The 57,671-nt window shown below is 40.1% G+C and carries 51 protein-coding genes and 2 pseudogenes (1 of these 53 running past the window's edge); 52 read left to right on the top strand and 1 reads right to left on the bottom strand.

Going from position 1 to position 57,671, the window contains the following annotated elements; all coding sequences use genetic code 11:
- From cybH to EO126_RS02515, 52 genes and pseudogenes are all read left to right on the top strand, one after another.
- Nucleotides 1-425, top strand: the 3' portion of a protein-coding gene (gene cybH / locus EO126_RS02765; protein WP_006555092.1) for a Ni/Fe-hydrogenase, b-type cytochrome subunit. 289 nt of this gene lie to the left of the window's left edge; 425 of the gene's 714 nt are visible here — the last part of the coding sequence; its start codon lies beyond the left edge, outside the window; the stop codon is at nucleotides 423-425.
- Complete coding sequence (locus EO126_RS02760) at nucleotides 409-897, top strand: HyaD/HybD family hydrogenase maturation endopeptidase (RefSeq protein WP_127007448.1); 489 nt, start codon at nucleotides 409-411, stop codon at nucleotides 895-897. Before cybH ends, EO126_RS02760 begins: the two co-directional genes overlap by 17 nt.
- A complete protein-coding gene (locus EO126_RS02755) occupies nucleotides 894-1,271 on the top strand; it encodes a hydrogenase expression/formation C-terminal domain-containing protein (protein ID WP_006555090.1) in 378 nt (125 codons plus the stop codon). The genes EO126_RS02760 and EO126_RS02755 overlap by 4 nt, the downstream gene beginning before the upstream one ends.
- Before the next feature lie 703 nt (nucleotides 1,272-1,974).
- A complete protein-coding gene (locus EO126_RS02750; RefSeq protein ID WP_127007446.1) occupies nucleotides 1,975-3,258 on the top strand; it encodes an S-layer homology domain-containing protein in 1,284 nt (427 codons plus the stop codon).
- Nucleotides 3,259-4,011: 753 nt separating this feature from the next.
- Entirely contained in the window at nucleotides 4,012-5,334 is a 1,323-nt protein-coding gene (locus EO126_RS02745; protein WP_127007444.1) for a putative porin, read from the top strand.
- A 419-nt stretch (nucleotides 5,335-5,753) separates the two neighbouring features.
- Nucleotides 5,754-7,016, top strand: coding sequence for an S-layer homology domain-containing protein (locus EO126_RS02740; RefSeq protein ID WP_127007442.1), 1,263 nt, complete (start codon nucleotides 5,754-5,756; stop codon nucleotides 7,014-7,016).
- Nucleotides 7,017-7,203: 187 nt separating this feature from the next.
- The gene (locus tag EO126_RS02735; protein WP_006555086.1) at nucleotides 7,204-7,854 is read left to right on the top strand and encodes a hypothetical protein; all 651 of its coding nucleotides are present in this window, start codon (nucleotides 7,204-7,206) and stop codon (nucleotides 7,852-7,854) included.
- A gap of 158 nt (nucleotides 7,855-8,012) precedes the next feature.
- Nucleotides 8,013-8,096: a putative holin-like toxin gene (locus EO126_RS11180; RefSeq protein ID WP_225723661.1), complete on the top strand. Its 84-nt coding sequence runs from the start codon at nucleotides 8,013-8,015 to the stop codon at nucleotides 8,094-8,096.
- A 305-nt stretch (nucleotides 8,097-8,401) separates the two neighbouring features.
- The gene (locus EO126_RS02730) at nucleotides 8,402-9,202 is read left to right on the top strand and encodes a Cof-type HAD-IIB family hydrolase (RefSeq protein ID WP_006555085.1); all 801 of its coding nucleotides are present in this window, start codon (nucleotides 8,402-8,404) and stop codon (nucleotides 9,200-9,202) included.
- Between the two features lie 16 nt (nucleotides 9,203-9,218).
- Complete coding sequence (gene rapZ / locus EO126_RS02725) at nucleotides 9,219-10,142, top strand: RNase adapter RapZ (protein WP_127007440.1); 924 nt, start codon at nucleotides 9,219-9,221, stop codon at nucleotides 10,140-10,142.
- Between the two features lie 36 nt (nucleotides 10,143-10,178).
- Nucleotides 10,179-11,528 carry a gluconeogenesis factor YvcK family protein gene (locus tag EO126_RS02720; protein WP_127007438.1) on the top strand — a complete coding sequence of 450 codons (1,350 nt, stop codon included), beginning with the start codon at nucleotides 10,179-10,181 and terminating at the stop codon, nucleotides 11,526-11,528.
- 137 nt (nucleotides 11,529-11,665) lie between these two features.
- Complete coding sequence (gene whiA / locus EO126_RS02715) at nucleotides 11,666-12,610, top strand: DNA-binding protein WhiA (RefSeq protein ID WP_127007436.1); 945 nt, start codon at nucleotides 11,666-11,668, stop codon at nucleotides 12,608-12,610.
- Between the two features lie 18 nt (nucleotides 12,611-12,628).
- On the top strand, nucleotides 12,629-14,152 hold the full coding sequence (locus EO126_RS02710) for a hypothetical protein (protein ID WP_127007434.1): 1,524 nt from the start codon (nucleotides 12,629-12,631) through the stop codon (nucleotides 14,150-14,152).
- A gap of 365 nt (nucleotides 14,153-14,517) precedes the next feature.
- Complete coding sequence (locus EO126_RS02705) at nucleotides 14,518-15,279, top strand: energy transducer TonB (RefSeq protein ID WP_127007432.1); 762 nt, start codon at nucleotides 14,518-14,520, stop codon at nucleotides 15,277-15,279.
- Nucleotides 15,280-15,411: 132 nt separating this feature from the next.
- Entirely contained in the window at nucleotides 15,412-16,386 is a 975-nt protein-coding gene (locus EO126_RS02700) for a helix-turn-helix transcriptional regulator (RefSeq protein WP_127007430.1), read from the top strand.
- Nucleotides 16,387-16,613: 227 nt separating this feature from the next.
- Nucleotides 16,614-17,228 (top strand): MotA/TolQ/ExbB proton channel family protein, encoded by a 615-nt coding sequence (locus EO126_RS02695; protein WP_127007428.1) that lies wholly within the window; start codon nucleotides 16,614-16,616, stop codon nucleotides 17,226-17,228.
- Nucleotides 17,229-17,232: 4 nt separating this feature from the next.
- The gene (locus tag EO126_RS02690) at nucleotides 17,233-17,634 is read left to right on the top strand and encodes an ExbD/TolR family protein (protein ID WP_006555077.1); all 402 of its coding nucleotides are present in this window, start codon (nucleotides 17,233-17,235) and stop codon (nucleotides 17,632-17,634) included.
- 66 nt (nucleotides 17,635-17,700) lie between these two features.
- The gene (gene hutW / locus EO126_RS02685) at nucleotides 17,701-19,290 is read left to right on the top strand and encodes a heme anaerobic degradation radical SAM methyltransferase ChuW/HutW (RefSeq protein ID WP_127007426.1); all 1,590 of its coding nucleotides are present in this window, start codon (nucleotides 17,701-17,703) and stop codon (nucleotides 19,288-19,290) included.
- Between the two features lie 4 nt (nucleotides 19,291-19,294).
- Complete coding sequence (locus tag EO126_RS02680) at nucleotides 19,295-20,263, top strand: ABC transporter substrate-binding protein (protein ID WP_127007424.1); 969 nt, start codon at nucleotides 19,295-19,297, stop codon at nucleotides 20,261-20,263.
- Nucleotides 20,250-21,287: a FecCD family ABC transporter permease gene (locus tag EO126_RS02675; RefSeq protein ID WP_127007422.1), complete on the top strand. Its 1,038-nt coding sequence runs from the start codon at nucleotides 20,250-20,252 to the stop codon at nucleotides 21,285-21,287. The genes EO126_RS02680 and EO126_RS02675 overlap by 14 nt, the downstream gene beginning before the upstream one ends.
- The gene (locus EO126_RS02670) at nucleotides 21,284-22,087 is read left to right on the top strand and encodes an ABC transporter ATP-binding protein (protein ID WP_127007420.1); all 804 of its coding nucleotides are present in this window, start codon (nucleotides 21,284-21,286) and stop codon (nucleotides 22,085-22,087) included. The genes EO126_RS02675 and EO126_RS02670 overlap by 4 nt, the downstream gene beginning before the upstream one ends.
- A 104-nt stretch (nucleotides 22,088-22,191) precedes the next feature.
- Nucleotides 22,192-22,707, top strand: coding sequence for a flavodoxin family protein (locus EO126_RS02665; RefSeq protein WP_127007418.1), 516 nt, complete (start codon nucleotides 22,192-22,194; stop codon nucleotides 22,705-22,707).
- A gap of 365 nt (nucleotides 22,708-23,072) precedes the next feature.
- Nucleotides 23,073-25,145 (top strand): TonB-dependent receptor plug domain-containing protein, encoded by a 2,073-nt coding sequence (locus EO126_RS02660; protein ID WP_127007416.1) that lies wholly within the window; start codon nucleotides 23,073-23,075, stop codon nucleotides 25,143-25,145.
- 286 nt (nucleotides 25,146-25,431) lie between these two features.
- The gene (locus tag EO126_RS02655; RefSeq protein WP_006555069.1) at nucleotides 25,432-26,382 is read left to right on the top strand and encodes an aspartate carbamoyltransferase catalytic subunit; all 951 of its coding nucleotides are present in this window, start codon (nucleotides 25,432-25,434) and stop codon (nucleotides 26,380-26,382) included.
- Entirely contained in the window at nucleotides 26,366-27,655 is a 1,290-nt protein-coding gene (locus tag EO126_RS02650) for a dihydroorotase (protein ID WP_127007414.1), read from the top strand. The genes EO126_RS02655 and EO126_RS02650 overlap by 17 nt, the downstream gene beginning before the upstream one ends.
- Nucleotides 27,652-28,722: a glutamine-hydrolyzing carbamoyl-phosphate synthase small subunit gene (carA, locus tag EO126_RS02645; RefSeq protein WP_006555067.1), complete on the top strand. Its 1,071-nt coding sequence runs from the start codon at nucleotides 27,652-27,654 to the stop codon at nucleotides 28,720-28,722. Before EO126_RS02650 ends, carA begins: the two co-directional genes overlap by 4 nt.
- 13 nt (nucleotides 28,723-28,735) lie before the next feature.
- Entirely contained in the window at nucleotides 28,736-31,939 is a 3,204-nt protein-coding gene (gene carB, locus EO126_RS02640; protein ID WP_127007413.1) for a carbamoyl-phosphate synthase large subunit, read from the top strand.
- A gap of 8 nt (nucleotides 31,940-31,947) precedes the next feature.
- Nucleotides 31,948-32,922 (top strand): dihydroorotate dehydrogenase electron transfer subunit, encoded by a 975-nt coding sequence (locus EO126_RS02635; RefSeq protein ID WP_127007411.1) that lies wholly within the window; start codon nucleotides 31,948-31,950, stop codon nucleotides 32,920-32,922.
- A gap of 73 nt (nucleotides 32,923-32,995) precedes the next feature.
- Nucleotides 32,996-33,955, top strand: a complete 960-nt coding sequence (locus EO126_RS02630) for a dihydroorotate dehydrogenase (RefSeq protein WP_127007542.1) — start codon at nucleotides 32,996-32,998, stop codon at nucleotides 33,953-33,955.
- A 212-nt stretch (nucleotides 33,956-34,167) separates the two neighbouring features.
- Complete coding sequence (locus EO126_RS02625; protein ID WP_127007409.1) at nucleotides 34,168-35,559, top strand: AAA family ATPase; 1,392 nt, start codon at nucleotides 34,168-34,170, stop codon at nucleotides 35,557-35,559.
- Nucleotides 35,528-36,118 (top strand): hypothetical protein, encoded by a 591-nt coding sequence (locus EO126_RS02620; protein ID WP_006555062.1) that lies wholly within the window; start codon nucleotides 35,528-35,530, stop codon nucleotides 36,116-36,118. Before EO126_RS02625 ends, EO126_RS02620 begins: the two co-directional genes overlap by 32 nt.
- 131 nt (nucleotides 36,119-36,249) lie before the next feature.
- On the top strand, nucleotides 36,250-36,702 hold the full coding sequence (locus tag EO126_RS02615; protein ID WP_127007407.1) for a HutP family protein: 453 nt from the start codon (nucleotides 36,250-36,252) through the stop codon (nucleotides 36,700-36,702).
- Between the two features lie 101 nt (nucleotides 36,703-36,803).
- On the top strand, nucleotides 36,804-37,562 hold the full coding sequence (locus EO126_RS02610) for a glycosyltransferase family 2 protein (protein WP_006555060.1): 759 nt from the start codon (nucleotides 36,804-36,806) through the stop codon (nucleotides 37,560-37,562).
- Nucleotides 37,563-37,564: 2 nt separating this feature from the next.
- Nucleotides 37,565-38,497 carry a glycosyltransferase family 8 protein gene (locus EO126_RS02605; protein ID WP_006555059.1) on the top strand — a complete coding sequence of 311 codons (933 nt, stop codon included), beginning with the start codon at nucleotides 37,565-37,567 and terminating at the stop codon, nucleotides 38,495-38,497.
- 4 nt (nucleotides 38,498-38,501) lie between these two features.
- A complete protein-coding gene (locus tag EO126_RS02600) occupies nucleotides 38,502-39,515 on the top strand; it encodes a glycosyltransferase family 8 protein (protein WP_127007405.1) in 1,014 nt (337 codons plus the stop codon).
- A 100-nt stretch (nucleotides 39,516-39,615) separates the two neighbouring features.
- Nucleotides 39,616-40,782, top strand: coding sequence for a nucleotide sugar dehydrogenase (locus tag EO126_RS02595; RefSeq protein ID WP_127007403.1), 1,167 nt, complete (start codon nucleotides 39,616-39,618; stop codon nucleotides 40,780-40,782).
- Between the two features lie 87 nt (nucleotides 40,783-40,869).
- On the top strand, nucleotides 40,870-41,877 hold the full coding sequence (locus EO126_RS02590; protein WP_127007401.1) for an NAD-dependent epimerase: 1,008 nt from the start codon (nucleotides 40,870-40,872) through the stop codon (nucleotides 41,875-41,877).
- Between the two features lie 308 nt (nucleotides 41,878-42,185).
- Complete coding sequence (gene infC / locus EO126_RS02585) at nucleotides 42,186-42,707, top strand: translation initiation factor IF-3 (RefSeq protein WP_006555055.1); 522 nt, start codon at nucleotides 42,186-42,188, stop codon at nucleotides 42,705-42,707.
- A gap of 18 nt (nucleotides 42,708-42,725) precedes the next feature.
- Entirely contained in the window at nucleotides 42,726-42,923 is a 198-nt protein-coding gene (rpmI, locus tag EO126_RS02580; protein ID WP_006555054.1) for a 50S ribosomal protein L35, read from the top strand.
- Between the two features lie 35 nt (nucleotides 42,924-42,958).
- Nucleotides 42,959-43,309 carry a 50S ribosomal protein L20 gene (gene rplT, locus EO126_RS02575; protein ID WP_006555053.1) on the top strand — a complete coding sequence of 117 codons (351 nt, stop codon included), beginning with the start codon at nucleotides 42,959-42,961 and terminating at the stop codon, nucleotides 43,307-43,309.
- A gap of 185 nt (nucleotides 43,310-43,494) precedes the next feature.
- Nucleotides 43,495-44,364: a UTP--glucose-1-phosphate uridylyltransferase GalU gene (galU, locus tag EO126_RS02570; protein WP_127007399.1), complete on the top strand. Its 870-nt coding sequence runs from the start codon at nucleotides 43,495-43,497 to the stop codon at nucleotides 44,362-44,364.
- Between the two features lie 68 nt (nucleotides 44,365-44,432).
- Nucleotides 44,433-45,872 (top strand): sugar transferase, encoded by a 1,440-nt coding sequence (locus tag EO126_RS02565; protein WP_127007396.1) that lies wholly within the window; start codon nucleotides 44,433-44,435, stop codon nucleotides 45,870-45,872.
- 16 nt (nucleotides 45,873-45,888) lie between these two features.
- The gene (gene glf / locus EO126_RS02560; RefSeq protein WP_127007394.1) at nucleotides 45,889-46,986 is read left to right on the top strand and encodes a UDP-galactopyranose mutase; all 1,098 of its coding nucleotides are present in this window, start codon (nucleotides 45,889-45,891) and stop codon (nucleotides 46,984-46,986) included.
- Complete coding sequence (locus tag EO126_RS02555) at nucleotides 46,987-47,751, top strand: DUF4422 domain-containing protein (RefSeq protein WP_225723660.1); 765 nt, start codon at nucleotides 46,987-46,989, stop codon at nucleotides 47,749-47,751.
- A 65-nt stretch (nucleotides 47,752-47,816) separates the two neighbouring features.
- On the top strand, nucleotides 47,817-48,878 hold the full coding sequence (locus tag EO126_RS02550; protein WP_127007392.1) for a glycosyltransferase family 2 protein: 1,062 nt from the start codon (nucleotides 47,817-47,819) through the stop codon (nucleotides 48,876-48,878).
- A gap of 5 nt (nucleotides 48,879-48,883) precedes the next feature.
- Nucleotides 48,884-50,026: a glycosyltransferase gene (locus EO126_RS02545; protein WP_127007390.1), complete on the top strand. Its 1,143-nt coding sequence runs from the start codon at nucleotides 48,884-48,886 to the stop codon at nucleotides 50,024-50,026.
- Nucleotides 50,027-51,928: an HAD family hydrolase gene (locus EO126_RS02540; RefSeq protein WP_127007388.1), complete on the top strand. Its 1,902-nt coding sequence runs from the start codon at nucleotides 50,027-50,029 to the stop codon at nucleotides 51,926-51,928.
- 21 nt (nucleotides 51,929-51,949) lie between these two features.
- On the top strand, nucleotides 51,950-53,197 hold the full coding sequence (locus tag EO126_RS02535; protein WP_127007386.1) for a flippase: 1,248 nt from the start codon (nucleotides 51,950-51,952) through the stop codon (nucleotides 53,195-53,197).
- Nucleotides 53,198-53,215: 18 nt separating this feature from the next.
- Nucleotides 53,216-53,887 (top strand): hypothetical protein, encoded by a 672-nt coding sequence (locus tag EO126_RS02530; protein WP_127007384.1) that lies wholly within the window; start codon nucleotides 53,216-53,218, stop codon nucleotides 53,885-53,887.
- Nucleotides 53,880-55,175, top strand: a complete 1,296-nt coding sequence (locus EO126_RS02525; RefSeq protein ID WP_164726692.1) for an O-antigen polymerase — start codon at nucleotides 53,880-53,882, stop codon at nucleotides 55,173-55,175. The genes EO126_RS02530 and EO126_RS02525 overlap by 8 nt, the downstream gene beginning before the upstream one ends.
- A gap of 762 nt (nucleotides 55,176-55,937) precedes the next feature.
- Nucleotides 55,938-56,927 carry a dTDP-glucose 4,6-dehydratase gene (gene rfbB / locus EO126_RS02520; protein WP_127007380.1) on the top strand — a complete coding sequence of 330 codons (990 nt, stop codon included), beginning with the start codon at nucleotides 55,938-55,940 and terminating at the stop codon, nucleotides 56,925-56,927.
- A gap of 101 nt (nucleotides 56,928-57,028) precedes the next feature.
- Nucleotides 57,029-57,499 (top strand): annotated as a pseudogene (locus EO126_RS02515) (DUF6056 family protein); the annotation flags it as partial.
- A 51-nt stretch (nucleotides 57,500-57,550) separates the two neighbouring features.
- Here EO126_RS02515 and EO126_RS11175 read toward each other — a convergent pair.
- Nucleotides 57,551-57,671, bottom strand: a pseudogene (locus tag EO126_RS11175) (IS30 family transposase); the annotation flags it as partial.

The following is a 57,671-nucleotide window of genomic DNA, read 5'->3' as shown; positions in this document are numbered from 1 at the left end:
AATTCCGCAAACGCCTCTACTGGGACGGTTTAAAACAAACTTTCTTACACTATTTAATGTTACCGCGTCAGGAAGAACACCGTGTGCTTCGTAACTCCTTAGCACGTACCAGTTATTTAATTGTGTATATTATGATGTTCTTTGAAATCTGTACGGGCCTTGCCATGTATTCGCAGATTCGTCCTGAAAGCTGGTTGGCCATCGTGTTCAACCCGGTAAATTTATTGTTTAACGAATATCAGATTCATATCATTCACCATTACATTGCTTGGTTCTTCTTATTATTCACGGTAGCGCATGTGTACTTGGCTTTCCGCGAAGATGTAATGGAAGAATCCGGGGAAGTATCCAGTATGGTATCGGGGATGAAGTTCTATCCGCAGGATCCGGAAGATATTGAGGATTTATATGGTAAACGAGAATAGTATTACCGTGTTGGGCGTAGGTAATATTTTGCTTACCGATGAAGGGGTGGGCGTACATGTCGTACAGCAGTTAGAAAAAGAGTACGAATTTAGCCCGGCCGTAAATATAATTGACGGCGGCACCATGGGTATGGAGCTCCTCAGCTATATGCGAGGCATGAAAAAACTGCTCTTGGTGGATGCTGTTAATGGTGGTGAAAAGCCCGGTACGATTTATGAGTTTCCTCATCAGGAGACGGAACAGTATTTTACCGGGAATATCTCCGTTCACGAAGTAGGTATGCAGGATATTTTACGCATTCGCGCCTTGCAGGAAGATCCATTGGAAGATGCTATGGTTATCGGCGTTGAGCCGGCCAGTCTTGAAGTAGGTTTTGAGCCTTCTGAAATTGTACAGGCGGCCTTGCCGGACGTGATACAGCGTGTTATTCGGCAACTAAACGCTTGGGGAATTGAGGTACATAAGAAATGATAGAAAGTTATGGCAATGTGCAGGCCATTTTAAGAGAATTGCAATTGGCGTTAAAACGACTTCGTGAAACGGGGGAGACTCATACGATTTATATTGAAAAAACGGGTCTCACTATGGAAGAACAAGTTGAAGTCATGGAAACGCTGGGGCGTGGTAACATTACCATTAATTTTACGGAAACCGATCAGCCGGTAGAGTGGTATGAAACACAATTCTCCGGTATTTGGCTTGGTACATTTCGCAATGCTCGTGATGAAGCCATTGTGTACACGCTTGAAGTAGGTCGTTATCCCAGTCTCTGTGGTGCCTTTGACGAAGATATTGAAACCGCGGAAGACGAATTGCAGACATGGATTGATGCGGCCGACATGTAAATGACAGGCAACTTGCAATAAGTAATTTAATACGTTTTTAGCACCTGTGAAGCAATAAAAAGTGTTTCACAGGTGTTTTTATATGCTTAGATAACAAGATTGTTGAGAAATTGTTAAGTCGATACTAAAAGTTTACCCGGAAATTACCGGAAAATTTGATTTTCTATTTAAATGGTCTGTTCATTTTGATGATTTTATGGAGTTTTCTAAACGCTCTATGAAGAAAATCAAAGTGGTCAGGCCTTTTTGTGTGTTAAAATTCATGGTAAATTCATAACAATAGTTGATTTTACATGAAGAATTCATGTTTGATGATGAATAAGATGAAACTAAAAAACTAATTTTAGTTTTTTTAGTTTTCTGAAGTTGACGAGTTGAAAATAATCCAAAAGGATAGAAAACCTTAAAACATGCGGGATTATAGCATATCTTATACATCTTTAAATCTAAAAATATAGATTTAAACAAGGTTTCCTTGAACATGAAGTTGTGGTACTTTCATTTTGATTTTAGTTTTCATTGGTATTATGTGTCCATAGGTTAGTTCAGACGATGAAACAACTGAGTTAACGAAATAATACAATTACATTGTGAGGAAACATGGACACTCCAGTCGAAACTATTATTTCTTAATCCATCTGTTTCGGAAGCTGACAACCGAAAATATATTTTTAGTTGTTTTATTCTGAAAGGGGTAATAATTATGAAAAAACGTTTTGCAGCTGTATTTGCGGCCACTGCCGTACTTGGCGTAACTTCTGCGTTCGCCGCTAATCCATTCTCCGATGTAACTCCTAATGACTGGGCATACCAGAGTGTAGCTCAATTGGCGGCAGCCGGTGTTATCAACGGTTATCCTGATGGCACTTTCAAAGGCCAGAACAACATCACTCGTTACGAAATGGCTCAGATGGTAGCTAAAGCCATGGCTAACGAAACCCGTGCCAACGCTGAACAACAAGCTATGATCAACCGTTTGGCTAACGAATTCTCCGATGAATTGAATAACTTGGGCGTTCGCGTTTCTAACTTGGAAAACAAAGTAGGTAATGTAAAAGTAACCGGTGATGCTCGTCTCCGTTACCAAGGTTCCGATAAAAAAGGTGAAATCAGCTCCGATAACACTAATAAAAAATCCTTGTTCGATATGCGTGGTCGTGTACAATTCAATGCTAATGTAAATGACAACACATCCGCCGTTATCCGTGTAACCAGTGGTGATATGGAATTCGGTGATTCCACAACATCTGATGTAGAATTTGATCGCGTATACGTAGCTCACAAATTCGGTAAAGATACTACAGTAGTTGCCGGTCGTTTCGGTGCTTTCGTAGGTAACGGGTTAGTATACGATGATACTTTCGACGGTGCAGCTATTAACTACGACAACGGTAACTTCTCCGCAACGGCTGCTTACGGCTCTTTCATGGAAGGCGGCTTATTCAATAGTGGTAGCATGAGCTCCTATGCACATGACTTCAGCAGTGCTTCCGCTGATGACAATGCAACCGTAACCTTGTTACAGGCTAAAGCAAAACTTGGTGAACATGCAACTCTTGGCGGTTTCTATACTTTCGGTAACAAAAACTTAGATAACGATATCTATGGCGGTTCCTTAGACCTCAACTACGGTAAAGTTTGGTTAGGCGGCGAATATGCAACCTTCTCCGATAAAGACGGCACGTTGGTACAATCCAACGATAAAGACGCATGGGTAGCCGGCATTGGTTACGGCGACTACGATATCGCTAAAGAAGGTACTTGGGGCATTAAAGTTCAGTACTTCGACGAAGGTAAATACTCTCCTGTAATCAGCTCTACCTTCAACCAGCCATATAACAGCGATTACAAAGCTTGGATGGCATCCGTTGATTATGCATTGGCTAAAAACGTAGGTCTTTCCGGTTACTGGGCATTCAATGCGGAAGATCAGAGCGGTAACGACTTAGGCGATTACTACCGTGCAGAATTGAACTACAAATTCTAATATATAATAAAGTATATAATAGAGAATAAAATATAGTGGTTCAATAAGAACCATAGCAATTGAAAAACAATATCAATTAAGAGCAAGAACTTAAGTACTGAATGATCATAAAAAGCTATTTTTTGATCAAAAAGTAAGGGCCGGTCGACACGAAATTTCGTGTTGGCCGGTTCTTTTTTACGTATTCAAGTGAGTCATAATTGCTATATTGTAAAAGAATTGTAAAGTTTAAAGCAGCCAAAAAGACATAAAAGGGAAGTTAGTAAAAAGAAACTTAAAATTGATATAAAAGTTATTTTAATTACTCTATAAAACAAATAAATTAAATTATGAAAATCAAGTTGTTTTTAAATTGGATATTTTTGTATTTTGCGAAAAGAATAGAGCCTTATATTTACTGCGTTTATCCAGAAAACTCTATAAAATTAGATAAACAATTCGTGTAATATTGTGATAATTGAAAAAGAGTGATAAATCAAGTAGTCATGGGGATTACAAGTGAAATTATATCGAAAATTATCATATTTTTCCTTGAAAACTCGTGGACAAATTCCGAGTTTTCTTTACAAATCATGAAGACCGCGATACAATGATTACAGAACGAATGACATCGAAATTCATTAATATGAGAAAAGCGGTCACTTGTGAGGAAACATGGACACTCCATTTAAGATTACTGAGTATCTGAAATGAAGATTAGATAGTGTTGGTTCAAACATTATTAAATCTTTTTTTGGAAAGAGGTAATTTATTATGAAAAAACGTTTTGCAGCCGTATTTGCAGCAACTGCTGTACTTGGCGTAACTACTGCATTCGCAGCTAACCCATTCTCTGATGTAACTCCTAACGACTGGGCATACCAGAGCGTAGCTCAGTTGGCAGCAGCCGGTGTAATCAACGGTTACCCGGATGGCACTTTCAAAGGCCAGAACAACATCACTCGTTACGAAATGGCTCAGATGGTAGCTAAAGCTATGGCTAACGAAGCTCGTGCTAACGCTGAACAACAAGCTATAATCAACCGTTTGGCTGATGAATTTGCTAGCGAATTGAACAACTTGGGCGTTCGTGTTGCTACTTTGGAAAACAAAGTTGGTAACGTAAAAGTAACCGGTGACGCTCGTCTTCGTTACCAAGGTTCCGACAAAAAAGGTATGTTCGCTACTGACGACAACAGCAACAAACGTTCCCAGTTCGACTACCGTGCACGTGTTCAGTTCAATGCTAATGTAGCTGACAACACTTCCGCTGTAGTTCGTATCGTTACAGCTGGCGACAATAACGGTTATGATGGTGTAGAATTTGGCGATGCACAAAATGATGCAACTGTTAAATTCGACAACATGTATGTTGCTCATAAATTCGGTAAAGACACTACTGCTGTAATCGGTCGTTTCGATAACACTATCGGTAACGGTTTAGTATACGACGATCCATTCGATGGTGCTGCTATTACTTATGATAACGGCAACTTCGCATTGACCGGTGGTTACGGTTCCTTCATTACCGGTAACTTGTTCAGCGCTTATGGTTCCGACAACCGTTCCGTTGAAGATGGTATTTCCATCGACAGCAAAGATGCTGACACTAACTACAAAGTAGCTCTTGCACAAGTTAAAGGTAACTTGGGTGAACACGCTACTATCGGTGGTTTCTACGCTTGGGGCTTAGATAACTTAGATAACGACATCTATGGCGGTTCCTTAGATCTTCAATTCAACAAATTGTGGATCGGTGGCGAATATGCTACTTGGGACAAAAATTGGAATACTGGCGTAAAGAACGACGGTAAAGATGCTTGGGTAGCCGGTGTTGGCGTAGGTAACTACGACATTGAAAACGAAGGTACTTGGGGCGTTAAAGTTCAGTACTTCGACCAGGCTAAACATGCTCCTGTAATCAGTTCTACTTGGAATCAACCAGTAAACTCCGACTACAAAGCTTGGATGGCTACTGTTGATTACGCTTTGGCTAAAAACGTTGGCTTGTCCGCTTACTGGGCATTCAACGCTGAAAACCAAGACGGCGCTGACTTACCGGACTACTACCGTGCAGAATTGAACTACCAGTTCTAATCTATCCCAACGGATACTGTAACAGAGTAGTTTCTAATATAAAAAAGGCAACTTCTTCGGAAGTTGTCTTTTTTTGTTGCTTTAAATATCTATAAAAATCAATATTTAAGAAGTTGCTGATAAAATAAGGATCCGTAAGATGTAATTTTAATGAAAGTGAATCTATTTCTAGAAGGTAGATGCATAGTTATGCGAAATAGTCATAACTAAAACCTTTGAATTTTCAATTCAAGTGTGATATTATGTCCATAGATTGGTAGTCATGACAGCTTCATGATTGATAGAAAATGTAATAAGGTGTGAGGAAACATGGACACTCCATTGTATATTACATGAGTAAAGAAACATGAAGAATGAAATGAGATGCCATCTGCTATTTTATTTCTTTTTTCTGTTTTTTACCGAAAGGGGTAATTACAATGAAAAAACGTTTTGCAGCTATTTTTGCAGCAACTGCTGTACTTGGCGTAACTACTGCATTCGCAGCAAACCCATTCTCCGATGTAACTCCTAACGATTGGGCATACCAGAGCGTAGCTCAGTTGGCAGCAGCTGGTGTAATCAACGGTTACCCAGATGGCACTTTCAAAGGCCAGAACAACATCACTCGTTACGAAATGGCTCAGATGGTAGCTAAAGCTATGGCTAACGAAGCTCGTGCTAACGCTGAACAACAAGCTATGATCAACCGTTTGGCTGATGAATTTGCTAGCGAATTAAACAACTTGGGCGTTCGTGTTGCTACTTTGGAAAACAAAGTTGGTAACGTAAAAGTTACTGGTGACGTTCGTTTGAAATACGAAGGTTATGAAAAGGAAGGCCAGTTCAGCAAAACTAACGCAAGCAAAAAGTCCAAATTTGACTATCGTGGTCGTATCCAATTCAATGCTCAAGTAAACGAAAATACTTCTGCAGTTATTCGTATTAAAGGTTCGAATGAATTTGGTAACACTGGTAGTGCTTCCGTATCTGCTGACCGTGTTTATGTTGCACACAAATTCGGTAAAGACACTACGGCTGTAGCTGGTCGTTTCGGCGCCTTCGTTGGTAACGGCTTAATCTATGATGATACTTTTGACGGTGCTGCTTTGGCATACGACAATGGTAAATTCAGCGCATTAGCAGCTTACGGTTACTTTATTGAAGGTGTACCTGCTGCAACGGCTGATAATAACCTTTCCGTAACATTGTTACAGGCTCAAGGTAAACTTAGCGATGACATCACTATCGGTGGTTTCTATGCATTCGCTAACAATAACGGTTCTAAATTTGCAAGTGCTTATAATTTAGATGGCGACAGTTTCGACATCTATGGCGGTTTTGCTGACTTCCAGTTCAAAAACGTTTGGATTGGTGGCGAATACGCTACATTTGCTGAAGATGCTAAAGAAGGCGGCAATGACGCTTGGGTAGCAGGTATCGGTTTCGGTAACTACAACATTAAAGAAGCCGGTTCTTGGGATGTTAAAGCTCAATACTTTGATTTAGCTGAAAAAGCTCCTGTATTCAGCTCCACTTGGAATCAGCCTGCATCTCAAAACTATAAAGGCTGGTTAGCAACTGTTGACTATGCATTAGCTAAAAATGTTGGTTTATCCGCATACTATGGCTTTGCAGCTGAAGACCAAGACGGTAATGACTTGAGCGATTACTACCGTGCAGAATTAAACTACAAATTCTAATTTCTTGTAAAACAGAATTAAGAAGTAGTGAAAATAAGACACCCACTTCCTTCGGGAGGTGGGTGTTTTTTGTGTTTAAAATGAATAAACTTCATTATTAAAATTTATAATTATAAAGGATTTTGAAATTTTATGTCGAATTAATTATTATGGTATTTTCACTTTTTAGGTAAGAGGAGGTTTATTTATGAAGAGATTTTTTTCACTGTTAATGATGGGGATTTTCGTTTTAGTTGGGGCTGTATTTACAACAAATGCCTTTGATGTTGCCGCTTATTATAATAGCGGTAGCAAAGAAAGAATTATGCCACTCGTGTATGTAGGGAATGCAGGGGTGAGCAATGAAACAGAAGCCAGAGAAATTTTATATAAAGCTATTGATCGTGAATTAGCTAAACATAAAAATTTATCACCTGTTAATATGGCTGAAAGCCAAAGTGTATTTGAAGAATACTTATTGGAAAACGATTTGAATCCTGATGATACTGCTTTGGGTCGTGGTTATGTGCCGAAGAAAAAGGAATTAAATGAAATGGCACAGCAGACAAATTCCGATTATGTATTATTGATTAATGCGAGAATCACCGATTCTAAAGTAAAAACCGCTTGGCTCGGTTTTTCACCGTTAAAATTTGAAGTCACCGTATTGTACACAGTCCTTATTTACTCTGTTAAAGAAGATAAATATGTGTATAACGAAAAATATATTGTTAAGGAAAATGCTGCCGGTACAAGCAGTACAGAACGTGCTTTTAAAAAGGCTTGCATCAAATTTGCCGATAGAGAATTTACACTCGATCAGATGACGTTAACTAAAGCGGCTATGCAAAATAATTAATGATTCTGTCATTTGATAAATCTTGGGATTGATTATAATCTAATGAAAGAAAAAATAGCACTATGAATTTGAAATATTAACTCTTAAATTCATAGTGCTATAATAATATTCAGAGCTATTAACGTGAGTTAGGTTCATCACCGAAATGTGGTGATACTATGACAGTATACGAAGCTATATCATTAATGATTGGTTTTGCTACTCTTATAGTGCTAATTATTTCATTAAAGAAATACACCTAACGCCCAGAAGTATTGCCGTACTTCATACGTTAGGTGTATCCGTTCATATACTTTAGATGATCCTAACGCCTACACACGTTAATAGCTCTCTTTGTACTTTCAGTATATCATGTATTCCATTTTCGTCAAGTTATGACAAATATGAAATAAGTTTTATAATTGTATTGATTTCATAATAGCATGATAGCTTTTGAAAATTGACAAAAGTCGAATAAGTTCACCAGATGTGGTATACTTAATAATAACCCTTTAAATTAGAAAAATGGGGTTATAAACAGAAATTTAGATCGGATTGTGAGGTATCTATGACAGATATACGATTATTGGCAATTGATTTAGACGATACATTAGTGAGAGAAGATAATACAATTTCAGACTATACAAGAAGTATTTTGAAAAAGGTACAGACCAAGGGCATTCATATCGTGATTGCAACGGGCCGCATGTATCAGACAGCACGTCCTGTGGGGCACGCCATGGATATGGGCGACTTGCCGATGATTTTATTTTCCGGCGGTTTGGTGCAACGCATCGAGTCGGGTGAAAATTTATGGGAACAGACAGTAGATGTAGCGGTAGCCAAAGAGATTTTGCAATTGGCTAAAGCCAATGATTGGTATGTGCAATCCTATGTGGATGATGAGCTTCTCGTTCATCATGAAACGGAAGAATCGCGTATGTATGAAAAAGGTGTAGGAGCCAAGCCGGTGTACATCGGCGATGCTGTATATACGCCGCCAAAAGGGCCGAATAAGTTACTCTTTATTGCAAAACCTGAGAGAATCCGGGAAATCGAAGCGGAGATGAATCGTGTTTTTGCAGGTAAGGTAGAAATCGTGCGCAGTAAGCCGAATTTTTTAGAAATTAACAGCATGAATTGTACGAAGGGCAGCACCTTGGCTCATATGGTGGAAGACTTAGGGCTGAAACCGGAGCAGGTTGTGGCATTCGGCAACTCGCAAAATGATATTTCCATGTTGGAATACGCGGGTACAGCTGTAGCTGTGGCGAACGCCGATGATAATGTAAAAGTAGTGGCTCACGAAGTGTGTCCGTCCAATGAGGATGACGGCGTGGCACATTGGTTGGAGGCGCATATTTTATAAAGAAGGGAGACTCATTGTGGAAGGTACGTTTAGATTACTCATTGTGACAGGTATGTCCGGTGCAGGTAAAACACAGGTAATGCAAGCCTTGGAAGATATGGGTTTCTTCTGTGTAGATAATTTACCGCCCGTTTTAATTCCTAAATTCAGTAATTTATGCCGTCAAGCAAGCGATCGTATCAATCAAGTAGCCTTGGTCGTGGATATTCGCGGCGGTCAGTTTTTTGAAAGCTTGTCGGATGCATTGACATCTCTTAAAGAAATGCAGGTTCCTTATGAAATCGTATTCATGGATGCCACTGATGAGACATTGATTCGACGCTATAAAGAGAGCCGTCGCAGTCATCCGTTGGCTCCGGACGGACGTATTACGGTAGGTCTTAAAAAGGAACGTAAGATTCTTGATTCTATCCGCCCGCGTGTAGACTATATTATTGATACGACCAATATGAAAACAAGCCAATTGAAGGCCTATTTGCGTCAGAAGTTTTCACAATTGGAAGAAAAGAAACAGGGCATTGCCGTGTCCGTTGTAAGCTTCGGTTTTAAATACGGTATTCCTCTTGATGCAGATATGGTATGGGATGTTCGTTTCTTACCGAATCCGTACTATAATCCGGAATTTCGTCATAAAACGGGGCGAGTGCCGCAGGTTAATGAATACATTAATTCTTTCGAGGTGACGGAACAATTTTTAAGTACTATGTTTTCGACCATGGACTTTTTATTGCCTAATTATGAAAAAGAAGGAAAGAGTCAGTTCGTGGTGGCCGTTGGCTGTACGGGCGGTATGCATCGCAGCGTAGCCATGGCGGAAGCTTTGTATAATCATGTTCAAACATTAGGGTATCGGGCAACAATTGAGCATCGGGATATGTTTAAAAATAATGTAGAAGAGGATTGTAATCCTCGTGAGGTAACGGCAGCTGAGATTAAATAACTCGGTAGCGTTATCGCTCTAGATAGGAGAATTCAAATGATACATATGTCAGGATTCCGGTGGCTCACACCAGGCCTTAAATTAAAACGATGGCTGGTTGTGTTTGGTATTGGCATGCTGCTCGTAATCGTAGGTGTGGCCTTGATGCTTAATTATCAATGGCTGTCATACTTTGAAGATTTATTTTTACAAGTTTTATATGAAACAACCGGTTCCTATAATTACACAACATTGGCGACCGGCGGTTTTATCACCATTTTAATCGGTATCGTGCTCATGACAATCGGCACTAAGCAGGTAGGCAGTGCCGTAGTGCGTGCTATTATTCCGGCCGATACGGATAAAGTGGGTGATTATATTTTCCAAAATATTCGCATGGCCAAAGGGCCTAAAGTTGTTGTTATCGGCGGTGGTACCGGTTTGTCCACCTTGCTGCGCGGTTTGAAAACCCATACGTCCAATTTGACGGCTATTGTAACCGTAGCGGATGACGGCGGTTCGTCCGGGCGCTTGCGCGAAGACTTTCAAATGATTGCACCGGGCGATTTACGTAACTGCTTGGTAGCTTTGGCGGAAAAAGAAGGCCTTATGGAACAGCTCTTCCGTTACCGTTTCGGTGGGGAAGGCGATTTAGCCGGACATAGTTTCGGTAATTTATTCTTGACTGCATTGACTCAAATTCTTGACGAAGATGTAGATAAGGCGCTCGATGCATCCAGTAAGATTTTAAAAGTGCGCGGTCGCGTTATTCCGGCGTCAACGCAGAATATTGTACTCATGGCGGAAATGGAAGACGGTTCGATTGTGGCCGGTGAAAGCCAGATTCCGACCGTGCAAAAACGCATTAAACGTGTTTTCACGGAGCCTGCTTTACCGCAACCACAAGGGGCTGCTTTGCAAGCTATTGATGAAGCGGATGCTATCATCTTGGGACCGGGCAGCTTGTACACAAGTATTATGCCGAATCTTTTGATTGATAAAATTGCGGAGCACATTAAGGCTTCGAAAGCACCAAAGCTTTATATTTGTAATGTTATGACACAGCCGGGGGAAACCGACGGTTTTACGGCGGCCGATCATGTGGCGGCGTTGCAAAAAATGGCCGGCCTTGGCATCGTGGATACGGTTATCGTCAACGATGTGCCGTTTGATGATGCGGTTATCGAGAAGTATAAAGCGGTAGGGACCGAACCGGTGAAGGTGGATACGGATAAATTGGCAAGCCTTGGCGTGCGCACCGTTCGTGCAGGTCTCATTCAACATCCGGAAACGGCAGTTCACGATCCGGAACGTCTCGGCAAGATTGTTATGGACGTTATTTACGCCATGCAGTCCGGCTTGGAACCTCATATTTTGGAATATTATTTGAAACGTGAGGATCGTTAATTAAGTATTGCAGATATTAGCGGCTGCCTTAAGTGCAGCTGCTATTGGCTTATTAAGAACTTTTGAGAGTATATAAGGCGTAGAGCCTGCTGTTGCCGATATAGGCAGCAGTTTGAGAGAAGAGAAGGGAGGCACCTATGTCGTTTGCAGAAGATGTAAAAAACGAACTGTGTCAGTATAAGAATGAAGACAGTTTGTCTGCTAAAGTAGAAGCCTCTTGTTTGTTGCGCATGGGCGGTTCGCTTTTGTTGGGCAGTCAGGGGCGTGTGGGAATTCGGTTGGTTACGGCAAATAATGCGGTAGCACGTCGTGTTTTATCTATTTTGCGGGCACATTATGCCTTGCATACGTCCGTCCTCATTCGGCGCGGCTTGAATTTACGCAAAAAGAATGTGTATACCTTGACGGTAGAGCCGACTGTAGAAGGGCGTGAGGCCTTAGAAGACATGGCTTTATGGCCGATGGATACGGATTTGCCGGCGGAATGGCTCACTACCATGGAAGGTCGTCGTGCCTTTTTACGCGGTGCCTTTTTAGGTGGTGGATCCGTCAATAAGCCGGAAAGTGATTACCACTTGGAATTTATGACGAGTAATCAGCATTTTGCCGATGAAATTGTGCGCGTACTGCGACTGTTTCATATCGTGGCACGCGTTACGGAGCGCAAAGATTCCTATGTGGTATACATCAAGGAAGGCGATGCGGTAACGGATTGTTTGCAGATCATGGGGGCTCAGTCCGCCCTTATGGAATTTGAAACAGTGCGTGTCGTGAAAACGGTGCGTAATCAGATTAATCGACAGGTAAATTGTGAAACTGCCAATTTGCAAAAAACGGTCAATGCGGCGGTACGTCAGCTCGAGAGTATTCGTATCATCGAGCGACATCAAGACCTTAGCGATTTGCCGCCGAAGCTTTTGGAAGTGGCTATGGTGCGTCTGGATAATCCGGATGCCAGCTTGGGGGAACTTGTTGACCTTTTGGGTGGTCATATTTCCAAATCCGGTGTAGGGCATCGTTTCCGTAAATTGGAACAACTTGCCTTGTCCTATGAGCCTATGGGCTTGGAAGAATTTATTTAGGAAAAGAGGAATAATTCAGTGAAATTATTACGTAATAAATACAGATGGCTTGCCGTCTTAGTAGCGTTATGGACACGCGGTTTGGGCTTTGTAATGGGGGCTCCGCCGGAAACGGTGGATTTTAAGACCACTACTTTTACGCCTTTGCCCGTAGTTTTGACTGAAGAAAAAGATACGTTGATTTTTTCCGACAGTCCTGAATATGTAAATAAACCGGGTGTATTGGCAGCCGGTACCGTCGACGGTACGGGGCGTGTGTATTTTTATCATGTTAATGAAATGAAAGAACCGCAGAAGATTGCCATCGTACTTGAAAATACGTCTAAGAAGAATGTGGATGTAACGGTACATCGCGAAGTATTTGCCAAACCTAATCGCGAATATTTTGTAGTGGGCAGTGAATTGTCACGGGAAGATTTGGATACTCCATACGTGGGCACAAATCGTCAATGGCAACCGGCAGCACAGCGAAAACGGTCGGCAGAGGCAGCCGGAGTACCGGTGCCGACAGTAACCGCAAAGAAGGATACGATTGAACAAATTGCCGATAACGCCACGACCGATAAATCAACGGCCGATACAGCCGTAGCAAATACAGCAACAGCTAATATTGCCACGGCCAATAAGGACGGCGCGATTGAGAAGATGGCCGTAGCCGACCAAAGAGGTGACGATGAAGCTGTCAAAGTAGGCGATGACGTAGTGGGCAAACAGCGTGAACAGGCTGTAAAGGCTTGGCGTAAAGAAGTTCGTCAGCAGGCTCAGGCTGAGGCTAAATTAAAACCAACCGTGCTTGATACGGTGACGCTGGCGCCGGGCGGCAAACAAGCGTTCTTTTCAAAACTCGATAAGATTCCGATTCCGCAGGATGACTTGTTCTCCGGAATTTTTGATTTTACGTCTTCCGGTCCCGTGTATGTAAAAGTAATGATGTTGCCGTTTGATACACCGGCTTTGGGCGGTTCGTTGATGGCGGAAACCTTGCCGATGGATGAAGTAGCCTTGCGCGGCACATATGTGGGGGCGCAGCGTCGTTTAACCTTAATGCAACCGTTTGACAGTGCCTTAGGTCCTGTATCAATTATGGTGGCTAATGACCGTGAAGATCCCTTCGTGGAAGGCGTTGATGAATTGACACCAAATGCAGCTTCCAATGTTTCAGGTACTGGAAGTGCTGCCGGTGTTGCCGGTGCTACAGGTGATGTAAGCACCGCTGCGGCGGTAACCGGTACAGCCGTGACCAATCGCGGTAACTACGGTGTCAGCTATGAAGTGACGATTCCTACTATGGGAAATCGCGACTTTGCGCTTTATATTAATCCATTAGGTGGAGCCTATGCCGGTTCTTTTAAAGTAACCTATGACGGTACGTCTGAAATCTATAATGTACCGACCGGTGCTCGTTTATTCTTGGGCTATAATACAACACAGGATACCCAGTATTTCAATACCTATAAAGCCGGTAAATTGTTGACCATTCAGTTCATGCCGGCCGGTGCTTCCAATTTACCTATTCAGTTCTTATTGGTGCCGCAGGCATAGCTGAAATAGATTTACTTAGATTATTCTGTTTAATTTAGGTAGGTTTACTTTAATTTCTTGGACTTGGTTAAAATTAAATTGTATAGATTGTAGTTTAATTTGTAGTGAAAGCGTAATCTGAAAAGGTTACGCTTTTTGCATGTATGAAAGCCTTTGAACACAGTAAAAATCGGTCTTGAAAGGAAGAAATTTTAAAGGCGGGATTAAAAATTGAAAATTAAATGTCCTTTTGGAGCAGAAGTATAGAATTATCCCTGTTATTATTAGCTTATTGAGTAATGTTCTCATAATTCCCGGTGTAAAAATTATTTTGAAATTTGCATCAAATATGATTTAACCGCGGATTTATCGGATAAGGTGGTAATATGGAACAAGTTTTAATATGGCGAAAAGCAGTAATCGGTTCGGTTGGTTTTCATTTAATAGCCGCTGTCGCTTTAGGCGTTATCGGCTATCACATGAGTCAAATGGCGGCAACCGATGCTTATGAGATTGATTTATCAATCCCCGCAGCTCAGGAAGAGACAATAACAAAACAAGTTGAATTTCCCAAACCGTTGGCGGTCGAAGATGTGAGTCAACGAGTAGCCGCGGTGAGTCAACATACGAATCCGGCGGCCGGCGGTTACGGTGGCGGGACTCCTTCTGAAACACCGCAGTCAGTAGCACCGGCATCCGTTGTAGCACCGGGCACGGGCACGTTGGCAATACCGGGAGCGTATGAAGGTGCCGGAACGAGTTTTAACGGTATCGGCCAAGGCTCGAATGAGTCGGGTGGTCCTGTTGGGGAAGGCCTTGGCAGCGGTGAAGGCAGCGGTATCGGTAACGGTGATGAACCGGGCGTGGCACCGGGGGAACCGTTTGATACGGACGGTTTTTGGAGTGCTGTTAATGCCAATAAATCCTATCCGCCGGTAGCAATACGGCGTAATATTGAAGGGGACGTAACAATTCAGGTTACCCTTGATAGCAGTGGCAATTTGGTGTCGGCCGATGTGGTTTCATCGACAAATTCGCTACTTGCTGATGCGGCTTTAAAAGCGGTTTACAACGCAACACCGTATCATAATCCAACCGGCGAAAGCGTTACGGTAAATGTGCCTATTAGTTTTCGCTTGACAAATTAACAGTATTTATTTAATATTAATTCTCAAGTATTTAGAGTAAAGACCTTTCTGTAAGTACAGATGATGAATAACCTATAGCGGTTATAACGAATCCGTACAGACAGAAAGGTCTTTTTGCATTTTGGAGGGAATATGCAATTAATAGAATCGATTAGGGATAAAATGCAAGATTCCGGCACTCGTTTGCTCGAGGTTTTGCACAATCGTAAAGTATATGAGCGCAAGGACGAAAACGGTTATGCTCGCATGATCAGTCAGCCTGTTTTTGACGGTATTGATATCATCTATAATGACGTGGTGATGGAGCGGATTACACATAATGCGAAACCTATGTCCGGTTTATTTGAAATCCATTTTTGCCAAGACGGGCGTATTGAATGCTCTTTTGAAAACGGCAAATGTTTATACATGAACGACGGCGATATTTCGTTAGGCTGGAAGACCTGTACCAACTTCCGTCACAGTTCGTATTTTCCGACCGGTTTTTACAAAGGACTTTCTTTGGCTGTGTATGTTCCGAAAGCACAGGCGGCGGTAGATACGTTTGTTGGCAAAAACAGTATCGATTTGGAAGAAGTATGCAATCGCTTTTGTAGCGGTAATAATGTAGGTTTGGTTAAAGATACGGGCCGTTTAAAAGAGCTTTTCATGGATCTATATAATGTGCCCGATGTGCTTCCCGAGGTATATCTTCGCATAAAATGCGTTGAAATTTTCGTGTTACTCGGAACATTGACCGGTGAGACAGGAGAGGAGCATATTTACTTTGAACGGGCTCAGGTGGAGACAATTAAACGAATTCATGATGAAATTTACAGCGATTTGGGCAATCATCATACCATTGAGGAATTGGCCAATCGGCATCGCATATCTATGACAGCCTTAAAACGTTGTTTTAAAGGGGTGTACGGTATTACGATTTACCAATATGTAAAGCGGTGTCGTATGAACTTTGCCGCTAAAGATTTGGTTAAGACGGATGATACGATTTTAGCGATTGCCAATCGGTGGGGTTATGAAAACGGCAGTAAGTTTTCATTTGCTTTTAAGCAGATTATGGGCTGTAATCCTCGCGAATATCGCGTTAAAAATAAACTGCTCAATTAATTGGCTGATTTGTTGCTATAAGGCTTTAAAATAATTCAATAAATGAGTCATTTTAATAGGCGTGGAATTTTAAATTAATTCGTAAACTGATTGGATTAAATGTCTTATTGGATTGCTTTGGCCGTTTTGGGGTAGTTTATTGAGATTAAGATTTGTTATCATCTAATGTATAGCGATTAGGTATAGCATACTGAATTCGCTTGCTAGGGCTTAAGGAGGCCATTATAATGGAAAGTATAAGCTATATCATTAATTTATTTGTGACCGGTGGCTTGGTAATGTATCCTTTATTGGTATTGTCTATGATTACCGTAGCTATCGGGATTGAACGTTGGTATTTTTTCAGATTGAATACTAAAGGCGGCCGTGGTTTTGCACATGGTGTGTATCATAGTGCCAAAGCCGGTAACTGGCGTGAAATTGACGAATTGTGTCAGCAATTTCCGCTGTCTATCAGTCGCGTAGTGCATGCCGGTTGCAGTAATCGAGAATCGGAACAAAGTATGAAAAATGCCTTTATGGAGCAGATGACGTTTGAAACTTCGTCCTTTAAGCGCTATTTGGATTATCTCAGTGCAATCGTTACGGTAGCACCGCTGTTGGGCCTCTTGGGCACGGTTACGGGGATGATCGGAACCTTTGGTGTACTCGATAACGGCGGCGGTGCGGCGGCCATTACGGGCGGCATCGGGGAAGCATTGATTGCAACCGCAACGGGACTTTGTGTGGCGATTATCGCGTTTGCCATTTATACCTATTTCAGTCATCGTCTGGATCAATTCGTGATTCGCTCCGAAGAATTGTGTTTGACCATGGTCAATGCCATGAAGAAGGAATGGTGATACTATGTTCAAGGAATTCGGACTGAAACAAAAACCAATGTTTATGATCATTCCTATGATTGATATTATTTTCTTTTTACTCGTATTTTTTATGATGAACAGTTTGCAAACGGTGGCACAAAAGTCATTGGATGTGCAACTTCCCGTAGCACAGGCGGCAGTGCAGCAGAAACAGGTGCCGGTTATTATTACGCTTGATACGGCAGGGCATATCGTGATTGACGGCAAACCGTTGAGTTTGACGGATGCTAAGCAAGTGCTCTCGGCTAAGCAGGCGGATAATCCGCAGGTGGCAGTGGTGCTTCAAGCCGATGCTCATTCCGCTCACGGTCAAGTGGTGGCCATTATGGATACGGTGCGCAGTGCGGGAATCAAAAAATTCTCCATCGGTGCTACCAATAAATAACTAATAAGCCGAATAAGTTTAACATAGAAGGTCGCGAGCTTAAAGATTGTGGAAAGGATTTAGTTTATGATGAAACCGGAAGAGTTATTTGCAAAAATGTCCCTCGAGCAGCGGCTCATGCAATTGGGACGGGCAACGGATAATCCGTTGATGGAGGCTTTTGATGCGAAGCGTGTCGTTCACGCCGGTCTCAACGGTCGGCCTTTAAGCCCGGAGGAAGCACAAGCAACATGGCAAAAGGTCATGGCAACGGAACCGGTAAAAGGGCAACTGCAATCGGCGTATATTCATATTCCGTTTTGTCAGACGAAATGCTTATATTGCGGATTTTTTCAAAACGCGGCTAATCAGTCGGCGGAAGATAGATATATAGATTTATTAATTCAAGATTTGGAAAGCGATGCAACGCAGCGCCGGTTAAAAGACGGTTTGATTCAGACTGTGTTTATCGGCGGCGGCACACCGACTTCCTTGTCGGCCAAAAATGCGGCTCGTCTTTTACAGACGATTAAAAAGTGTCTGCCATTGGCTAATGATTACGAACTTACTTTGGAAGGCCGTATTAACGATGTGGTGCCTGAAAAAATGGATGCCTGGTTCGCCAACGGCGTTAATCGTATGTCACTGGGTGTGCAGTCTTTTCACACAAAAATACGTCGCCAATTGGGACGCCTCGATGATCGAGAAACAATTTTAGAGCGACTCCGTCAGCTCAAAGAGTATAATCAATGTGCCTTGGTGGTTGATTTGATTTACGGCTTGCCGGATCAGACGCCGGAAAAATGGCAAGAAGATTTGGAAATGCTGGAAGCGGCACCGATTGACGGGATGGATTTGTATCAGCTCAATGTGTTTGAAAACAGCGATTTAAATGCAGCTATTAAAAACGGCAAGGTGTCACCGGCGGCAACAACTCGTGAACAAGCGACTATGTATGCCCAAGCACGTGCATTCGTTGATACGTATAACTATCGTCGTCTCAGCGCTTGTCATTGGAGCCGTTCATCAAGAGAACGCAGTCTATATAACAGCATGGCCAAACGCGGGTATCCGATGTTTCCGTTAGGCTGCGGTGCAGGCGGCAATGTAGGTGGCTATGCAACGATGTTACATCGTTCACTCGGTGCTTATGAGCACATGGTGGAAGCGGGGCAAAAGCCGTTTATGGTGCTCATGAAACAGTCACCGCTTCAGGAGATGGCCAATATTATTGTGGATCAGTTGGAACATTGCTACTTCGATTTGAAACCGTTAATTGCCTATGATGAACGTTTGGCAGAATTAAAATGGTTATTCGATGTATGGTGTGAACGCGGTTTATGTGAGCATAACGGTATTGTGTATAAATTGACCATAGCCGGCGAATTTTGGCATGTCAATTTGACGCAGACAACGATTGAGTTGGCTCAATATTTATTGACCGGTGAGTCGACCATGCTTCATGAAAATATTGCTGCCCAAAATACGCAGGGCAAATCAAGCGGTCATCCGGGCGAAATGCCAAAAGGTCATCCGGGAAACATTCCTAAAGACCATCCCGGTGCTATGCAAAAAAATCATATGGAAGGGATGATCAAAGGTCATCCTGCAGAAATGCCGAAAGGGCATCCTCCAATGGGAGGACATCCGGGGCACATTTCTAAGGAAATGAGGTGACCGGTTGAAACGTTATTTATTGGTTCCCGTGGCTATCGTAATCGTTTGTGTCATTGCTTTGACGAGTTGGATTTCACTAACTCATGAAGGTAACACGCAAGTACCGATGCGCACGGTTACGGACGCGACCGGTACAACCATCGTTATTCCTGAGCATCCTAAGCGTGTCGTTATTTTGAACTCATCGAATTTGGACATGTATTATGCCGTAGGTGGTACGGTAGTCGGCAAACCTACATCGTCATATATTTCCAAAGAAATTATGGCAAAAACGAAAGATGTACCGTCAGTCGGCACACTTCACAGTCCCAGTATTGAGACAATCATCGGACTTCATCCGGATCTCGTTATCGGCATAAATGTGCCGTTTAATACGAGTTTACGTGACATTTTGGCACAGGCGGACATTCCTTTATACATTAACGATTTAGATACTTATGATGATGTGGTGACGACGCTCACATTCTTCGGCGAACTTACGAATCAGCCGGATGTTGCGAAAGCAACGGCTGATAAAGCGGTGGCGAATTATAATAAGCTTGTTGATGACACTAAAAAACAAAAAGGGCCGCGCAGTCTTATTATTTTCGGCGCTCCCGGCAGTTTCAGCATGGCAACCGGTAAAGCCTTCAGCGGCAATTTGTTGGAGTTACTGGGAGGCCATAATATTGCCGATATGGCAACGGGGCTTGACGGTGATTACGTGCCGCTCAGTATGGAGTATGTGGTAAAAACAGATCCGGAAGTTATCTTTTTTATCAGCATGTCGCCTAAATCGGACAGTGTAAACGTATTTAAACGGGAAATGCTGAATAGTTCCGCTTGGGCGGATGTGAGTGCCGTTAAAAACCAGCGGATTTATTATTTATCCGGCGGTTTATTTGCGGCTAATCCGGGTACGCGCATCAGTGAGGCGCTGACAATTATGTATGATGATTTATACGGAAAGGAGGCGGCTCATGACGCACCGTAATAGTGAAGCGGTTTCATCAACACATCATTCCTACCATGATTCGCGGCAAAACAAACGCCGCCTGACATATCTTATAGCCGGCATCTTTTTGGTATTTGTAATTATAACTGGTTTTATGTATGGTGCCGTGCCTATCAGTTGGCAAGAATTAATGGCCGTGTTACAGGGGCAGGGCAATCCCGACACGGAACGTATTTTATATTATTTACGTTTGCCCCGCGTGATTGCAGCTGCTTTGGTGGGCATGAATCTCGCCTTGGCCGGTTGTATTTTGCAAGGTGTACTGCATAATCCGTTGGCAGATCCGGGGATTATCGGTGTAACAGCCGGTGCCGGGGTGGCGGCCATGGCGGTTATGATTTTAGCACCTGCTTTAACGGCTTGGGTACCTTTGGCCGCCTTTGTGGGAGCTTTGGTGGCTTTGGCGGTTGTATTTATTCTGGCTTGGGACCGCGGTATTAACCCTTTGCGTCTCATTTTGGCCGGGGTTGCTGTGGCTGCTTTCTTCGGCGGTGGTACGACGGCCTTATCCGTTATGTTTCCGGACCGAATTCAGGGCGTAGTAAACTGGCTGGCCGGTGGTTTTGCCGGGGCACGTTGGACCTATGTGTGGATTGTGTTGCCATACAGCCTTATCGGTTTGGTAGGTGCCATTTGGAATTACCGCAAGCTGAATGCCTTGCAAATGGGCGAAGAAGTAGCTTTATCTCTGGGCATTAATTTGAAAAAAACGCGTATTATTTTAGTGCTTTTGGCGGCCATTTTAGCAGCTGCCTCCGTGAGTGTAGCGGGCTTACTCGGTTTTGTAGGGCTTATTGTGCCGCATTTGATGCGACTCGTCGTAGGTTCGGATTTTGAATATTTATTACCCGCGTCGGCTGTGTTCGGCGCAGGTCTTTTAGTCGGTGCCGATACCTTTGCGCGCACCATATTCAGTCCTGCTGAAATTCCGGTAGGTATTTTCTTATCCTTCTTGGGTGCGCCGTTCTTCCTATACTTATTGAAACGGAGGAGCCGCACATGACGAAACGAACTTTAATCATGAATAAAGCCGGTATCGGTTATCCTTCGCGACCGGTGGGTAAAAATATATCACTCGTTTTTGATAAACCGGAAATCGTGTCAATTATCGGTCCTAACGGTTCAGGCAAGTCGACGGTGTTAAAAACATTGGGTCGTTTGTTGGAACCTTTGGGCGGTACGGTATTTCTTGACGGCAAGGATATTCAATCCATGAATTCCAAAACGGTAGCGCGTATGATTGCCATGTTGCCGCAATCGGCACAGGCCCCGCAGGATATGACCGTGCGCGATCTCGTGCTTTGCGGTCGTTTACCGTATCAGAATCCGTTCAGTTCGCTTACCAATGAAGACGTGGCAGCGGTCCAAACGGCGATTGAAGAAAACGGGCTCAGCGAGTTACAACACCGACCGCTTAAAGACTTATCCGGCGGTGAACGGCAGCGTGCTTGGCTCGCCATGGCTATTGCACAGGAGCCGGATATTCTCCTCTTGGATGAACCGACAACCTTCCTCGATGTGCGGTATCAGCTGGAACTGATGAAGTTGGTAGAAAAACTTCATCACACGCGAGGTATTACGATAATCATGGTGCTCCATGATTTGAACCATGCCGCTCATTACAGCGATCGTCTTATTGCAGTGAAAAAAGGGCAAATCGTGGCCGACGGTCCGGCAGACGAGATTTTTACGGAAACAGTTCTCAGCAATTTATATGAAGTCAATATGGTATTTACCAAACTTGACATAGACGGTGAGACACATACCATCTGTGTGCCCTATGAAACAGGAAATAAAAAATAAGGCTGTAAGAAATATACTCTTTAGATATAAAGGCATAATCAATATTAGCGTTATATTACTCATAGCCAATTTAATTATTCTCATAAGCTGAAAGGAGTCATTCGATGAACAGCATTGTTATTTATTCATCCCGCACCGGGAATACCAAACAAGTAGCCGAAGCAATTGTGGGCGTTTTGCCGGAAGGTACGCCATGTGTGCCGGTTAATGAAGCTCCGGCTGACTTAAGCCAATATGATGTAGTATTCATGGGCTTTTGGGCTGACCAGGGGAATGCGGATAAAGCAGCTCAGGCAGTGCTTAAACGCATTGATAATGAAAAAGTAGCTTTATTTGCTACCTTAGGTGTACCGCCTATGATGCCGCATGCCAAAGAGACTATGGTAGCCGCTACCGGTCTTTTGCCAAACGGTCAGGAACCTTTAGGGACTTTCATGTGCCAAGGCAAAGTAGATCCGAAAGTCATTGAAATGATGTTCAAAATCTTCCCGGATGGTCATCCACACGGACGTAGTGCCGAACGCGAAGAACGTCATAAACAAGCGGCATCTCATCCGGATGCAAATGATTTAGCCAATGCAGCGGCATTTGCTAAAGAAGTTTTGGCAAAATTAGGTTAATACGGCAAGCCGTCCAAGTTGTAAATACGATTCAAGTACAGTGTGTAGATTTGAATCGTGAGGGCATTATGGATATGCTAAGCATAGCATAATAATGAATACATATAGCGTGTAATAAATTGACATAATAGGTAAGGACCTATCGAACACTGAATATCACAAATTAAACCGTCGTTGATGCGCATAGGGGCACAAGCGGTTTTCAGTAGGGTATTGGTGCAGGTAGGTCCTCTTATTATGTCATTTTTTATGCATAGATTTTTTCAAAAAATAAAGGTAAGTTCTGGATATAATTAGGGATTTGTAATGTGCAATTGTGAAACGTGTTGATTTGTGTTTTTTGTGTTATTTAGAGGTGTTTAGAGATGAAAAGAGTAAAATCCAAAGAACTTGTGTTGCATGCCATGACATTGGCTGTTTTATTAGCACCTGTATACGGCGTACAGGCAGCGGATCTTGCCACCGATATGGTAGTGGTAACGGCGTCGAAGACGGAGGAAACTGTGAAAACGGCCCCGCAGGCGGTTGAAGTAGTTACAGCTGAAGATATGAAACGCATGGGCGCTACCGACCTTGTGTCCGCCTTGCAGCTCGCAGATAATGTGAGTCTTGCTGAATCGGCCATGACCGGTAACCAAGTAATGCTCCGCGGTATGGACACGAAACATACTCTCATTTTGGTGGACGGTAAGCGCATTGCCGGTGAAGATACGGACAGCACGGCCAATGTGTATACTTTGGGCCGCATGAGTCTTGATACAGTAGAGCGCGTAGAAATCGTACGCGGCGCTACGAGCTCGCTTTATGGTTCTGATGCTATGGGCGGTGTTATTAATATTATTACCAAGTTGCCGGACAAAGAAGGCGTAACAGTTGGCGTTAATACGGGCACCAAGCAGCAGAATAATTATTATCGCTATGATTCCGGTAAACAGGGGCGTTGGAATTTGACTACCGGCGCTCAATTTACGAAGGTACGTCCGCAGAATATTTTAACCGTAACTGAAGCATTAGCCACTAAAGTGGGGAGTGAAGGCTACAACCGCTACATGTTCGGCAATCGTCAGAATTTTGATATCAGCGCTACCTATGATTTTGAAAATGCTAACAAGAATAAACTCCGTTTGGATGCTAATTACTTCAAAGAAAAGCTTCGTACGGAGCTGGCTGATGTGCAGGGACTTAATCGCGGGATGGCCTATGACCAGCAAAAAGACAAGGTAGAGCATTACAACAATACGGGCTATGGTTTGAGTGCCACTTATACGGGCTCCACGGAAAAGAACGATTACCAAGTACGCACCTATTATAATCAGCTGAAAAAAGATTATGATATGAGCAACAATGTAGACTTTTCTTTCTTAGGTCGTTTCAGCAAAGTAGCACAGGCCATGATGGAAAAAATGTATCCGAGCTCCGATTATGACCGAGCCAAGTATTACACATGGGTAACGGATGCACAGAATACCATGTACCTCAATGATGCGCATACCTTGACCTTTGGCGGCGAATATCGCAAAGTGTACTATTCCGGCACTCGTTTGGGTGGCCAAGCTGATGCGAATGGTGTGAAAACGCAAGAAGCCCATACAGTTAATTCCTATGCCGGTTTTGTAGAAGATACATGGCAAGTAACGGATAAATTTATGCTTCAGCCTTCGGTTCGCTATGAGCACAACAGCTCCTTCGGATCTAATGTATCACCGCATATCGGTTTGAATTACAGCATTAAGGATAATCTTCGTTTCAAAGCCAATTACGGTAAGGGCTATAAAGCACCAACCGTATCCGAACTCTACATGGATATGTGGCACAGTCCGGGGCCAATCATGGTTAACGTGGTAGGTAATCCTGACTTAGAACCGGAAAAATCCACGAACTTTGACTTCTCATTGGAAGGGGAACACGGTAAATCCTTTGGTAAGATTACATACTACAACAATAAGGTGTCCAATCTCATCAACTACAATCAGTGGCGTGATGCGGCTACCGGCGTTTACCATGCACAGTATGTGAACGTGAATAAGGCACAGATTAACGGTATCGAATTGACAGCCGGTCATAAATTGAGCGACCGTTTGAGCCTCAAAGCAACCTACAACTACATCGATGCGAAGGATAAGACAACGGATACGCGGTTACTTAATCGTGCCAAATCCATTACCACCGTTCAGCTCGTTTACGATGATCATAAAAAGACCGGTTATAGCGGTGTAATTTGGAACAGCTTTACTCATGATTATGCGTATAATGCGAGCGGTCGCAGCAGCACCAATTACGATTTGTATTCCTTCAACACCTTGAATGCGGCGGTAACCCGTAATTTTAATGAAAACTTCTCAGCCTTCGTGGCAGTAAACAACATCCTCGATAAGGATGTGGAAGACCTCAACATGTATGGCCGTGTATGGCGCGTAGGGGCTGAAATTAAGTTCTAATTGATATGACTTTTTGATAAACGGAACTTCATAATACTAACCTTGACAGGCTAACTTCAGACGGGTAAAATATAAAAAGAAGAAACAGAAGGGCGGTACGAGAGACCGTTCGTTTCACACAATTTACCTTTTAAGTTAGTCCTGTGAGGCTAGTAAAGGATATGGTAGGCACCTGTATCGTTATATTGCTATAGGTGTATCACTAAGTCTGCTATAGACCTTTTGCCACAGGCAAGAGGTCTTTTTTTGTTATATAAACCGAGAATCTCAGTTAAGGAGGCTGACAATGGGAGAAGTAAGTTTGAAAGGCAAGCATTTGCTGGGTTTACAGCATGCTACAAAGGAAGAAATTGAACTTATATTACGCGTAGCCAAGAAAATGAAGAAAATCGTCTTATCGGATGATAAGAAATATCCTTTGTTAAAAGGCAAATCCATCATCAACTTATTCATGGAAAACAGTACGCGCACGCGCAGTTCCTTCGAATTAGCTGGGAAATACTTGGGTGCCGACGTTATTAATATTACGAAGAGCGGTAGCTCCATGGCGAAAGGTGAAAGTTTCCGCGATACTTTGCTTACCGTATCGTACATGGGTACCGACGCCATCGTAATGCGTCACAGTGCGGAAGGGTCCCCGTTATACGCTACTAAAGTGGTGGATCCGATTATCATCAACGCCGGTGACGGTGCACATGAACATCCGACCCAAGCTTTGCTCGATATGTACTCCATTATCGAACGCAAAGGCACTTTGGAAGGTAAAAAAATTGTTATTGCCGGCGACATCATGCACAGCCGTGTAGCGCGCAGCGATATTTACGGTTTTACCAAAATGGGCGCCGATGTTCACTTGGTTGGTCCGCGCACTTTGCTTTATCCGGAACTTGCCAAAATGGGTGTAACCATTCACTACGATGTGCGTGAAGCGGTTAAAGACGCCGACGTAATCAACGTATTGCGCATTCAGTTAGAACGTATTAACTCTGCTTTATATCCGACGAATCGTGAATATGCACGCATCTTCGGTATCAATAAAAATGTGTTGGCCTTGGCCAAAGACGATGTGATGGTTATGCATCCGGGGCCTATGAATCGTGGTCTTGAAATTGCTCACGATGTGGCTTACAGCGATGAATCGGCCATTCAGGAACAGGTACGCAACGGCGTAGCGGTACGTATGGCTGTATTATACTTAACGATTGTAGGAGGTGACGGCAGTGAACTTGCTGATTAAGGGTGGAACCATTGTAAATCCGAAAAAACAACAACATGAAGTAGCCGATATTTTGGTGAAAGACGGCAAGATTGCCGCAATCGGTCAGAATTTAAGTGCTGACGGCGCTGATGTATATGATGCAACCGGCCTTATCGTAACACCGGGTCTCATCGACATGCATACGCATTTGCGTGAACCGGGTCAGGAAGCGAAAGAAGACTTCCACAGCGGTACGCAGGCAGCAGCTGCCGGCGGTTTTACCCGTATCGCTACCATGGCTAACACCAAACCGGTAGTAGATAATGCCGCTTTGGTTCGCGGTTTGCAAAAACAGGCTGAACTTACCGGCCTTGTAAAAGTTGAATTTATCGGTGCCGTAAGTAAAAACCTTGAAGGTAAAGAACTGGCAGAAATGGGCGACATGGCGGAAGCCGGTGTTGTCGGTTTCTCCGATGACGGTCACTATGTAGAAAGCGCCGCTTTCATGCGCCGTGCTTTGGAATACTCCAGCATGTTCAACAAACCGGTAATCGACCACGCCGAAGAAGTAAGTCTTACTCATGAAGGTCATATGCACGAAGGATTCGTAGCTTATGAAATGGGGGTTAAAGGTCGTCCGGCCGTAGCAGAAGACATGGCTGTAGCTCGTGACCTTCTCTTAGCACAGATGACCGGCGGTCACATTCATATCGCTCACGTAAGCAGTAAAGATACGGTAGACCAAATCCGTGCCGCTAAAGAGAAAGGTATTAAGGTAACTTGCGAAGTAACAGCGCAGCATTTATCTTTTACCGATGAATTCTTGCGTGAATATAATCCGGCTTTCAAAATGGCGCCGCCGATTCGTTCCGAAGACCATCGTCAAGCCCTTTTGGAAGGCGTGAAAGATGGCACAATCGACGCCATTATTACGGACCATGCACCGCATGCGGAAGAAGAAAAAGACGTGGAATTCTGCTGTGCACCGAATGGTTTCAGCGGTCTTGAAACATCCTTGGCAGCTGTTTTGACACATACTTACAAAACAGGCATTTTGACCTTGGATGAAATTGTAAATCTCATGAGCGTTCGTCCGGCCGAAATCATGGGCGTTGATGCGGGCGTTTTAGAAGTGGGCAAAACCGCCGATATTACCGTTTTCAGCACCGATGAAGAGTGGACGGTAGACCGCAATTTATTCTATACTAAAGGTAAGACGAGTCCGTTTGACGGCATGACCTTAACAGGCAAAGCCAAATTAACGGTTGTAGATGGTAATATTGTGATGAAAGAGGGAGTTGTGACTCAGTGAAAGGCAAATTAGTACTACAAGATGGCTCCGTATACGAAGGTAAGCTCTTGGGAGCAAGACCAATCCTCGGCGAAGTTGTATTTAACACCGGTATGACCGGTTATCAGGAAATTTTGACCGACCCTTCGTACGCCGATCAAATTATCACATTGACCTATCCGCTCATCGGCAACTATGGCGTGTTCCGCGATATTGCACAGGCACCGAAACCATATTGCCGCGGTATGATTGTGGGCGAACTTTGTACCTTCCCAAGCAATTGGCAAAATGAAGGCTTATTTGAAGAATATTTACGTGCGTACGGCGTGCCTTGTCTCTATGATGTAGATACCCGCGCCATTACTCGTAACATCCGTAACCACGGTGTTATGAAAGGCGTTATCTGTCCGGTAGATACGCCGCAGGAACGCATTGATGCGTTGTTAAAACAGGATTTGCCGACCGACCAGGTTATGCAGGTAACGACCAAGTGGCAAGGTTTCCGCGGTAATGAAAACGCCGAATACCATGTAGCCGTATATGACTTCGGGGTTAAAGAAAATATCTTGAAATCCCTCGAAGCGAGCGGCTGCCGCTTGTCCATTTTCCCGGCTGACATCAAGGCGGAAGAGGTATTGGCAGTCAATCCGGACGGTATTTTCTTATCCAATGGACCGGGGGACCCTTCGGACCTCGGCTACGCCGTTGAAGAAATTAAAAAATTACTCGGCAAGAAACCGATTTTCGGTATTTGCATGGGTCACCAAGTATTGTCCTTAGCGTTTGGCGGCTCCACTTATAAATTACGTTTCGGCCATCGCGGGTCCAACCATCCGGTTAAAGACCTTCGCACCGGCCGCGTGTACATTACCTCTCAGAACCACGGCTTTGCGGTAGATGAAAACAGCTTAAAAGACGCTGATATCACGATTACCCATCGCAGTGTGAACGATAACACCGTGGAAGGTATGCGTCACAACAGCTTGCCAATCATGTCGGTACAATATCATCCGGAAGCATCGCCGGGACCGACTGACAATCTGTACTTGTTCGATGAATTCAAAGCAATGATGAAAGAATATAAATAGAAAGGGCTGACCAATGACAATGGAAAATAAGAAAATACTCGTTATCGGATCGGGCCCGATTATTATCGGCCAGGCAGCAGAATTTGACTATGCCGGTACCCAGGCTTGCCGCTCCCTTCGCGAAGAAGGCTATGAAGTAGTGCTCGTAAACTCCAACCCGGCAACAATCATGACGGACCGCGACATTGCGGACCGCGTATATATTGAACCAATCAGTTTGGAATTTGTAACGGAAGTTATCCGTAAAGAACGTCCTTACGGCTTGCTTGCCACTTTGGGCGGCCAGGTAGGTCTTAACATGGCGGTGGAATTATCCGAAGCGGGCGTTCTTGAAAAATACGGCGTAAAACTTTTAGGTACCACTTTGGCGGCTATTAAACAGGCGGAAGACCGTGAGCTTTTCAAAGAAGCTATGGAACGTATTAACCAGCCGGTACCGGAAAGTGATATTTTCAGCGACGTAGATAAAGCCGTTGAATTTGCCAATAAAATCGGTTATCCGATCATCATTCGTCCGGCTTATACCTTAGGCGGTACGGGCGGCGGCATTGCAGCCAATGAAGAAGAAATGTACATGATTGCCCTTCGCGGTATCAAACTCAGCCCGATTCATCAGATTCTCGTAGAACGCTCCGTAGCAGGCTGGAAAGAAGTGGAATACGAAGTTATGCGCGACAGTGCGGACAACTGCATTATCGTATGTAACATGGAAAATATCGACCCGGTTGGCGTTCACACAGGGGACTCCATCGTTGTGGCACCAAGCCAGACTTTGAACGATATTCAATACCAAATGCTTCGTACGGCATCGGTTGACATCATTCGTTACCTCGAAATCGAAGGTGGTTGTAACGTACAGTATGCCTTGGATCCGTACAGTAACCAATATTATGTAATCGAAGTTAACCCGCGTGTATCCCGTTCGTCTGCGTTGGCTTCAAAAGCGACGGGGTATCCGATTGCTAAAGTAGCGGCTAAAGTAGCCCTCGGTATGACTTTGGACAGCATTACTAACGCCGTAACCGGTGAAACGAAAGCTTGCTTCGAACCGTCCCTTGACTATGTGGTAACTAAGTTCCCACGTTGGCCTTTTGAAAAATTCAACTTGGCTGACCGTACCTTGGGTACTCAGATGAAAGCAACCGGCGAAGTTATGGCTATCGACCGTACTTTGGAAGGCTCCTTATTAAAAGCTATTCGTTCCTTGGAAATCGGTCTTGACCATATTGAACTCAAGAAAATTGCTCATGAAACACCTGAACAATTGATTGAACGCCTTCGTTTGGTAGATGATGAACGTATTTACGTAGTGGCTCAGGCTCTTCGTGCGGGCATCAGTGTGGAAAAAATCCACTTCATTACGAAAATCGACATGTTCTTCATCAACAAGATTAAGAACATCGTAACTTTAGAAAAGAAATTGGCTTCCGAAGGTATTACGGAAGACAATCTTCGCCAGGCAAAACGTTACAGCATGCCGGATAAAGTTATTGCCCGCTATGCCAATGTAACGGCTGACGATGTGTTGGCAAAACGTCAGGAAATGAAGTTGTTCCCGACTTACAAATATGTAGATACTTGTGCAGCTGAATTTGAAGCACACACGCCTTATTACTACAGTGCTTATGCTATGGAAGACGAAGTAGTACCGCGCGGTGAAAACAGCGTTATCGTACTCGGTTCCGGTCCGATTCGTATCGGCCAGGGCGTTGAATTCGACTATTGCTCCGTTCACTCTTCCTGGGCGCTTCGTAAAGCCGGCAAACAGTCTATTATCATCAATAACAATCCGGAAACAGTAAGTACGGACTTTGATACATCGGACAGCTTGTACTTCGAACCACTCACCGTGGAAGATGTTATGGAAGTTATCCGCAAAGAAAACCCAATCGGCGTTATCGCTCAGTTCGGCGGTCAGACAGCTATTAACTTGGCCGGTCCTCTCGCAGAACGGGGTGTAAAAATCCTCGGTACGTCCGTAGACAGCATCGACATGGCGGAAGACCGTGAACGTTTCGATGCTTTGTTGGCTGAACTCGGTATTCCGCGTCCGGTAGGGGCGTTGGTAACGAGCCATGAAGAAGCGTTGGCAGCGGCTCAGCGTTTATCCTATCCGCTCATCGTTCGTCCGTCTTACGTACTCGGCGGCCGTGCTATGGAAATCGTGTACAATGACCAAGAACTTGACGTGTACATGAAAGAAGCGGTAGTGGCATCCAAAGACCATCCGGTACTTATCGACCGCTACATGGTGGGCATGGAAGTGGAAGTTGACGCCATCGCCGACGGTGAAGACGTATGTATTCCGGGCATCATGGAACAAATCGAACGCGCCGGCGTTCACTCCGGTGACTCCATTGCCGTATATCCGGCTCAACATTTATCCGAAGAAATTACGAACCAAATCGTTGATTATACGCAGCGTATTGCACGCGGCTTAAATGTAAAAGGTATCGTAAATATTCAGTACATCGTAGCTAACGGTGAACTCAATGTTATCGAAGTTAACCCACGTTCCAGCCGTACCGTACCGTTCATCAGTAAAGTTACGGGCATCAACATGATTGAATATGCGACACGCATTGCTCTCGGTGAAACGATTAAGTCTATGGGCTTACCGACCGGTTTGGTTCCGGCTAAAGATTATGTTGCCGTTAAAGCGCCGGTATTCTCATTCTCCAAAATGGGTCTCGTAGAAATCGCTTTGGGACCTGAAATGAAATCCACCGGTGAAGTTATGGGTATCGGCCGCACTTATTCGGAAGCCTTGTTCAAAGCCATTCATGGTGCCAACATGCGTATTCCTGAAAAAGGCCATATCCTCATGACCGTAGCGGACCGCGATAAAGAAGAAGCAGCACGTCTTGCGAAAGGCTTTATCGACCTCGGTTACCACATCCAGGCAACCGGCGGTACGGGCAAATATTTTGAAGAACATGGTATTCCATGTGTAATTGTCAATAAGATTCACGAAGGTGAAAACAACTGTGCCGACTTGATCCGTCGCGGTGAAGTTGACTTGATGTTGAACACCTTGACCTATGGTAAACGCCCTGAACGCGAAGGTTTCCAACTTCGTCGTTTGGCCGTTGAAATGGGTACACCTTGCTTGACCTCCTTGGATACGGCACGTGAAGTATTGCGTGTAGTAGCCGGTCGAGCTAATGAAGAAATTAAGATTGAAGTCGAAGCGTTACAAGATTTTGAGATGGAGTGATACACGCAATGAGCGGTTATGTAGAAATGGCGCGAGTGCTCCGCAATGAGCAAATTGGTGCCGATGTATGGATTATGGATCTGTATGCACCGAAACAGGCCGCTGAAGCGGAAGTAGGCCAATTTTGTAATGTACGTGTAACCGGCGGCACGGCGCCTTTATTGCGCCGTCCCATCAGTTATGCCGGTTTTGATAAAATTGAAGGCACCATTACGCTCTTGTATCGCGTAGTGGGGACCGGTACGGACATTATGACGCACCTCAAAGAAGGGGATACCCTTGATTGTTTGGGACCTTTGGGCAGTCGTTTTGAAATGACCGACAACATGCTCCTCGTGGGCGGCGGTGTCGGTATTGCACCGATGCTCTGCATTGCGTCAAAATTGAATGAAATTGAAGATACAACGCGTTACACGAATGAAGAAGACGAAACGGTCATTAAACCGGTAGCAGCTAAAAAAGCAACTGTTGTGCTCGGTTTTCGCAATGAATCGGAAACCTTCTGGGCCGATTTGTTCAAAGCCTATGACGTGCCGGTTTATGTGACGACCGATGACGGCTCCGTTGGTACGAAAGGGTTCCCGACAGCCATTATGCCGGAACTTATTCAGTCCGAACGCGGCGAAGTTACTCGTCAGTTAACACCATTCTTGCATGGTAAAGTAGCCGGCGATACTGTTGCAGGCGCTGAAGTTGCCGATAGTGCTGTGAATGAAGCTGTAGGGGCTCACGAAGCTTCTGAAAAAGTAGCCAATATCGGTTTCACGAGTGTATTAACATGCGGTCCGACCCCGATGATGAAAGGTGTTGCGAAAGTGGCATCCGAATTCAGTGTGCCTTGCCAAGTGTCCTTGGAAGAACGCATGGGTTGCGGTACCGGCGGCTGCTTAGGCTGCGGCTGCAACGGTCGTGGTGGTAAACGCTATAAAGTATGTAAGGACGGCCCTGTATTTGCCGCTGAGGAGGTGTTTTTCAATGAGTAATACCTCAGATATTAAGATGCATGGTAATCATGCTGCTGACGGCAATTTACACGGTGAAAAAGACTATATAGGGATGGATCACAGCAAAGATTTAAACGGTAAAAAGCCTTCCTATAAGGACTTAGCCGTTGAGTTCTGCGGTATTAAGATGAAAAATCCGATTGTAGCCGCCTCGGGCACTTTCGGTTTCGGTTTCGAATATGCCGATTATCTTGACCTCAGCAACGAAGTGGGTGCCATTTCGGTAAAAGGCTTGACGCCGACACCGCGCAACGGTAATCCGGGCACCCGTATTGCCGAAACACCGTCCGGTGTATTGAACTGTATCGGTTTGGAAAACCCCGGTGCGGAAGCGTTTGTACGTGATATTTTACCGGAATTGAAACAGTATAATGTGCCGATTTTGGCCAATATTTCGGCCGCAGACGTAGAAGGCTACGCCTTTATGGCTAAGACTTTGTCTGTGCCGGGCGTTGTGGGCCTCGAAGTTAATATTAGCTGTCCGAATGTTAAAAACGGCGGCATGGCGTTTGGTGTGTCCGCCGAATCGGCGGCAGCCGTATGTAAGACAGTTCGTGAAAACACGGATTTACCGGTAATCATGAAATTATCGCCGAATGTAACGGACATCGTAGAAATTGCTACAGCCGTTAAAGAAGCCGGTGCTGACGGTTTATGTTTGATTAATACCTTGCTCGGCATGGCGATTGACATTAAAACACGTCGTCCTGTACTTGGTAACTTGTACGGCGGTTTATCCGGTCCGGCCGTTAAACCGATTGCTCTTCGTCTAGTACATCAAGTGGCTCAGGCTATTGATTTACCGATTATGGGCATGGGCGGTATCATGACGGGTACCGACGCCATCGAATTCATGTTGGCCGGTGCGGACATCGTATCCGTCGGTACGGCAACCATGGTTGATCCATGTGCTATCGGTAACATTGCTCGCGAAATGCATGAGTACTGCGAAGCAACCGGCTTGAACCATGTGAATGAAGTCGTAGGGGCTTTGGAACCGTACAGATTTTAAAAGCTTTAGAAACTTTAAGAGAGTTTGAACTGCATATAGAGAGAATAAAAGGTACGAGATGAAAATCTCGTGCCTTTTTTTGCATTATATAATTTAACATTGTGTTAACATCAAACTTAACATTTATTTATCATTCATTTAACATTATGTTTACATTTCATAGATATTAATGTTAAATTATGTTACAATTTATAACATAAAGGGGTGATAATATGATTACTTTCTTGGAGCTAGAGAACTTTAAGTCATTTAAATACATATTTATTGACTTAAGAGATAGTAAAGGAGATCCTAAAAAACTTGCATTTATTTATGGCGAAAACGGTGTTGGTAAAACTAACATTATGGAGTCGGTAGTTTTTTTAAAGCAAACTTTTGAAACATTGAATTTTCATAAATTTTCCAAAGATATTATGGATAACATTGAATCGTTAGGGGAAGGAGAAGATGTAAAACGGAATATATTACTTCAATTAGTTCAGCAACAAAATATATCATTAGGAAAACTGTTTGAAGAAAATAAACGTATTGGAACAACTGCCCCTATGGCTATCAATATAGGCTTTAAATTAGATACCTTTGATGGCAATTATAAAATAGTTATACAAAATGGTAAGATTATAGAAGAAGAGTTATATAGTCTGCTAAATAAACGAAGTGGTGTTGTATTTAAAATATCAAAGGATTCGGTGTTTTTGAGTAGGGCTATATTTTCACAAGACTATATTTCTGAATTAAAAAATATAATCTCAAAGTTCTGGGGGAATCATACTTTATTCAGCATTTTGGCGGATGAATTAAATATAAAGAATCTAGAATACTTAAAAGAACATGTCAATAATCGAATTTGGATGATTTTAGATTCTTTACGTCGTATTTCTATGATGCGGTTATTTGAAGGCCGTTATTTAATTGAAGGTAATTCAAGTATTCCGTTTCCAGGAAATTTATTTGGAGGAGCATTGCCTAAAGAACAAGCACCTTTATTTAAACCTTGGGAGTTGGCTATAAAACGAGTATTGGGTGGACTTTATTCTGATATTGAAGATGTTTTCTATGAAATTCAAGAACGAGGAGATTCCATTGATTATAGATTGATGGTAAAAAAAGTTGTTGATGGCGATGTTTTAACTATTCCTATGATTCAAGAATCTGCAGGGACAAGAAAAATTGTAAATTTATTGCCATTATTGTTAAGTGCTGTTAGAGGTGGCATTGTTTGTATCGATGAAATAGATAGTAGCATTCATGATCTTATGATGGCATCTATTATAGAAAATCTGGATGAACATATGGAAGGGCAATGTATTGCTACTACACACAATACGATTTTGATGGAAACGTTGGCACCTAAGTATGTTTATATTATTAGTGTGGATAGTGAAGGGGAAAAGCAAGTTATCAGTGTGGATTCTTATAAACAACGTACTCAGAAAAACCATAATATGAGAATTAGATATTTACGTGGGGATTATGCCGGTATTCCGTATACGGGATATGTAGACTTTGAAGATATTGCTGAAGAATTGAATAAAAATTGTTGGCAAAGTTTGAACCGAGGTGATGTTGCTGATGGGGAAACAGCAAACACCAAGACGAAATAAAAGGTTAGAACCTAATTATTTAAGGAGTATAGTTATTGCTCATGGTCGCTCTGAATATAGTTTATGTGATAATATAGGAAGCACTTTAAGATTATCTCAAAAAATAATTGCGAATGATAAAGGACGTTCAAGTATACAGGTGACTAGTTTAGATAGACATTTACGTAATAGATATTTTAAGACGCCGAGATCATTACAAGGTCAATTTAGCAATATAAATATTGAAAAAGGCGAAATTAAAAATTGCCAAATATTCCCTATTTTGGATGTAGATGATTGTACGGAAGAACAAAAAAGAGCTTATATCAATGGTGATTTTAAGAAATCATATTGGTTTGGTAATACTATCGTGCCTATATATAATGATCCCAATTTAGAAGAAACAATGAAAAAAATTGGCATAAAAATATTTAAAAAGAAAGATTACTTCTCTATTTTTGAACCAAACAGTTCAACAAAGGAAGATATAATCATGCTCTGGCAAAAACTTAGGGAGGCCAAGTGTACTAATTTAGATGAATACGTAGGATATTGTTTAAAAGTTAAAGGTCTAATCTAGTGGTACGTTACTTCACTAATGGTTAAATTCTTTGTGATATGGTAGTGTTATGTGTGTTGGTGAAACAATATAACCGGTGATATAATATTGAAATAGAGACAATTTGGTAGGTCGGTAGGAAGGTGACTATTATGGAATATAACAGTATTGCGGTAGGACGGGCAGCCTTGCAATTGACGATTACGGAATCACGTCAAAAAGAACAAGAATTACGCAAAGAATTACAAGAAAAAGGAATTCGATCCGTAGCGGTTGACTTTGGCGGTCAATTCGTGCAGTCCATTCCCAAGATTATAGAACATGCCGTTGTAGCGGCTCAGCGTCAAAAAGTAGTAGCTGATAATCACATTGGCGAAGGGGCCGTTATCGGTGCTACTCAAGAAGCATTGGAACAATTAAAACGTAAGGCAATTGGTCTCAATGTGGGCGGTAAAATCGGTATTGCCCGTTATCGTGAACACATCAGCGTGGCTATTTATGTGGGCGTCGGCATTTTACATTTGAATGAAATTGCCGTAGCGATTGCTCATAGAAGCTTGCCGGCCAGAGAAGACGAAGCCGGTCAAAAGAGTTTGATTGAATAGTCTTTACTTACTTGAGTAAAAAAGTAGAAGTAATAGAAGTACTTAACTAACTTAAAAATGATTTAACAGTTAACGTATATGGCATAATTGGAGGCGAATCAGTGAGTTCATTAGCTGTCATTATTTTGACAAAAAACGAAGAAAAGCATATTGAAGCAGCTATTCAGAATGTAAAGCAATGTGCGGATGAGGTGCTCATTATCGACTCCGGCAGCACTGATAATACGGTAGCCATTGCCGAAAAAAACGGGGCCATAGTTCGTTATCGTGCCTGGGATGAAGATTTTGCGGCACAGCGAAACTTCGCATTGGAACAAACTTCGGCTGATTGGGTGTTATATATCGACGCGGATGAACGCATGGATGAAACGATGCGCCGAGAAATCAGATACATCGTTGTGGAAAATCGTGTAGGCGAATATGGCTTAAAACGGGAGGTTGTCTTTAACGGACATCGTTTTAAACACGGCATTTTTGCACCGGACATTGTATACCGCTTATTTCCGCGTGAATCGGTTACCTGGGTAGGCAAAGTACATGAACATCCGGAAACAAATCTGCCAAAATCAGTATTAAACGGTGCTTTAGAGCATTTTTCTTATGAAAGTTGGCATCATTGGCTGCAGAAGGCTGACCATTATACGACTATTTGGGCGGAAGAACAGTTCGCCAAGGGCAAACGCATTTCGTTGGGAAAGGCGTTTTCACATTCCTTTATTGGCGGGTTGCGGGCATTGCTTTTTAAAGGCGGCTTTTTAGATGGCTGGATGGGCGTATTTTCTTCTTATCAGCACACATTTTATACCATGCTGAAATACGTGAAATTATATGAGTTGCAGCAACGGGAAAAGGGAAAATAAGCATGGACGATATAGCTATAGTATTGGCGGCTGATGATAATTATGCACAGCATGCGGCCGTAACGGCGGCTTCTATCTTATTGCATACGACCGAGCCGCAACGCGTGACTTTGTATATCTTAAGTGACGGTATAAGTGAAATAAAGCAACAGAAAATCGAAGCAACAATCAAAGATTTAAAAGGCCGTGTGCAATTGATACCGGTTGACGGTGAGGCCATCAAAGGGTTTACCAGCGGTCACATCAGCAAGGCGGCTTATTTGCGTTTGATGATTCCAAAATTATTACCGGACAGCGTCCGGAAGGCGATTTACTTTGATACCGATTTGGTTGTCATCGGCGACGTAGCTGAACTTTGGCAATTATCATTGGATGGTCATCCGGTGGGGGCGACGGTAGACTTAGGTATTATGTCATCAAAACGCAGTCGTCGTGAAAAACACGAATCCATCGGTCTTAACGAGTCCGATGATTATTTTAATTCCGGTATGATGGTGATTGATGTTTCCAGGTGGCGTGTTGAAAATTATGGCACTGAGGTGTTGACTGAAATTACTGCACACCAATTCCGTCATCATGATCAGGATGGATTGAATAAAGTATTTAAAAATAATTGGCAGGAATTACCGTTGCGATGGAATATTATTCCGCCGGTTTTTTCGTTGCCGCTAAAAATTCTATGTAGCGGCAGGTGGCGTAAAAAAGCATTTGAGGCCTTAAAGAGTCCGGCTGTAATACATTGGGCCGGTCGCTATAAACCGTGGGAATTTGCTTATGAAAAAGCATTTAACGGCATATATTATGAGGCCTTAAAAAATACTCGTTTTAATGATGAGGTCATGCCGCAGCCGAGTAAAGATATGCAGGGGAAATCCCTCACAAGACAGCTTATGCGAATTCGTTGGGCCAAATTTTGGCAAACTATAGGTGGATAAACAGATGAAAACATTTTCAGAAGATTTTTTTCAAATAGAACATTTTATAAAAGAGCGAATAGACTTTAACTACTCGAGTTCGGATGAAGGTGCTTATCACATCGCCTATAATGTCAATGACGGGTTTATTCATATCATGGGCGTATCGGTTGTGTCGGTACTGGAAAATAACAAAGCTCAAAACTTTGTGGTGCATATTTTTGTGGACGGTTACAGTCCGGAAAATTTGGCCAAAATAGAAGCTATGGCCAAACAGTGGCAATGCCATTGCATTGTGTACTTACTCGATATGACGCCGTTCAACGACTTTCATATTAAAGTGGCGCGCTTTTCCAGAATCACCTATGCCCGCATCTACATGCCAAAAGTGATTAAGGAATACAGTGATAAGTTTATTTACCTTGATGCGGACACCATGGTGTGTGATTCCCTCAAAGAATTATGGAATATGGATTTGCAGGGCAAGGCTATGGGGGCCGTATCGGAAACGCCTGAATCTGTTGCGTATCGAGCCGGTCATTTGAAATTGAAATCCGGTAAATACTTTAATGACGGTGTCATGGTTATAGATATTACCCAATGGGAAACAGATCAAATTACCGAAAAGGCCTTTGCTTATCAGAATGAACCGCCAAGCCGTTTTAAAGGGCAGAGCCAGGATGTATTGAACTTGGTATTCGACGGTGATTTATATTTCTTGCCGGCGGCTTATAATGCGTACGGCGGTGCTGCCGAATTTGACAGCAAACCGGTTATCGCTCATTGGACCGGTCGTCGTAAACCATGGCAAATGGTGGTCACCGATATTGATGCTTTGTGGCGTAAATATAACGCGTTGGCACCATGGGAGACGATTACGAATGTTTTGCCGGTGAAAAAGCCGGAAAACTATCATGACTTCCAGCAATGGGGCGATTACCAGAAGAAACAGGGGCATTACGGTAAATTTTTGGAAGGTATTTTCTGGTACAGTGTGCTGCGCGTGATTTATAAACTAGGTGGCAACAAGAAGAATTAACAGGATAAATTAGTCCCGCTTGTTTTAAGTTATGAATTGTGAGTCAGTAAATCCGATATTTAGGATTAAAAGACAGTATTTTAATTAAAGGATGAGGCAGATGAAAATTGCAATCGCCGGAACCGGTTATGTAGGTTTATCTAATGGTTTGTTATTAGCACAACATCATGAAGTGGTGGCTCTGGATATTGTTCCGGAAAAAGTCGATATGCTCAATAAAGGGCAGTCGCCGATTGTGGATGCGGATATTTCAGACTTTTTGCAACGAGATGATATTAACTTTAAAGCCACTTTGGATGCTAAAGAAGCTTTTACCGGGGCAGATTTTGTTATCATTTCAACCCCGACAAACTACGATCCGAAGAAGAATTTCTTTGATACCTCATCGGTTGAAGCGGTCATTGAAGAAGTGTTGGACATTAATCCGGGTGCCGTTGTGATTATCAAATCAACAATTCCCGTAGGCTATACGGCTCAGATGCGTGAAAAATATAATACGGAAAATATTATTTTCTCGCCGGAATTTTTACGTGAAGGTAAGGCGTTGCATGATAATTTATATCCGTCTCGTATTGTTGTAGGCGAACGATCGGACCGAGCAAAGGTATTTGCCGATTTATTGGCTGAAGGAGCTGTTAAAAAAGACATTCCGATTATTTTCACCGGCTCTACTGAAGCGGAAGCGATTAAACTCTTTGCCAACACCTATTTGGCATTACGTGTAGCTTACTTCAATGAACTCGATTCCTATGCGGAAATGCGTGATTTAAATACGTCTGAAATTATTAAAGGCGTATGCTTGGATCCGCGTATCGGTGATTTTTATAATAATCCGTCTTTCGGTTACGGCGGCTATTGTTTGCCGAAAGATACGAAACAGCTATTGGCTAACTACCATGATGTGCCGCAGAACTTAGTATCGGCTATCGTGGAAGCCAATCGCACTCGTAAAGATCATATCGCCGATATGATTATTGAACGGCAGCCGAAGATTGTGGGCGTATATCGTTTGACGATGAAAAGCGATTCCGATAACTTCCGTGCATCAGCCATTCAAGGCGTTATGAAACGCATTAAAGCTAAAGGGATTGAAGTCGTTGTGTATGAACCGACTTTAGAAGCTGATGACTTCTTCCGTTCACGCGTTATTCGTGATTTAGCTGAATTTAAAGCGATGAGCGATGTTATTATTACTAACCGTTGGTCTGATGATTTGGTCGATGTTAAAGAGAAAGTATACACTCGAGATTTATTTGACAGAGATTAATGGATACTATGGTTATTTTATAGCAATGTAATTGTAAATTAGTGTTTGGCACTAATGAGTAATTTGAGAGGGGATTGTGGCACGACAATGGCTACCTATAAAGAATTTGATACAAGTAAAAAAGTTCTTATTACCGGGGCGGCCGGGTTTATCGGCTTTCATTTGGCAAAACTGCTCCTGGATAAAGGGGCTGCAATATTAGGCTTTGATAATTTGAACGATTACTATGATGTGTCGTTAAAAGAAAGCCGTTTAGCGATTCTGAAGGCATATCCTGAGTTTACTTTTGTAAAGGGGAACCTAGCCGATGAAGCGGCTGTTAACGGTCTTTTTGAAAATTTCAAGCCGGATATTGTTGTAAATTTGGCGGCTCAGGCAGGGGTTCGCTATAGTATTGATAATCCGCGAGCTTATATGGAATCGAATATGATGGGTTTCTTCAATATTTTGGAAGCTTGCCGTCATAATCCGGTAGAACATCTGCTATTTGCCTCCAGTTCCTCAGTATACGGCAACCAGCAGAAGACGCCGTTTGCCACAACCGATAATGTGGATCATCCAATCAGTTTGTATGCGGCTACTAAAAAATCCAACGAATTGATGGCCTATACATACAGTCATTTATATGGCATTCCGGCTACGGGTTTACGATTCTTTACCGTTTATGGACCATACGGGCGCCCTGATATGGCGTACTTTAAATTTACCAATAAAATAAATGCTGGTACACCAATTCAGATTTACAATAAGGGCGATATGTACCGCGATTTTACCTATGTGGATGATATCGTAACCGGTATAGAACGAATGTTATGTAATCCGCCGGCTAAAAATGAAGCAGGAGACGCATATAAGGTGTATAATATCGGCAATAATAAACCGGAACAACTCATGCACTTTATTGAAGTCTTGGAGCAGCAATTAGGTAAGACGGCTGGAAAAGAATTTTTGCCGATGCAGCCGGGTGATGTGTATCAGACCTATGCCGATGTAAGCGAATTGGAACGAGATTTCGATTTCAAACCTTCAACGACGATTGAAGAAGGCTTGGGGAAATTCGTTGCTTGGTACAAGGAATATTACTCTGTGAAGTAGTCGATGAAGGTATTGATTTAAGCAAAGGCTTCTTTAGTAAGTATAGATGATTGGGCACTTTAATTTCTTGCAGTTGCTTTGACTGAATGCTCAAAGTATGATATACTATCCAAGTTGACAAAATAAAAAGAGTGATTTGCAGTTGACAAGCTCTCTTAGATTTGTTATCATAATGAAGTTGAATGAAGTAGAGGCCATCCGCTTCTCACCTGTTGTCTCGAAATAACGGGTTGAATATCTAACTAGTAATCAGTTACGGATGGCATTATGCCGTCCGTTTTTTTATTATAGAAAATAATTTGTTGGAGGTGACTATTATTAGCAAAGATACGCCGCGTATTAATGAAGAGATTCGCGCCCGTGAAGTTCGTGTGGTAAGTGCCGATAATGAGCAATTAGGTATTATGTCGGCTCGTGAAGCTCTTGCGTTAGCCGAAGAACATCAATTGGACTTAGTGGAAGTGGCACCGAACGGTAAGCCGCCGGTATGTCGAATTATGAACTACGGTAAATATCGCTATGAGCAACAGAAGCGCGAAAAAGAAGCTAAAAAGAAACAGAAGACATTTACTTTAAAAGAAGTAAAGCTTCGTCCCCATATTGAAGATCATGACTTCTATGTAAAAATGAAGAATGCTAGTAAATTCCTAGCAGAAGGTAACAAAGTAAAAGTTACCATCATGTTCCGTGGCCGAGAATTGAGCCATCCTGAATTGGGTCAGAATGTATTAACCCGTTTTGCCAAAGAATTGGAAGAACAGGCAGTTGTGGAAAAAGCAGCTAAGCTTGAAGGGCGAAACATGACGATGATATTAGCAAAAAAAGGATAATTGAGGAGGAAACTAATCATGCCAAAAATTAAAACTCGCCGTGCAGCGGCTAAACGTTTTGTACCGACCGGTAGCGGTGAATTCAAACGTGCGAAAGCTTTCAAGAGCCACATCTTAGAAAAGAAATCCCCGGCTCGTAAACGCAATCTTCGCAAAGCAACTTTGGTTAGCAAAGCCGATTACAAACGCGTTGCTAAATGTTTACCATACGCTTAATAGTTAAAATTACTGGATAATGGAGGAAATACACAATGGCTAGAGTGAAAAAGGGCGTAACTGCTCATGCACGTCATAAAAAAATCTTAAAATTAGCTAAAGGCTATCGCGGTACACGTAGTCGTTTGTTCAAAAAAGCAAACGAAACGGTAATGAAAGCATTATACTATGCTCGTCGTGACCGTCGTGCGAAAAAACGCGAATTCCGTAAATTGTTCATTACCCGTATCAATGCGGCTGCCCGCATGAACGGTATGAGCTATAGCCGTTTCATCGCCGGCTTAACTAAAGCAGGCGTTGCAGTTGACCGTAAAATGTTAGCAGACTTGGCTGTTAACGATATGGCCGCTTTCGCTAAATTCGTTGAAGTAGCTAAAAACGCATAAGACAAACGAATAAGATATATGAGAAAAAAGGTGTAGAGATTCACAATTATGTGAACTTTCTACACCCTTTTTTTTATAAAAATGTTATAATAAAAGGAAATATAAACGGATAAATTTATTTTTTGTACTTATTTATTTCTTGTAAAATAAAAATCAAGTTGAGTTGTTAGTTTTTGAGGTGTAGTATGAAAAGTGTGAGAAAAGCAGTTATTCCGGCAGCAGGATTTGGTACTCGTTTTTTACCGGCAACTAAGGCACAACCAAAAGAAATGTTGCCTATTGTGGATACACCGGCTATTCAATATATTATTGAAGAAGCAGTTGATTCCGGTATTGAGGAAATTCTGATTATTACGGGGCGGAATAAACGTGCTATTGAAGATCACTTTGATACAAGTGTTGAATTGGAACAGTTATTGCAACAACAGGGGAAAAAGAAGCAATTGGCCATGGTACGCCGCTTAGCAGATATTCGCGTACATTTTATTCGGCAGAAAGCACCGCGCGGCTTGGGGGATGCCGTATTATGTGCTAAGGCATTTTGTGCCGGTGAACCGTTTGCCGTTTTATTGGGGGATGATGTGGTATATAATCCGGAAAAACCTTGTTTGAAACAATTGATTGATACATATAATACACATGGCGGAACCGTTTTGGGGGCACAACGAGTTCCGGATGATATGGTAAGTTCCTACGGAATCGTTTCTGGTACACCGATTTCAGATACGGTATATAAAGTAGATGGTTTGGTTGAAAAACCTCAAAAAGAATCGGCTCCGTCAAATATAGCCGTTTTGGGACGCTATATATTATCACCAAAGATTTTTGATTGTTTGGAAAATATTCCACTAGGCGCCGGCAATGAATTACAATTAACCGATGCGATTGCTCAGCTTGATGAAGATGTATTTGCTTTGGCCTATGAAGGGAAGCGTTATGATATCGGTAACCGTTTCGGTTATCTGCAGGCGATGATTGAATATGGCCTTCGCAATGAAGACGTGGGAGAGGCACTAACAAAGTATTTGAAATCATTAGATCTAGATAATTTTTAAATCCTTATGCTAAACAATTAATAACCCATTGTTATATAATAAGAAGTTTGTTGAAAGGATTTATTGTGATGAAAGATTCTATCCCATTGTTAAAACGTAACACAACTTATGTATTACCATTATGCCTGTTTATTGTTGATTATTTTATGATTGTATTAGGAATTTCGTTTGCTTATGAAGCGCGAAAGTTATGGATGTTTCCTCCTGTTTCGGATACTTTTAGTATTCGCAGTATTTATATCTATTTAATAGCTCCGGCGTTATTTCTTTTTATGATGTGCTTGTGCCATTGTTATGATATAGCATTGCCGTATTGGGATCGAGTACGGAATTTATTTAAAGCCGTATCATTTAGTGTTATGCTCACAGTATTTCTTATGTATGCAGCAAATGTAGCCGGCGATGTGTCACGTTTATTTATTATCGGGTCGTGGGTATTTACCTTTGTAATGTTATTGTTAGGACGCTATATATTAGAGCGGATACTTATTGCAAAGGGGATACTTAAAATTCCGGTTATTATTATCGGCGCCGGTAAAACAGCGGAACTTGTTTTACAATCCTTTGAGCGGCATCCTATTATGCGTTATGAAATAGTCGGTTTTATTGATGATAATCCGGTTTGTAAAAATCTGACCGATCAATATCCGTTATTGGGAGGTTTTTGCGATATTGATGAAATAGTAGCTAAGACAAAGATTCAACACGTAATCGTGTGTGCACCGGGCTTACCGCCGGACAAATTAATTACCTTAGTTAACCGTTTAGAAATTTTGATCAAAAATGTATCTTTCGTGCCGGAACTAATCGGATTACCGGTAGCGAATGTGTCGGTGCAAGGTTTAATGGAAGAAAATATGCTTCTGGTTAATGTTAAAAATAATTTGGCCAGACCTTATTATCGTTTCTTAAAACGCGTATTTGATACTGTTTTAACGTTAGCCGGTATGATAGTTTTCCTTCCGATAGGACTCATTATTGCCGCTTTTATTTATATTTCTGATCCCGGACCTATTTTATTTGCACATCGACGTGTGGGGCAGCATGGTAAGGAATTCCCTTGCTATAAGTTTCGCTCTATGGTAGTAAATGCTGAAGAAGCTTTACAGGAATATTTAAAAGATAATCCGGAAGCACAGGAAGAATGGAATCGAGATTTTAAATTGAAAAACGATCCTCGTATTACTAAAATCGGTCACTTTTTGCGTAAGACGAGCCTTGATGAATTACCTCAATTACTCAATGTTTTAAAAGGGGAAATGAGTTTAGTAGGACCAAGACCGATTGTTCAGGCTGAAGTAGAGAAATATGGAGAATATATTCAAGACTTTTACTTGGTGCCACCGGGAATCACCGGTGTTTGGCAAGTTAGCGGTCGTAGTGATACAACCTATGATGAACGTGTTCAGATGGATTCGTGGTATGTACATAATTGGTCAGTTTGGATTGACATTGTATATTTAGTAAAAACCGTAACAGCCGTATTACAACGAAAAGGTGCTTATTAATAGAGGAGTGATACGTATGAAATACGATTATTTAATGGTTGGGGCAGGTCCGTTTGGTTCTGTATTTGCACATGAAGCACATAAACGTGGGAAAAAAGTATTAGTCATTGATCGTCGCAATCATATTGGTGGTAATATGTATTGCGAAAATAAAGACGGCATTAATATTCATGTATATGGTGCTCATATTTTCCATACATCGATGAAACATGTATGGGATTATGTGAATCAATTTGCTACTTTTAATAACTATGTAAATTCTCCGGTTGCCAATTATAAGGGTGAAATGTATAACTTGCCATTTAATATGAATACGTTTAGTAAGATGTGGGGCATTTCTACACCGGACGAAGCGAAAGCTATTATCGAAAAACAACGTGCTGTAATTACTGATGCACCTAAAAATTTGGAAGAACAGGCTATTAGTTTAGTTGGCACCGATATTTATGAAAAGCTTATCAAAGGCTATACTGAAAAACAGTGGGGCCGTCCTTGTACAGAAATCCCTTCTTTTATCATTAAACGTTTGCCAGTTCGTTATACTTATGATAATAACTACTTTAATGATCGATATCAGGGGATACCTGAAGGCGGCTATACCAAGTTAATCGAAAATATGTTAGAAGGTATTGAAGTTCGCCTAGGTGTTGATTTTATTAAGAATCGTGAAGAATTATCCGCATTAGCCGATAAGATTATATATACAGGTCCGATTGACGAATATTATAATTATGAGTTCGGTCAATTGGAGTATCGCGGTTTACGTTTTGAAACCGAAAAAATAGAAACAGATAATTATCAAGGGGTAGCGGTAGTTAACTATACAGCCGCCGATGTACCTTATACTCGTGTGATTGAGCATAAACACTTTGAATTCGGTACACAACCTGTTTCTTATGTAACTAAAGAATATCCGGCTGATTGGAAAGTGGGCGATGAGGCATACTATCCTGTGAATAATGAAAAAAATCAGGACTTATATGCTAAATATGCTTTAAAGGCTAAGGAAGAATCTAATGTTATTTTTGGCGGTCGTTTAGCTGAATATGTATATTATGATATGGATAAGGTAATTGCAAGTGCATTGCGTTTAGTAGAAAAGGAATTGAAGTAAGTGGCGATAATAAAAATTTTAGTGGCGGCACATAAATTGTATTGGATGCCAAGTGATTCAGTATATATGCCTATACATGTAGGCAGAGAGGGAAAAGCTGATTTAGGGTATGTTGGTGATAACACCGGTGATAATATATCAGCTAAAAATCCTAACTATTGTGAATTAACAGCTCTTTATTGGGCATGGAAGAACTTAGAGGCGGATTATGTGGGGTTAGTACATTATCGTCGCTATTTTACGAATAAAGAAGTTCGTAATATTGAAGGCAAGAAGCAGCAAGTTTTAACTAGCGGACAATGGCAAACTTTATTAGAGCAATATCCTGTTGTAGTGGCCGATAAACGCCGTTATTATATTGAAAGCAACCGCTCGCATTATAATCATGCTCATCATAGTGAAGGATTAGATGTAACTGAAACTATTATTGCTGAAATGTATCCGGAGTATTCGGAAGCCTTTACAATTGTATGTAATCGCACATGGGCTCATATGTTTAATATGTTTGTTATGCGTCGTGATTTATACAATCAATACTGTGAATGGCTATTTGATATATTGTTTGAACTGGAAAAACGAGTAGATATTTCTGATTATGATCAATATGAATCTCGTATCTTTGGCTTTGTCAGTGAGATTTTATTAGATGTTTGGCTTGAAAAAAATCAGATTAACTATAAAGAGCAAAATGTTTCTTTTATGGAAAAACAAAATTGGCTCAAAAAAGGCGGTAGCTTTTTGAAACGTAAGGTATTTGGAAAGTAAGAAATTAAACACTATTTTAGATTTTAGTAACTTGATTATCGTTGTATGCATGGGAGAAGTATTATATGGAATTTAATGAACCGTTTTTTAGTGTAATTATGCCAGTTTATAATGCTGCACCTTTTTTGCAAAGGGCGATAGAAAGTATATTGGAACAAGAATATACAAATTTTGAATTGATTTTAGTTGATGATCAATCTACAGATAATAGTTATGATATTTGTAAATCTTATTTAAAAAAAGACAATAGAATTAAACTTTATCAGATGCAACGAAATGCCGGGGCTGCAGCGGCAAGAAATTATGCTTTGTCATACGTTGTAGGGAAATATGTAACATTTTGTGATAGTGATGATTATGTTGATAAAGATTTACTTGCAACAGCATATATTCATTTGAGAGAGTGCGATATAGATTGTTTAAAGTATGGTTGTATTGAAGAATATATTAAAAAAGATTCAAATAACCATTTTTTTAAAGTACAAAGTTTATTAACTCGTGAATATAAAGATCGAAACGAAATTGCCAAGCAAATTTTAAAAATGGAGTTAGTGCCATTATTTGGCTATTTATGGAATGGTTTTTATCGTCGTGAAATAATAGAGGAAAATGGACTTGAACTAAATCCTTCATATCGTGTAAATGAAGATTTTGATTTTAACATGCGGTATTTTAGATATGTCAATACATTTAAATGTATTGACTATACAGGCTATCATTATATTAAATTAACAGAGTCTAATAGTTTATCGTCACAAAAGAATGATGACTACTATAATTTACATATAATGAAAATCGAGCGTTTCTTAGCATTTTTTAATGGTTTTGAAAATATGGATGATGAATCTAAAAGTATGTTGTTTTGGATGTATACTCGGTTCGTATATTCTACACTACAACGAGCTATTGAATCAGGTGAAAATATTCAAAAGTTATTAACGTCAATTAGAGATAGTAAAATATATAATTATTTTAAGTGTGTTGAGTTTATAAACATTTCTAAGAAACAGAAATTAATGATATCTTTGTTGCGCGATGAAAAAGGAGTTTTGTTATTGTGGCTTGTACGGATGATTGGATTAATAAAAAGACAATTTCCATTTTTATTTGCAAAAATTAAAGGATAATTAAAATGAATCAAGATTTATTGCCGGTAAAAGTTTTACAAATTGGCATGACTCGGAATATAGGTGGTCTTGAAACATATTTAATGCAGCAATTTGACCATTTAGATAGAAATAAAGTAGTTTATGATTTTGTAAATATTACCAATGAATATGATATTGTCTTTGCCGATAAAATAAGAAATGCCGGATCAAAGATTTTTGGGGTTTGTTCGCGACATAAGAATCCTTTAAATCACTATTGGCAATGGATAAAATTACTTCGTAAAGAATCAAAAAATTATAAGGCAATTGTATTAAATACTAATAGTTTAGAATATATTTTCCCATTATTTCTAGGAAAAATAATGGGAATACCTGTGAGAATTATACACTCTCATAACGGTGGCTTTGAAAATAAGATTGGTCTAATTAGGCGGGTTTTAATAGGCTTCAATCGAATTCTTATGAAGTGGAGTGTAACTGATTACTTTGCTTGTGCTCAATCAGCAGGGCAGTGGATGTTTGGGAATACACAACCATTTACGGTTATCCATAATGCTATTAATATAAAAGATATAGTTTTTAATGATAAAGTAAGACAAATCAAACGCTCTGAGTTAAAATTTGGTGATGAAGACTTTATTGTTGGTCATGTGGGGAGATTTGTGTATCAAAAAGATCACGAATTTTTGATTGATGTATTTAATGAAGTGCATAATAAAAGATCTAAAGCTAAATTATTATTAATAGGTGATTATGTAGGGGATGATACATATTATAAGAATGCGGTCAATCAGGTCAAAAAATTAAAATTAGAAAATGCCGTTTTATTTTTAGGGATACGACATGATGTGGCTGAGTTAATGCAGGCAATGGATTGTTTTGTAATGCCTTCAAGATTTGAAGGCCTTACTGTTGTTGGTGTAGAATCACAAGCCAGCGGATTGCCTTGTTTTTTTTCGGATAATATAACCAAAGAATTAAAGTTAGTAGATGGCTTGTGTTATTTTATCGATAAGAAATTAGAGAAAAAGACTTGGGCAGATATAATATTAAAGAAGAGTGCTGTTACTAGAAGAGATACTTCGAAAGAATTAAGGTTAGCCGGTTATGATATTGATACAGAAGTTAATAAGATAATGAGTTTTTACTTGAAAGAGAAAAAATAAATGGATCTTGAGAAACTAAAATTAATAATTTCAAAACATGATGTTATATCATTTGATGTGTTTGATACTTTGATAAAAAGAAATCTTGGAAGCAATAAAGATGTATTTAGATTGCTAGAGTATAAAGTTAATAAGTTGTTAGGAACATCAAAAAAGATATACGATTCGCGAATTGCGGCTGAGGCTAATGCGAGAAAAAGATGCACTTATCGAGAAGTAAATATCGATGAAATTTATGAAAATTTTGATGATAGTTATATTGAAAGTGAAAAAAATTTAATAAAAAAAATGGAGTTAGAACTTGAATTGCTTGTTTGTACAGCGAATCAAGAACTTCAAGAGATTTATAATTATTGCGTATCTATAGAAAAACCTATTCTCATTATTTCTGATATGTACTTTAGTGCATCAGATATTAATAAAATTTTAGAGAAAAACGATTATTTACATCATAAAATAGTTTACTCTTCGTGCGATGAACGGATTACAAAATGGGAGCAGGGTTTACTATTTAAGAAGGTTTTAGAAAAAGAAAGATTATTACCATCTCAAGTTCTTCATATTGGTAATGACAAAAATGCTGACTTTAAAAAGGCAAAAATGCAAGGATTATCTGCATTTTTGATTGATGAAGGGGAATTATTTCCCACTTATTATGATGAAGAGGGTTTATTTAGTCAGGAAATTTTTACTTACAATTGGATAAATCGGTTTATTAATAATAATATGCCGATTAAAGAAAATGATATTTTTAAAATAGGATATGAGGTTTTTGGTCCATTATTATTAGGTTTTACTAAGTGGTTAGCGCAACAAGTAGAGCAAAAAAAATTAAAAAAAGTTTTCTTTTTTTCACGAGATGGATACATTTTGAAAAAAGCTTTTTCTTTATATTGTCCTAACATAGATTCAAAATATTTTTATATTTCAAGAAAGTCTGTAATAAGGCCGATTTTACAATATGATAAATCTTTTGACGATATGGTGAAACATTATAAATCTTGGGATAAATCTTTTACATTAGAATATGTGTTAGATAGATTTTGCATTACAATTGATGATGTGGTGTTAGACAAATTTAAATTGGCTCGTCAAGATAGATTTAATATTGATACTTTGAAAATTGATCAGCGAGTAGAATCTTTGTTTGATTTTATTAAAGAACAGATATTCAGTGATTCTAAGGCTCAGGCAATACTTATTCAATCATATTTTTATCAAGAGCAATTTTATGGAAATGTTGGTATTATTGACATGGGAGCCGGTTGTAGCATTGAGTTTGCATTAAAATATTATTTAAAACAAGAGAATTTAGATGTAAATCCTTTTTATTTTTATTTGCATTCTGCAATTGAGGAAAATACAACTAGAAATATATTTTTTGACTCAGGCAATAAAACCAAGCAGTATAAGGTCCTATTACGTTTTTGTTATATGTTTTTAGAAATATTTCTCACTGCTCCGCATGGGAGCGTTAAAGGTTATCAAGTTATAGATAATAAAGTGGAACCAATATTAGCTGACTTCGAGTATATTGGAGGAGGGAAAGTTGACGAAAAGTATTATATTCAAGAATTGCAGAGGGGGGCGTTGTCATTTTTTAAATCTAGTATGAATCAATTTATTGATGAAGATATTAGTACCAATATAGCCCTGCAAAACTTTAAAAACTTTGCAATTACACCAACTCTAGAAGATATAAAAATATGGAAAGATTATAGGGTGATTCTTGATGAGTTACGACCATTAATTTTAAGTTCAAAAGCTTCATCTTTTGAAGACTCTATAAATTCTATTAAGAATAGTCCATGGTTATCTGGGGCTATTATAGAGAAAACTAAAAACCGATATTTGATGAAATTGATTTTTAAATTTTACTATTTGTTTAAGAAATATAAATAAATATTATTAAGAGATTGAACTATGAAAATAAATAAGTTGTTTGAAAATATTTTTTCATTGGTAAGTTTAAAAGGTGCAGAATACATATTGAATTTTATATTATTACCTTATTTAGTTCGAGTTTTAGGCGTGGATAAATTTGGTGCGATTGCTTTTATGCAAGGAATAGTTCAGTATTGTATTATAATTGTGGACTATGGCTTTAATATGACTGGCCCTAGGGATATTGCGAGAGCTGGAGAAAAAAATCAAATTGCCGATATTTTTGTTAATATTATGACTTGTAAGGCATTACTTCTTCTTTTAACAGCTTTATTTTCTTTTTTTTCTATTTTTATCATTGATTTTATGGCAATAAAGTTTGATGCTTATTTGTATTGGAGTGTTTTTTTATTAGCATTAGGTAATTTTATTTTCCCTACATGGTTTTTTCAGGGGATTCAACAAATGAGATATATAACAATTGTCAATATAATAGCTAGATTGGCAACTGTTATTTTGTTTTTTTTGTTTGTTCGAAACCCGGATGATTATTTGTTAGCTGCTTTATTTCAGTCAAGTACTTTAATCTTAGCAGGAATACTTTCGTATATAATTATAGCAAGACAATATAGTTTTGTGTTTATAAAGCCAACGTTTAAAGGTGTAATAAAAACTATGAATGATGGTTGGCATATTTTTCTTTCTACTATTGCTATAAACATATATACAACTAGTAATATAGTCTTATTAGGTATTTTTTCTAATGACACTATAGTGGGATATTTTAGTGCGGCCAATAAATTAATAGATAGTATTAAAGGTGTTATGTTTACTGTTAATCAAGCGGTGTATCCTTATGCCAGTAAAAAAATTCAAGAGGGTAAAAATAATTTTTTGAATTTTATAAAAGCTTATGGAAAAGTTTATATCGGTGGCTGTTTGATAGGGAGTATATCTTTGATCTTTTTGGCCCCTTGTGTAGTACAGTTGTTGTTTGGTGAGGGATATCAGTCAAGCGTAGTAATTTTGCGAATATTGGCATTATTACCGTTGGTAATATCAATAAGTAATGTTTTTGGAATTCAAGTTTTGTTGAATTATGGCTATCAAAAGATATTTAGCAATATTCTTGTGTTGGGGGCTATTTTAGATATCATATTAATGTTTTGTATAGCTCCTTATTGGCTGGGTGAGGGGGTTGCTATAATAATGGTAATTGTTGAAGGGGTTATTACATTTGCTATTTTGGGATATGTTTTCAAAAATAATATATTAAAAAAGATTTAATAAAAATTTTCGGAGGTCATGATGCAAAGTGTAAGATTTGGAGTTTTTATTGATACACTAAAAAGTAAGTTTATTTACATCATTCTATTAGCAATTATTTTTTCATTAGGTTTAGTAATTGAAAAAACTTTTTTTACAGATTATGTTCTTCAAAGTACACGCTTTCATACTGAAAAAACTATAAAAATTGAGTATAATCAGCCATTAATGTTTAATAATTCTCTTGATTATGGTACTTTTTTAAAGAGTTATAGTGAAATTGATTTATTCTTAAAACAATCAGAAAATAGATTTGATTATAAAAAAATTAATAGAGATTGGGATAAGTTAACAGAAATTCAGAAAGTTGAATGGTTGCAAAAGCATATTCATGTTGTTGATATTCATTCTGGAGTTATTCAGTATATTTTCTCATTAAGTGCAGATGATGCAAAAGATTATGAATATATAAAATTATATGGAGTTAAATATTTAGACGAATATATTTCTTTTGCTGAGTCGAGGATTGAGAAAATAACTCCGCAAAGCCAATTTAAAGAAATAAGTGCATATACATTAGAACCAAAACTATTAGTAAATGATAAAAGCATAATAATACTAAAGTATGGAATTATAGGTGCTGTTTTAGGAACTATTATTGGAGCGGTGATAGTATTTTTAATTTCGATAAGGAATGAAAAAAATGGTTGATCCAGGATTTTTGTATATTTTATCTGTATTGTTATTGATTTTATCAATAGGTTTAATATATTTTTTTAAAGGGGATGTCCTTCAACCAAGCATTTTAATGAGTACGACTATGATGTTAAGTTCTATATTAGCTGCATTAAACATAGAACGGTGGCAATTACCTTTTTCAATGTCAAGTGTAATAGTATTATTGATGGGGATTCTTGCATTTGCTTGTGGTAACGTTGCTGTTTGTAAGATTGCCTTTTTTAGACAATCCGTACAGCCAGTTTTTACTATTAAATATTATAAAGTTGATAAACTAATTTTCATTGCTTTTTTGATAATGAGTATTTTGGCTATGCTTAGTTTTCGTGAAATCTTTCACTTATCTATATTACTTGGAAATACAGAAGGTGTATTTAATATTATAAAAACTGTAAGGCCAGCTATTGAAGCTGAGCAAGTTTCATTAAGTCGATGGATGAATTATCGACAATATATTGCATTAGCAATTGCTTCAGTATATGTATATGCATTTTTAAGTAACTTAATATTTTTTAAATGGTCAAAATCAAATCTCTTTTTTCTAGTGCCTATTTTAACTTATATTCCTTTTATGATATTTACAACGGGACGCATGGCGATGATGTCATTTGTTATATTTGTTGTAGTAATTGGAATTTTTCTTTATCTAAAAAAGCATCAATTTAAATTTGAGGCAGGTATAAAATCAATCATTATACTTGGCATATTAGGAATTATGGCTGTATCCTTTTTCTTGATAATGGGGTATTTATCTGGAAAAGTAACTAGCAGTACTCGGACACCTTTTATTATTTTATCGCATTATTTAGGTCTATCTGTTCCGGCTTTTGATGTTATATATCATCAGTTACCGGTAGAGAACTCTTTGATTGGTTCTAATTTACTAGTTAGTGTTTATAGGAATCTTAATTTTTTAGGATTTAATTTGCCAGATGTTGAAATATTTTTGCCATTTGTTAATTTTGAAGGTATTGATACTAATGTTTATACGGCAGAATGGCGATATATTAAAGCGTTTGGGGTGGTTGGTATGTTAGGGGTTATGTGGTTATTAGGTGCATTTTATAGTTATTATTATAATTATTTAAAATATAATAATGATATTAAAATTACATCGTTGTTAATATATGCGACGATTTCTTATCCTTTATTTTTATCATCAATTGATGAAAGATTCTTTTTGGACTTATTTGGAACTACGATTATTTATATTGGGGGAGTTCTATGGATAGCTAAAAAAATATTATTAGATAAAATATAAGATAGTTTAAAAGTTACTTAATGGTTTTCTATAGGTTAGTTAACATAACCAAAATTCTGACGTAGTCTTGTTTGCCGTTAGTTTTTCAATTTTTAGGATTGAATATAATGGTGCAATTTATTTTCCATTTGCTGGTGGTTGACTTATATTCTATGTATTATTAGGTTATTTATTATTTAATACTGAGTTAGTGAAAATATATAGATATATAATTTATGGTTTGGGGATTACTTCTTGCCTAATTCGTTATTTTGCAACATATTATTTAAGTATAGAAAATGGAAGTTTAGATAGAACCTTTTTTAGCTATACACAATTCCATACAGTTTTATTAGCTATTGCAATTTTTACATTTATTAAATATTTAAGTCATGATTGGTTAATCCCGTATTCTAAAATACTAAGATATTTATCTTCTTGCAGTTTAGGAATATACTTAACGCATAAATTTTTTATAGATAATTTTTCCGCTTATTTTCATATCCCTGCTGAAGATTTATTTTGGCGTTTGGGTGGTCCTGTTCTAACTTATATAGTCTGTTTATTAGTAGTGTGTTTATTAAAACAAATACCTTATGTACGAAGATTAGTTCCGTGAATTAATATTGCATCTATGTATTATATGTATTTTTTAGGTTCGGTTCAAGAATGATGTAAATTGTTGAAAAAATAAGAACAGATTAACATAGAAGAGTTATAAAAATTGGTAAAATTTCATTTATACATAGTCAATATAACTCTTTTTCAATTTAAGGTAAAATTATGAAATATTCTATTATGATTCCCGGCGGCTCTGGTTTTATCGGCTCGAATTTTGTGTTTCATATGTTAAAGAAATACTCGGATTATCGCATCATTTGTGTAGATAAATTAACGTATGCCGGTAATTTATCTACCTTGGCAAGTGTAATGGAGAATCCTAACTTTAGATTTGTTAAAGCAGATATCTGTGATAGAGAAGCCATCAATCAGTTGTTTGAAGAAGAACATCCGGATATAGTCGTAAACTTTGCTGCTGAATCTCATGTTGATCGATCAATCGATAATCCCGGCGTTTTTTTAGAAACAAACATTATGGGACCATCAGTCTTGATGGATGCATGTCTCAAATATGGTATCAAACGTTATCATCAAGTTTCGACCGATGAGGTATATGGAGATTTGCCATTGGAAAGACCGGATTTGCTGTTTACGGAAACAACGCCATTACAACCAAGTTCTCCGTACAGTAGTTCAAAAGCGGCAGCTGATTTATTAGTGTTGTCATATTTTAGAACGTATGGTCTTCCGGTGACGATTTCTCGTTGCTCTAATAATTATGGGGCTTATCAATTTCCGGAGAAGTTGATTCCGCTTATGATTGTTAATGCATTGTATAATAAATCGCTACCGGTATATGGTGATGGTGAAAATATTCGCGATTGGTTATATGTAAAGGATCACTGCAAGGCCATTGATTTGATTATTCATAAGGGCCGTGAGGGACAAGTCTATAATGTTGGTGGTCATAATGAAATGGCTAATATTGACATCGTAAAACTGATTTGCAAAGAGTTAGGTAAATCTGAAGACTTAATTGCCTATGTAGCGGATCGTAAGGGCCATGATTTGCGCTATGCTATTGATTCGACAAAGATTTATACTGAGCTCGGGTGGCTACCGGAAACGCAGTTTGCCAACGGCATTAAAAAAACAATACAATGGTATTTAGATAACCGCCAATGGTGGGAAGATATTATCAGTGGAGTATAGTGTATTGATGGAAGGATGAACTTGTTTTGTATAAGTATTTAAAGTCACCGGTAGCAATAAAAATAGCATTTGTAGGCTTGTTGGTTGGTATTTTTATATTAATGTTCAAATTAAATAGTTTAACCGGATTTGTGGTTGATGATTATTTGAAATACGGTACAGCCGTTAATATTTACTCGGTGGGTGATATGTATCAAGCATTAGAGAATTATTACCTTACTTGGAGTGGTCGCGTATGGGGTGAATTTTTTTCGTTATTATTTTTGAGTATGCCAAAATCAGTTTTTAATGTGGCTAATTCGTTAATTTATGTTGTGCTACTTTTATTGGTTTATGCACATATAACGAAGCTTAAGTATTGGTCCTTGCCAATACTAATCTACATTAACTTTTCCATTTGGGTATTTTTACCGGCTTTTGGTCAGGATATTCTGTGGTTAACCGGTGCCGGTAATTATCTATGGACGATTATTATTCCGTTAATTTTCATGTTATTTTATAGATTAAATGATGGCAATAGTGAAACTTTCAGAAATTATTTTTTGTATTTGGTTATATTTATCTTGGGAATTTTCTCCGGTTGGGCTAATGAAAACTTTTCAGTAGGAATAATCGGATTTATTCTAGTAAATTGCAATATGAAATTGAACACTTTTAAAAACCCAGTAACTTATTAACTTCTTCAATGAATACTTCTTGTGGTGTCCGGTAATTTAGAATTTTGCGTGGCAGTGCATTACACCA

Origin of the sequence: Veillonella seminalis, assembly GCF_003992065.1 — a bacterium.
GTDB lineage: Bacteria > Bacillota > Negativicutes > Veillonellales > Veillonellaceae > Veillonella_A > Veillonella_A seminalis.
Note: the sequence above shows the minus strand (reverse complement) of the source record. Positions and strands in the feature narration are given on the sequence as shown.

Coding starts and splice junctions, on each gene's coding strand:
- EO126_RS02760 (WP_127007448.1), top strand. CDS start 409: ATGGTAAACGAGAATAGTATTACCGTGTTGGGCGTAGGTAATATTTTG.
- EO126_RS02755 (WP_006555090.1), top strand. CDS start 894: ATGATAGAAAGTTATGGCAATGTGCAGGCCATTTTAAGAGAATTGCAA.
- EO126_RS02750 (WP_127007446.1), top strand. CDS start 1,975: ATGAAAAAACGTTTTGCAGCTGTATTTGCGGCCACTGCCGTACTTGGC.
- EO126_RS02745 (WP_127007444.1), top strand. CDS start 4,012: ATGAAAAAACGTTTTGCAGCCGTATTTGCAGCAACTGCTGTACTTGGC.
- EO126_RS02740 (WP_127007442.1), top strand. CDS start 5,754: ATGAAAAAACGTTTTGCAGCTATTTTTGCAGCAACTGCTGTACTTGGC.
- EO126_RS02735 (WP_006555086.1), top strand. CDS start 7,204: ATGAAGAGATTTTTTTCACTGTTAATGATGGGGATTTTCGTTTTAGTT.
- EO126_RS11180 (WP_225723661.1), top strand. CDS start 8,013: ATGACAGTATACGAAGCTATATCATTAATGATTGGTTTTGCTACTCTT.
- EO126_RS02730 (WP_006555085.1), top strand. CDS start 8,402: ATGACAGATATACGATTATTGGCAATTGATTTAGACGATACATTAGTG.
- EO126_RS02720 (WP_127007438.1), top strand. CDS start 10,179: ATGATACATATGTCAGGATTCCGGTGGCTCACACCAGGCCTTAAATTA.
- whiA (WP_127007436.1), top strand. CDS start 11,666: ATGTCGTTTGCAGAAGATGTAAAAAACGAACTGTGTCAGTATAAGAAT.
- EO126_RS02705 (WP_127007432.1), top strand. CDS start 14,518: ATGGAACAAGTTTTAATATGGCGAAAAGCAGTAATCGGTTCGGTTGGT.
- EO126_RS02700 (WP_127007430.1), top strand. CDS start 15,412: ATGCAATTAATAGAATCGATTAGGGATAAAATGCAAGATTCCGGCACT.
- EO126_RS02695 (WP_127007428.1), top strand. CDS start 16,614: ATGGAAAGTATAAGCTATATCATTAATTTATTTGTGACCGGTGGCTTG.
- EO126_RS02690 (WP_006555077.1), top strand. CDS start 17,233: ATGTTCAAGGAATTCGGACTGAAACAAAAACCAATGTTTATGATCATT.
- hutW (WP_127007426.1), top strand. CDS start 17,701: ATGATGAAACCGGAAGAGTTATTTGCAAAAATGTCCCTCGAGCAGCGG.
- EO126_RS02675 (WP_127007422.1), top strand. CDS start 20,250: ATGACGCACCGTAATAGTGAAGCGGTTTCATCAACACATCATTCCTAC.
- EO126_RS02670 (WP_127007420.1), top strand. CDS start 21,284: ATGACGAAACGAACTTTAATCATGAATAAAGCCGGTATCGGTTATCCT.
- EO126_RS02665 (WP_127007418.1), top strand. CDS start 22,192: ATGAACAGCATTGTTATTTATTCATCCCGCACCGGGAATACCAAACAA.
- EO126_RS02660 (WP_127007416.1), top strand. CDS start 23,073: ATGAAAAGAGTAAAATCCAAAGAACTTGTGTTGCATGCCATGACATTG.
- EO126_RS02655 (WP_006555069.1), top strand. CDS start 25,432: ATGGGAGAAGTAAGTTTGAAAGGCAAGCATTTGCTGGGTTTACAGCAT.
- carB (WP_127007413.1), top strand. CDS start 28,736: ATGACAATGGAAAATAAGAAAATACTCGTTATCGGATCGGGCCCGATT.
- EO126_RS02635 (WP_127007411.1), top strand. CDS start 31,948: ATGAGCGGTTATGTAGAAATGGCGCGAGTGCTCCGCAATGAGCAAATT.
- EO126_RS02630 (WP_127007542.1), top strand. CDS start 32,996: ATGGATCACAGCAAAGATTTAAACGGTAAAAAGCCTTCCTATAAGGAC.
- EO126_RS02625 (WP_127007409.1), top strand. CDS start 34,168: ATGATTACTTTCTTGGAGCTAGAGAACTTTAAGTCATTTAAATACATA.
- EO126_RS02620 (WP_006555062.1), top strand. CDS start 35,528: ATGGGGAAACAGCAAACACCAAGACGAAATAAAAGGTTAGAACCTAAT.
- EO126_RS02615 (WP_127007407.1), top strand. CDS start 36,250: ATGGAATATAACAGTATTGCGGTAGGACGGGCAGCCTTGCAATTGACG.
- EO126_RS02605 (WP_006555059.1), top strand. CDS start 37,565: ATGGACGATATAGCTATAGTATTGGCGGCTGATGATAATTATGCACAG.
- EO126_RS02600 (WP_127007405.1), top strand. CDS start 38,502: ATGAAAACATTTTCAGAAGATTTTTTTCAAATAGAACATTTTATAAAA.
- EO126_RS02595 (WP_127007403.1), top strand. CDS start 39,616: ATGAAAATTGCAATCGCCGGAACCGGTTATGTAGGTTTATCTAATGGT.
- EO126_RS02590 (WP_127007401.1), top strand. CDS start 40,870: ATGGCTACCTATAAAGAATTTGATACAAGTAAAAAAGTTCTTATTACC.
- rpmI (WP_006555054.1), top strand. CDS start 42,726: ATGCCAAAAATTAAAACTCGCCGTGCAGCGGCTAAACGTTTTGTACCG.
- rplT (WP_006555053.1), top strand. CDS start 42,959: ATGGCTAGAGTGAAAAAGGGCGTAACTGCTCATGCACGTCATAAAAAA.
- galU (WP_127007399.1), top strand. CDS start 43,495: ATGAAAAGTGTGAGAAAAGCAGTTATTCCGGCAGCAGGATTTGGTACT.
- EO126_RS02565 (WP_127007396.1), top strand. CDS start 44,433: ATGAAAGATTCTATCCCATTGTTAAAACGTAACACAACTTATGTATTA.
- glf (WP_127007394.1), top strand. CDS start 45,889: ATGAAATACGATTATTTAATGGTTGGGGCAGGTCCGTTTGGTTCTGTA.
- EO126_RS02550 (WP_127007392.1), top strand. CDS start 47,817: ATGGAATTTAATGAACCGTTTTTTAGTGTAATTATGCCAGTTTATAAT.
- EO126_RS02545 (WP_127007390.1), top strand. CDS start 48,884: ATGAATCAAGATTTATTGCCGGTAAAAGTTTTACAAATTGGCATGACT.
- EO126_RS02540 (WP_127007388.1), top strand. CDS start 50,027: ATGGATCTTGAGAAACTAAAATTAATAATTTCAAAACATGATGTTATA.
- EO126_RS02535 (WP_127007386.1), top strand. CDS start 51,950: ATGAAAATAAATAAGTTGTTTGAAAATATTTTTTCATTGGTAAGTTTA.
- EO126_RS02530 (WP_127007384.1), top strand. CDS start 53,216: ATGATGCAAAGTGTAAGATTTGGAGTTTTTATTGATACACTAAAAAGT.
- EO126_RS02525 (WP_164726692.1), top strand. CDS start 53,880: ATGGTTGATCCAGGATTTTTGTATATTTTATCTGTATTGTTATTGATT.
- rfbB (WP_127007380.1), top strand. CDS start 55,938: ATGAAATATTCTATTATGATTCCCGGCGGCTCTGGTTTTATCGGCTCG.